This window comes from Flavobacterium sp. SOK18b, assembly GCF_014156605.1.
Classification (GTDB): Bacteria; Bacteroidota; Bacteroidia; order Flavobacteriales; family Flavobacteriaceae; genus Flavobacterium; species Flavobacterium tiangeerense.
The window spans coordinates 1-57,671 of record NZ_QKNZ01000007.1; the positions used below are offsets into that span (position 1 = coordinate 1).

General features: G+C 34.2%; 49 protein-coding genes (1 of these 49 running past the window's edge). 17 read left to right on the forward strand and 32 right to left on the reverse strand.

Translation table 11 applies throughout. From position 1 onward, the window contains the following. From DNC80_RS01450 to DNC80_RS01515, 14 genes are all read right to left on the reverse strand, one after another. A partial coding sequence (locus tag DNC80_RS01450) for an ATP-binding protein (RefSeq protein ID WP_182648595.1) occupies positions 1–1,906 on the reverse strand: 1,906 nt, incomplete at its 3' end. Positions 1,907–2,206: 300 nt separating this feature from the next. Beyond that, complete coding sequence (locus DNC80_RS01455) at positions 2,207–3,937, reverse strand: ATP-binding protein (protein ID WP_182648597.1); 1,731 nt, start codon at positions 3,935–3,937, stop codon at positions 2,207–2,209. A 1-nt stretch (position 3,938) separates the two neighbouring features. Further along, positions 3,939–5,066 (reverse strand): sensor protein KdpD, encoded by a 1,128-nt coding sequence (locus tag DNC80_RS01460; protein ID WP_182648599.1) that lies wholly within the window; start codon positions 5,064–5,066, stop codon positions 3,939–3,941. Between the two features lie 34 nt (positions 5,067–5,100). Beyond that, positions 5,101–6,183: a porin gene (locus tag DNC80_RS01465; RefSeq protein WP_182648601.1), complete on the reverse strand. Its 1,083-nt coding sequence runs from the start codon at positions 6,181–6,183 to the stop codon at positions 5,101–5,103. A gap of 158 nt (positions 6,184–6,341) precedes the next feature. Further along, a complete protein-coding gene (locus tag DNC80_RS01470; protein WP_182648603.1) occupies positions 6,342–6,896 on the reverse strand; it encodes a K(+)-transporting ATPase subunit C in 555 nt (184 codons plus the stop codon). A gap of 191 nt (positions 6,897–7,087) precedes the next feature. After that, entirely contained in the window at positions 7,088–9,121 is a 2,034-nt protein-coding gene (kdpB, locus tag DNC80_RS01475; protein WP_182648605.1) for a potassium-transporting ATPase subunit KdpB, read from the reverse strand. A gap of 8 nt (positions 9,122–9,129) precedes the next feature. After that, positions 9,130–10,851 carry a potassium-transporting ATPase subunit KdpA gene (gene kdpA / locus DNC80_RS01480; RefSeq protein WP_182648607.1) on the reverse strand — a complete coding sequence of 574 codons (1,722 nt, stop codon included), beginning with the start codon at positions 10,849–10,851 and terminating at the stop codon, positions 9,130–9,132. A gap of 18 nt (positions 10,852–10,869) precedes the next feature. Beyond that, positions 10,870–10,947 (reverse strand): K(+)-transporting ATPase subunit F, encoded by a 78-nt coding sequence (kdpF, locus tag DNC80_RS01485; protein ID WP_144889189.1) that lies wholly within the window; start codon positions 10,945–10,947, stop codon positions 10,870–10,872. Positions 10,948–11,086: 139 nt separating this feature from the next. Then, positions 11,087–11,368 carry a hypothetical protein gene (locus DNC80_RS01490; protein ID WP_182648609.1) on the reverse strand — a complete coding sequence of 94 codons (282 nt, stop codon included), beginning with the start codon at positions 11,366–11,368 and terminating at the stop codon, positions 11,087–11,089. A 246-nt stretch (positions 11,369–11,614) separates the two neighbouring features. Next, entirely contained in the window at positions 11,615–12,958 is a 1,344-nt protein-coding gene (locus DNC80_RS01495) for a sigma-54 dependent transcriptional regulator (RefSeq protein WP_182648697.1), read from the reverse strand. Positions 12,959–13,057: 99 nt separating this feature from the next. Continuing rightward, positions 13,058–14,344, reverse strand: coding sequence for an O-antigen translocase (locus DNC80_RS01500; RefSeq protein WP_220485186.1), 1,287 nt, complete (start codon positions 14,342–14,344; stop codon positions 13,058–13,060). Between the two features lies 1 nt (position 14,345). Beyond that, entirely contained in the window at positions 14,346–15,473 is a 1,128-nt protein-coding gene (locus DNC80_RS01505; protein ID WP_182648612.1) for a DegT/DnrJ/EryC1/StrS aminotransferase family protein, read from the reverse strand. A gap of 10 nt (positions 15,474–15,483) precedes the next feature. Continuing rightward, complete coding sequence (locus tag DNC80_RS01510) at positions 15,484–16,470, reverse strand: GNAT family N-acetyltransferase (protein ID WP_182648614.1); 987 nt, start codon at positions 16,468–16,470, stop codon at positions 15,484–15,486. 36 nt (positions 16,471–16,506) lie between these two features. After that, a complete protein-coding gene (locus DNC80_RS01515; protein ID WP_182648616.1) occupies positions 16,507–17,109 on the reverse strand; it encodes a trimeric intracellular cation channel family protein in 603 nt (200 codons plus the stop codon). Positions 17,110–17,273: 164 nt separating this feature from the next. Here DNC80_RS01515 and DNC80_RS01520 point away from each other — a divergent pair, with 164 nt between their 5' ends. From DNC80_RS01520 to DNC80_RS01545, 6 genes are all read left to right on the forward strand, one after another. Beyond that, a complete protein-coding gene (locus DNC80_RS01520; protein ID WP_182648618.1) occupies positions 17,274–18,059 on the forward strand; it encodes an RNA methyltransferase in 786 nt (261 codons plus the stop codon). 113 nt (positions 18,060–18,172) lie between these two features. After that, a complete protein-coding gene (locus DNC80_RS01525; protein WP_182648620.1) occupies positions 18,173–20,395 on the forward strand; it encodes a bifunctional (p)ppGpp synthetase/guanosine-3',5'-bis(diphosphate) 3'-pyrophosphohydrolase in 2,223 nt (740 codons plus the stop codon). 118 nt (positions 20,396–20,513) lie between these two features. Continuing rightward, the gene (locus DNC80_RS01530) at positions 20,514–20,972 is read left to right on the forward strand and encodes a Fur family transcriptional regulator (protein WP_182648622.1); all 459 of its coding nucleotides are present in this window, start codon (positions 20,514–20,516) and stop codon (positions 20,970–20,972) included. 48 nt (positions 20,973–21,020) lie between these two features. Beyond that, on the forward strand, positions 21,021–22,292 hold the full coding sequence (locus DNC80_RS01535) for an adenylosuccinate synthase (protein ID WP_144889029.1): 1,272 nt from the start codon (positions 21,021–21,023) through the stop codon (positions 22,290–22,292). A 57-nt stretch (positions 22,293–22,349) separates the two neighbouring features. Continuing rightward, the gene (nudK, locus tag DNC80_RS01540) at positions 22,350–22,931 is read left to right on the forward strand and encodes a GDP-mannose pyrophosphatase NudK (RefSeq protein ID WP_182648624.1); all 582 of its coding nucleotides are present in this window, start codon (positions 22,350–22,352) and stop codon (positions 22,929–22,931) included. Then, positions 22,931–23,812 carry a DMT family transporter gene (locus DNC80_RS01545; RefSeq protein WP_182648626.1) on the forward strand — a complete coding sequence of 294 codons (882 nt, stop codon included), beginning with the start codon at positions 22,931–22,933 and terminating at the stop codon, positions 23,810–23,812. Before nudK ends, DNC80_RS01545 begins: the two co-directional genes overlap by 1 nt. 33 nt (positions 23,813–23,845) lie before the next feature. Here DNC80_RS01545 and DNC80_RS01550 read toward each other — a convergent pair whose 3' ends face one another. Both DNC80_RS01550 and DNC80_RS01555 read right to left on the reverse strand, forming a co-directional pair. Then, positions 23,846–25,057, reverse strand: coding sequence for an MFS transporter (locus tag DNC80_RS01550; RefSeq protein WP_182648628.1), 1,212 nt, complete (start codon positions 25,055–25,057; stop codon positions 23,846–23,848). Between the two features lie 49 nt (positions 25,058–25,106). Next, positions 25,107–26,018, reverse strand: coding sequence for an AEC family transporter (locus DNC80_RS01555; protein WP_182648629.1), 912 nt, complete (start codon positions 26,016–26,018; stop codon positions 25,107–25,109). A gap of 142 nt (positions 26,019–26,160) precedes the next feature. Here DNC80_RS01555 and DNC80_RS01560 point away from each other — a divergent pair, with 142 nt between their 5' ends. The 3 genes from DNC80_RS01560 to meaB all read left to right on the forward strand — a co-directional run bounded on the left by DNC80_RS01560 (position 26,161) and on the right by meaB (position 28,457). Beyond that, the gene (locus tag DNC80_RS01560) at positions 26,161–26,568 is read left to right on the forward strand and encodes an Rrf2 family transcriptional regulator (RefSeq protein ID WP_182648631.1); all 408 of its coding nucleotides are present in this window, start codon (positions 26,161–26,163) and stop codon (positions 26,566–26,568) included. A gap of 55 nt (positions 26,569–26,623) precedes the next feature. After that, on the forward strand, positions 26,624–27,271 hold the full coding sequence (locus DNC80_RS01565; protein ID WP_182648633.1) for an NAD(P)-dependent oxidoreductase: 648 nt from the start codon (positions 26,624–26,626) through the stop codon (positions 27,269–27,271). A 94-nt stretch (positions 27,272–27,365) separates the two neighbouring features. Next, complete coding sequence (meaB, locus tag DNC80_RS01570; RefSeq protein ID WP_255493147.1) at positions 27,366–28,457, forward strand: methylmalonyl Co-A mutase-associated GTPase MeaB; 1,092 nt, start codon at positions 27,366–27,368, stop codon at positions 28,455–28,457. 3 nt (positions 28,458–28,460) lie between these two features. On the opposite strand, the gene DNC80_RS01575 is transcribed toward meaB, so the two are convergent. From DNC80_RS01575 to DNC80_RS01585, 3 genes are all read right to left on the reverse strand, one after another. Continuing rightward, a complete protein-coding gene (locus tag DNC80_RS01575; protein ID WP_086453598.1) occupies positions 28,461–28,691 on the reverse strand; it encodes a hypothetical protein in 231 nt (76 codons plus the stop codon). Between the two features lie 78 nt (positions 28,692–28,769). Continuing rightward, positions 28,770–29,678, reverse strand: a complete 909-nt coding sequence (locus DNC80_RS01580; RefSeq protein ID WP_182648637.1) for a prohibitin family protein — start codon at positions 29,676–29,678, stop codon at positions 28,770–28,772. Between the two features lie 71 nt (positions 29,679–29,749). Next, positions 29,750–31,132 (reverse strand): MATE family efflux transporter, encoded by a 1,383-nt coding sequence (locus tag DNC80_RS01585; protein ID WP_182648639.1) that lies wholly within the window; start codon positions 31,130–31,132, stop codon positions 29,750–29,752. Between the two features lie 228 nt (positions 31,133–31,360). Between DNC80_RS01585 and DNC80_RS01590 the strand changes: the two genes are divergently transcribed. Then, complete coding sequence (locus DNC80_RS01590) at positions 31,361–31,942, forward strand: outer membrane beta-barrel protein (protein WP_182648641.1); 582 nt, start codon at positions 31,361–31,363, stop codon at positions 31,940–31,942. 56 nt (positions 31,943–31,998) lie between these two features. Here DNC80_RS01590 and DNC80_RS01595 read toward each other — a convergent pair whose 3' ends face one another. Beyond that, positions 31,999–32,877, reverse strand: a complete 879-nt coding sequence (locus tag DNC80_RS01595; protein ID WP_182648701.1) for a PPK2 family polyphosphate kinase — start codon at positions 32,875–32,877, stop codon at positions 31,999–32,001. Positions 32,878–33,029: 152 nt separating this feature from the next. Between DNC80_RS01595 and DNC80_RS01600 the strand changes: the two genes are divergently transcribed. From DNC80_RS01600 to DNC80_RS01615, 4 genes are all read left to right on the forward strand, one after another. Next, complete coding sequence (locus DNC80_RS01600; RefSeq protein WP_182648643.1) at positions 33,030–33,866, forward strand: hypothetical protein; 837 nt, start codon at positions 33,030–33,032, stop codon at positions 33,864–33,866. 107 nt (positions 33,867–33,973) lie between these two features. Beyond that, on the forward strand, positions 33,974–34,474 hold the full coding sequence (locus DNC80_RS01605; protein WP_144889040.1) for an RNA polymerase sigma factor: 501 nt from the start codon (positions 33,974–33,976) through the stop codon (positions 34,472–34,474). Positions 34,475–34,476: 2 nt separating this feature from the next. Next, on the forward strand, positions 34,477–37,167 hold the full coding sequence (locus DNC80_RS01610; RefSeq protein ID WP_255493145.1) for a von Willebrand factor type A domain-containing protein: 2,691 nt from the start codon (positions 34,477–34,479) through the stop codon (positions 37,165–37,167). Positions 37,168–37,368: 201 nt separating this feature from the next. Then, positions 37,369–38,085: a 3-ketoacyl-ACP reductase gene (locus tag DNC80_RS01615; RefSeq protein ID WP_182648645.1), complete on the forward strand. Its 717-nt coding sequence runs from the start codon at positions 37,369–37,371 to the stop codon at positions 38,083–38,085. Positions 38,086–38,180: 95 nt separating this feature from the next. Here the strand turns inward: DNC80_RS01615 and DNC80_RS01620 are convergent, their stop codons facing one another. Both DNC80_RS01620 and mtaB read right to left on the reverse strand, forming a co-directional pair. Further along, the gene (locus tag DNC80_RS01620) at positions 38,181–39,056 is read right to left on the reverse strand and encodes a L,D-transpeptidase (RefSeq protein ID WP_182648647.1); all 876 of its coding nucleotides are present in this window, start codon (positions 39,054–39,056) and stop codon (positions 38,181–38,183) included. Between the two features lie 190 nt (positions 39,057–39,246). Beyond that, positions 39,247–40,575 carry a tRNA (N(6)-L-threonylcarbamoyladenosine(37)-C(2))-methylthiotransferase MtaB gene (mtaB, locus tag DNC80_RS01625; protein ID WP_182648649.1) on the reverse strand — a complete coding sequence of 443 codons (1,329 nt, stop codon included), beginning with the start codon at positions 40,573–40,575 and terminating at the stop codon, positions 39,247–39,249. A 481-nt stretch (positions 40,576–41,056) separates the two neighbouring features. On the opposite strand from mtaB, the gene DNC80_RS01630 reads away from it, so the two are divergent. Both DNC80_RS01630 and DNC80_RS01635 read left to right on the forward strand, forming a co-directional pair. Next, a complete protein-coding gene (locus tag DNC80_RS01630; protein ID WP_182648651.1) occupies positions 41,057–44,797 on the forward strand; it encodes an ATP-binding protein in 3,741 nt (1,246 codons plus the stop codon). A gap of 757 nt (positions 44,798–45,554) precedes the next feature. After that, positions 45,555–46,073: a hypothetical protein gene (locus DNC80_RS01635; protein ID WP_255493146.1), complete on the forward strand. Its 519-nt coding sequence runs from the start codon at positions 45,555–45,557 to the stop codon at positions 46,071–46,073. Positions 46,074–46,136: 63 nt separating this feature from the next. On the opposite strand, the gene DNC80_RS01640 is transcribed toward DNC80_RS01635, so the two are convergent. From DNC80_RS01640 to hisS, 9 genes are all read right to left on the reverse strand, one after another. After that, positions 46,137–46,934 carry a Cof-type HAD-IIB family hydrolase gene (locus DNC80_RS01640; RefSeq protein ID WP_182648653.1) on the reverse strand — a complete coding sequence of 266 codons (798 nt, stop codon included), beginning with the start codon at positions 46,932–46,934 and terminating at the stop codon, positions 46,137–46,139. Between the two features lie 40 nt (positions 46,935–46,974). Further along, positions 46,975–47,193 carry a putative signal transducing protein gene (locus DNC80_RS01645; protein ID WP_182648655.1) on the reverse strand — a complete coding sequence of 73 codons (219 nt, stop codon included), beginning with the start codon at positions 47,191–47,193 and terminating at the stop codon, positions 46,975–46,977. A gap of 14 nt (positions 47,194–47,207) precedes the next feature. Next, complete coding sequence (locus tag DNC80_RS01650) at positions 47,208–47,888, reverse strand: DEAD/DEAH box helicase (protein ID WP_182648657.1); 681 nt, start codon at positions 47,886–47,888, stop codon at positions 47,208–47,210. Positions 47,889–47,974: 86 nt separating this feature from the next. Then, the gene (locus DNC80_RS01655; RefSeq protein ID WP_182648659.1) at positions 47,975–49,138 is read right to left on the reverse strand and encodes a sigma-54 dependent transcriptional regulator; all 1,164 of its coding nucleotides are present in this window, start codon (positions 49,136–49,138) and stop codon (positions 47,975–47,977) included. A 195-nt stretch (positions 49,139–49,333) separates the two neighbouring features. Then, positions 49,334–50,641 (reverse strand): ABC transporter permease, encoded by a 1,308-nt coding sequence (locus tag DNC80_RS01660; protein WP_182648660.1) that lies wholly within the window; start codon positions 50,639–50,641, stop codon positions 49,334–49,336. A gap of 87 nt (positions 50,642–50,728) precedes the next feature. Continuing rightward, positions 50,729–51,652, reverse strand: coding sequence for an ABC transporter ATP-binding protein (locus DNC80_RS01665; RefSeq protein WP_144889052.1), 924 nt, complete (start codon positions 51,650–51,652; stop codon positions 50,729–50,731). Positions 51,653–51,874: 222 nt separating this feature from the next. Beyond that, a complete protein-coding gene (gene dnaJ / locus DNC80_RS01670; protein WP_182648662.1) occupies positions 51,875–52,990 on the reverse strand; it encodes a molecular chaperone DnaJ in 1,116 nt (371 codons plus the stop codon). A gap of 103 nt (positions 52,991–53,093) precedes the next feature. Next, positions 53,094–53,672 (reverse strand): nucleotide exchange factor GrpE, encoded by a 579-nt coding sequence (locus DNC80_RS01675; RefSeq protein ID WP_144889054.1) that lies wholly within the window; start codon positions 53,670–53,672, stop codon positions 53,094–53,096. Positions 53,673–54,010: 338 nt separating this feature from the next. Next, a complete protein-coding gene (gene hisS, locus DNC80_RS01680; RefSeq protein ID WP_182648664.1) occupies positions 54,011–55,387 on the reverse strand; it encodes a histidine--tRNA ligase in 1,377 nt (458 codons plus the stop codon). Between the two features lie 342 nt (positions 55,388–55,729). On the opposite strand from hisS, the gene DNC80_RS01685 reads away from it, so the two are divergent. Then, on the forward strand, positions 55,730–56,974 hold the full coding sequence (locus tag DNC80_RS01685) for an ABC transporter permease (RefSeq protein ID WP_182648705.1): 1,245 nt from the start codon (positions 55,730–55,732) through the stop codon (positions 56,972–56,974). A gap of 180 nt (positions 56,975–57,154) precedes the next feature. Here DNC80_RS01685 and prmC read toward each other — a convergent pair whose 3' ends face one another. Then, positions 57,155–57,671, reverse strand: partial view of a peptide chain release factor N(5)-glutamine methyltransferase gene (prmC, locus tag DNC80_RS01690; RefSeq protein ID WP_182648666.1) — the 3' portion only. The gene runs 350 nt beyond the window's last position; the window shows 517 of its 867 coding nt (coding positions 351–867); its start codon lies beyond the right edge, outside the window; it ends in the stop codon at positions 57,155–57,157.

Genomic DNA, 57,671 nt, shown 5'->3' on the forward strand with positions numbered 1-57,671 from the left:
ATATATTAGTTTCAAATCTATTTATTATGGAATAAATTTGGTTTTCATCAGAAAACTGGTTTCTGTCAATATTTATTTTTATTTTCTTTTTTAAATTTAAATCTCCAATTAACAAATCCAAAAACGATGAACCATAGTTATTCACAAATACTCCCTTTTGACAAATTGATACTTGACTTGTGGATCGATGATCATTGATTGAACGAAATAACTCGGAATCAAAATTATTTGTAGAGAATTGAAAAGTTTCGAGGTATTTTTTTCCAATAATTAAACCGCATGTTCCTTCAACATCTTCATCATCAATTTTGGAACTAACAATTTTTACACTGTCAATTATTTTTTTATTATGTAATTTTAATCGATCTTTTATCTCTTTTTCTGAGTCAATTTCGAAATTTTCATTCTCAATTAATGTTTTTGAAAAGTTATCATTTATTTCTATTGGTATTTCGATATGCTTGAAGATTTGACGTATATACTTTTCAATTACTGTTATATTTATTTTTTCTTCCAATTCTTTTTTTAGCGTCATCGTGATTGTGGTACCAGATTGAGTTCTCACAACTGTATCATAAAAGTGAAAGTAACTTTTTGGATCTTTATCAAACCTAAATTTTATGGCAGGACTATTTTTAGTTTTAGTTTCAATATCAATAAATTCACTTAATAGAAAATATGAAAATACGCCGACACCAAATTGACCAATTGCTTCAAATTTCGATTTGACTTTATCCTGTTCATAGAAACTGCTTGCAAGTCTTCCAAAAAAATTCTCGACTATGAATTCATCCATACCTGCGCCATTATCATCAACTGTAATTGTAGTTTGTGAGACACTTACAGTTATTAACGGAGAATACTCTTCCTTTAGAACTTTGCTCTTGTAACGACAAGAATCAATTGAGTTTTGAAGTGCTTCTCTCAAAGCAGTAAATTTATCGTGATAAAGATCTTCTCCAATGAATGCCGTTACAACGTTTTCTATATCAAATGAAAATTTTATACCTTTAGGATCGAATCCAATATAAATATATTTAACCTCAACTCTGGATAAATTTAGAGAATAATGCTTATTCTCTATGAAAGGAATTGATCTTATTACCTTTTGACAATAATTTATTACGTTTTGTATTTTTTCAAATTGCTCCTGCAGCGCGGCATAAATATTTTGATCAGAACATGAAACTTCAAAAATTACACGGTTAGTCAAATAATTTCTCTGTGAAGTTGCCATATGTTTCTTCCATTCACGAACACTTATTTCGTTATTTGGCATATAATATTTTTCCAAGATTCTGGGAATTCTTGAATTTGTAACATCAAGTTCATCTGCTATACGTAAAATTCCCGCCAAATATGGAAGACAAACGAATTCCTTACCGCTTTTAGGAAAATATTGAGGCTCGTAAACATCAAAATTCCCTAAATCAACTTTTCTATGTCCTTCGGCAACTATACCTATTGCTTTGGCGTACTTTATTGATGGAATCTTTAAAATTTCCCATTCATGCAAAATAAATTTATTACTAAGCTGGTGATGTATGTCTCTTAGAAATTCTTCTGTTGATAGATTAGGATGAGAATCTTTATAATCCAGAATCTCTTTTGATTCTGAAATTTCTTTAATTTTTTCCTCTGGAACACACATTCCTATATCATGTAACAAACAGGACATTGATAAAATATATGTCTCATCAGCGTTTAGATTTGTAATCTCTTCGTTAGATAGTAATTCGGATGCAATTTGAAAAACTTCTAAAGTATGATTAATAGAATGATCAGTATATGTTGGAAAATTAGCAGAATATTTTCCTAGCAATAAATTTACTTCTTGTTTTGTTTCCTCGAATTTTGAAAATAAACTACTGTCAAGGTTTTTTAAATGTTTTTCAAGTGTATTCATACTATTATTAAGTTGTCTTATTTGTGATTATTTTCTCTAAAGCTTGCATATAACTTGTTTATAGGTCATAAATAATCAGACATGTCACACCAAAACCGGGTTGACTTACCTGACAAACGTTATCTTTTTGCTTTTGCTAATCTATAATTAAAACACTACAAATAAAAATATTTTTATATAAATAATCTTACTCGTACTACGCCATCATTCCCTTTACAAAAACCTCTAGAAACTCTTTCATTTTTCGTATTAATCCGATAACCAATGTTTTCAACGTCTTTGATCTTTGAGATATTCTCATTAATGAATATTACTAGGAAGTTTAAAATAAAAAGTACTACCCAGTCCCAACTCACTTTCTACTCCAATAATTCCGTTTTGTGCTTCAATAAATTCTTTGCTAATGGCTAAACCGAGTCCTGTTCCAGATTTTTGGCTACCCGGAACTTGGAAATACTTATCAAAAATTTTAGTTTTATAACGGGTATCAATTCCTTTTCCCGTATCAATCACTTGAAAAACAACTTGATTGTTTTCATTTTTAAGTTTTACAATTATCGTACTGTTTTCTGTTGAATACGTAATTGCATTGGTTAAAAAATTAATCAAAACCCAAGCCGTTTTTTCACTATCCGCTTTTATATCCTGTAAATTTTGTTCCGTTTCGACAATTAATTCTATTTGCTTTTGTTCCGCTTGCACTTTTACGGCTTCGGTAGCGTAATTCATAATTTCATAGGGATTACTCTTTTCCATATTCAGCTTGATATTCCCGGTTTCTAACTGCGATAATTCTAACAGTTCTCCCGTAATTTTTAATAACCGCTGACTATCGTCTTTAATGCTTTCTATTAATTGCTTTTGATCTTCGTTAATGTTGCCTGTTTCTGCTTTTTCAAGCAATTGTAAACTTAATTTGATGGATGAAATTGGGGTTTTCAATTCGTGTGAAACGGTAGCAATAAAATTGGTTTTAGCAAAATCCAGTTCTTTAAAAACAGTAATGTTTCTTAAAATAATAACATTCCCAATATCAATAATTTGATCTTCTCCTGTGGGTTTAATGGTAATGTTTATGGTTTCTTTTTCGAAATAACTTTCTTTGCCATCAGCAAAAATTTTCATGGGAAGCGATTTCTGTTTTTCATCCGACAGATCTTTAATTATCAACGATTTCATCAAATCATTGGTCAGAGCAAGAGTTGTTACGAGTTTACCCATAACGTCCTCTGATTTTAAACCAATTATTTTCAAAGCCTCATCATTTGCAAATAAAATCAAACCCTGATTGTCTAACCCGATAATTGGGTCGTGCATGTTGTTGATTAAAGTTTCTAGTCTTTTCTTTTCAAATGACAGTTTATACAAATTACTATTATTGTATTCCTGCAGTTTTTCGGCCATGGTATTGAATGATTTGGCTAAATCTCCAAATTCATTGTGGTTCATAAAATGCACTCGTTGCGAATAGTTTTTATTGGCAATTTGCTTGATACTGTCCGTGAGTTCTTTTATTGGATTGGCGATATTGTTGGGCAAATTCACTAATAAATTGAACGCAATCAAAAAGCAAAGTGTTCCTGTTACTGCAATCCAAAAATTAGCGGTCTCTGCAGTGTGTTTTGCAATATCACTTTTTTCTTTTATCGCATTCATATTCAATTTCATAATCTTGAAAATGTCTTGACGGATTTGGCTTTTTAAGGTTTCATCGGTTCGATTTTCTTTCAATAAATCGAAATTTCTCTGCAAATTATAGGTCGCTTTGTCTTCGCCAGCCTCCGTAATATTGGCAATTTGTTTGGTAATATTGGTTTCAAAAATAATAATTGCCTTTTCTTCATTCCCATTAATTTCATCTAACGAAAGAAGCATATTACGCGAATATTCTAGCGTGTTATAATTGGCTTTCAGAATATTTTCAGTGTCTTTTTTTATCGAAAAAATATAAAATGCCGCTACTAATGAAAGTATGATTATCATTATAAAAAGCAAGCCAACACCCAGGTTTAATTTGGTTTTAATTTTCATTTTAAGATAGAATTATAAGATCAATATTAGAAGACGATAGGTTGTTCAACAATTTATTGAAAACAGTTGTCGATAAAATTACTTTAAATAAACTCAAATGCGGTTTCCCGATGCAAACAGTAGTAATTTGTTTTTGAGCGACCACCTCTAAAATAGCATCTGTAATATGAGTATTCTGAACTTTAATTACTTCGGCACCAAGTTGTGTAGCCAATTTAAAATTATTTATCAGATGCCGCTGTTTGTCGAGTGCAATTTTGTCGCTGCTTTCTTTGGGCGTTTCTACATACAAAACACACCATTTGCTGTTGTAATAACTCGCTAATCGGGCCGTTTTTCTTATGATTGTCTTAGCGATTTTGTCGTTACTACTGATACAAGCCAGCAATCTTTCATGTTTTACTGCAATGTTTTTGGGTACTTCACTTTCCACTTTCCGATTGACTTGACTCGCTACTTCCTTCAAGGCCAATTCCCGTAACTGCAAAATTTGATCGGCTTTAAAAAAATTATTCAGCGCCGTAGGGATTTTATCTGAAGTATAGATTTTACCTTCTTTCAAACGCGTAATCAACTCATCTGAGGTCAAATCAATATTCACCACCTCATCCGCTAATTTCAAAACACTGTCTGGGATGCGTTCCTGAACATCAATATTTGTAATGTTTTTTACGTCTGCATTTAAACTTTCTAAGTGCTGAATATTCACTGCCGAAATCACATTTATTCCCGCTTCCAAAATCTCCAGAACATCCTGCCAGCGTTTTTCATTTTTGCTTCCTTCTATATTGGTATGCGCTAGTTCATCTACAATAACCACTTCTGGACGCAAATTGATGATGGCTTGTAAATCCATTTCTTCAAGCAATTTCCCTTTGTAAAAAAGGGTTCGCCTGGGAATGACCGGTAAACCCTCTAGTAGTTCGTGTGTTTCTTTCCGATTGTGCGTTTCTATAAACCCAATCTTTACATCTATCCCGTTTTTCAACAGCGTATGTGCTTCCTGTAACATACGAAAAGTTTTGCCCACACCGGCACTCATACCGATGTAGACTTTAAACTTTCCTTTGCGTGATTTCTGAATTAAATCAAGAAAGTGTTTGACATTATTTTCTTTTTCGTTGTCCAATTTGGTTTTAGGATTTTAAATTTTAGAAAAAAAATTAAAAAGAAATAGCCAATGCTGTCGTTAAAAATACATTTTGATTGCTAGGATCAGTGTTTTTCAAAAAGATATCGTCTTTACTATTCAAAGTTCTTGCTTCTATTCTAAACATCACATTATCGGCAACTAAATAATCAAAATTTGTGGAGAATCCGTATGTTTTAAATCCGTTTGGTGATGCGGTTGCTATTATTACTCCTTTTTCATCGGCGTAATACTCCGCTCTTGCTGCCAATTGGATTTTAGTTGTCGGTTTGTATTGCGCCACTAGAATTGGTGAAAACCAAACATCATATTGGTCACTTTCTGTTGCTTTTTGTTGCGCTCCAGAATCAAAACCAGCTGTTAAACTTGTTTTTTCGGATACTTTAAATTGTCCGTAAAAATTATTGAAATAACGCCATTTTTTTACATTATCCGGTTGTTCATTCCCAACATACGTACTCCAGTTTAATGTGGTTTTGGCAGAAGGTCTATAGGTTACTTGTGTACCAAAAGCCGGAGTTTGGTTGCCATCAATTTTCTGGATGCGTTGCCAACCGTTTAAATACATAGCAGCCAAATACCATTTTTCATTTTTGGAAGTATATCCAATTTTCACACCCGCTTCATAATACGGCGAATTATCAGCCAAAATACTTCTAGTCAAAGTGGCGCAATCTTTACCAATAGCACTTTCAAAACCAATATGTGACGGCATAATTCCCGCATCAACCCACAGATTATGTTTCGACGAAATTTTCACACCCACATTCGCTTCATAAACATTTTTTAGTAAATCCTGTTCTGCTGCCAAATTGTATTGGGCATACGTTCCAGCCATTAAGGCAAAATTCCCGCGAACATTCTCTTTAGCATAATTTACCTTCGCCAATCCTAAATTTAAATTGACCTCGTTGTGCTTGTTATGACTGTAAATAAATCCAGGCCTTACATGATTGTCGGGTTTTCCAAAATCATAACTGTAGTACGATTCTACATAACCCGAAAACGTGAAAGGACTTTGTGTTTTTTCAGTTTCTTGCGCACTAACTGTTGTTATCCCAAAAGCTATTAAAGCGATACTTATTATATTTTTCATTTCTATTATTTTTAGAAGCTAATCCCGCTATCATTCCAATCTTTTGTCTCGCAAAAAAACGAGACAAAAGGATTTTCCCTTCTATCGGGGCTAGGGCATCTCGTTTTTAAAGACATTATTTTTTTAATTTGCCATTGACTTTGGTATTGAAATAAATCCTATTTCAATTCATCCAAAGCCACATTCAATTCTAGAACATTTACGGTTGCAGTTCCTATTACTGCTGGTGTATTGATTTTGGCTTGCACCAAAGCTTTTACTTTTTCTTCTGATAGCCTTCTCTCTTTCGCCACCCTTTTTACCTGAATCAAAGCTCCTTGCGGTGAAATATTAGGGTCTAACCCACTTCCCGAAGTCGTCACCATATCCGCAGGAATCTCTGATTTTTTAAGATAAGGATGCACGATTAAAAAAGTGTCTATTCTTTTTTGCACCAATGCTAAATAATCAGAATTACTCGGCCCTTTATTGCTTCCCCCACTTCCCGCCGCATTATAATCCACGACCGAAGGTCTTCCCCAAAAGTAGTTGGATTTATCGAATTTTTGCCCAATTTTTTGATAGCCCACCACTTTTCCGTTTACAGTAATTGTTTCTCCTTTTCCTTTATTGGGAGCCAATTGTGCTATTCCAAAAATTGCCATTGGGTAAATAACCGCTAACAATACCACCATAAATAAGGTGAATTTTAATATTGAAAATATATTTTTCATTTTTCTTTTGTTTTTTTTTATTCATCCCGACCTTCCCTGCACAAGCGACAGCGAACTGGCGAAGCAAAGGAGAGTGAGAAATTATGAAATTTTTTACTCTTAATTTCGTTTGTCAATTCATAAAATTCATTTTTCACAATCCTTTTATGGGGTTTAGGCTCCCTCTCCTTTGGAGAGGGCTGGGGTGAGGATTACATAAATAATGCTACAACCAAATCAATTATTTTAATTCCAATAAATGGGATGATCAAGCCACCAAGACCATAAATCAATAGGTTTCGCTTTAAAATAGCACTCGCACCGATCGGTTTATAATCAACTCCTTTTAGCGCAAGCGGAATCAATATTGGAATGATAATCGCATTGAAAATCACAGCTGATAAAATCGCACTTTCTGGACTGTGTAAGCCCATAATATTTAATCCTTCAAGAGCAGGAATTGCCGTGATGAAAAGCGCAGGAACAATAGCAAAATATTTAGCCACATCATTCGCAATAGAGAAAGTAGTAAGCGTTCCTCTGGTCATCAATAATTGTTTTCCTATTTCTATGATTTCGATTAACTTGGTGGGATCATTGTCTAGATCGACCATGTTTCCGGCTTCTTTAGCTGCTTGAGTTCCGCTATTCATGGCCACACCAACATTGGCTTGCGCCAAAGCAGGTGCATCATTAGTTCCATCACCCATCATCGCTACGAGCTTGCCTTGTTCTTGTTCGTTTTTGATGTAATTCATTTTATCCTCAGGTTTGGCTTCGGCAATAAAATCATCTACACCAGCAGCTTCGGCAATAAATTTGGCTGTCAACGGATTATCTCCGGTTACCATCACCGTTTTTACACCCATTTTTCTCAAACGTTCAAAACGTTCCTTCATTCCCGTTTTAATAATATCCTGCAATTCAATAACCCCTTGCACTTGAGCATTTTTTACTACCACCAATGGAGTTCCACCTTTTGATGAGATAGCAATCACTGCTTGTGCAATATCCTCGGGGAAAATTGTTCCCGCTTTCAATGCAATATTTTTTGCAGCATCCTGAGCACCTTTTCTAATATCGGTTCCGTCTTTTAAAACAACACCGCTGGTTCTGGTTTCGGCAGTAAATTTGATTAAAGTAGCACCTTCAATAGATAGTTTGTTTGCCACTTCAATTCCTGCCAGTTCCACAATACTTTTGCCTTCGGGCGTATCATCAGCCAGCGAACTCAAAACTGCAGATTTGACAAAATCGTCTTCCGAAATTCCTTTGGCAGCATAAAAACGAGTTGCTTTTCGGTTTCCAATGGTGATGGTTCCCGTTTTATCCAAAAGCAATACATCAATATCTCCGGCAGTTTCTACCGCTTTTCCTGATTTGGTAATTACATTAGCACGCAAAGCCCTATCCATTCCTGCAATTCCAATGGCAGATAACAAACCACCAATAGTTGTTGGAATCAAACAAACAAAAAGAGAGATGAAGGCAGCAATGGTTATCGGAGCATTGGCATAATCCGCAAACGGTTTCAAGGTCACGCAAACAATCACAAAGATTAATGTAAAGGCAGCCAACAAAATAGTTAACGCAATTTCATTAGGTGTTTTCTGGCGGCTTGCTCCTTCTACCAAAGCAATCATTTTATCCAAGAAACTTTCTCCTGGTTCGTTAGTTACGATAACTTTGATTTTGTCTGATAACACTTTAGTTCCGCCGGTAACTGATGATTTATCGCCACCCGCTTCCCGAATTACAGGAGCACTCTCTCCCGTAATGGCACTTTCATCTATAGTGGCCAATCCTTCGATAATTTCACCGTCGGTTGCAATTAAATCTCCTGCTTCACAAACAAAAACATCGCCTTTCTTTAATTCAGAAGAACTGATATTCTTAATTTCACCATTGGCTAAAACTTGTCTAGCCGGAGTTTCTTCACGTGTTTTTCTCAAACTATCCGCTTGTGCTTTTCCTCTGGCTTCGGCAATAGCCTCGGCAAAATTGGCAAACAAAAGCGTTGCTAATAAAATTAAAAATACTATGAAATTGTAAGTAAAACTGCCTTGGTCTTGTGCGCCAAATAAAATGGCAATACACACAGCAAGCATAATGGCAGTTCCAATTTCAACGGTGAACATGACCGGATTCTTGAACATTATTTTCGGGTTTAGCTTTACAAAAGACTGTACTAGCGCCTCTTTTACTTGCTTACTTTCGAATAATGAATTGGATTTATTGTTATTCATTTTTATTATTATTTTAATGTAAAGTACTCCGCTAAAGGTCCAAGGGCTAATGCTGGGAAGAAAGATAAGGCTGCAATAATGGCGATTACGGCAAAAACCATAACTCCAAAAATGGTCGTGTCTGTTTTTAAAGTTCCAGCACTTTCAGGAATATATTTTTTATTGGCCAACAATCCTGCGATAGCTAAAGGCCCAATGATAGGAAGGAAACGACTCAGTAACAACACAATTCCTGTAGTGATATTCCAAAAAGGATTGTTGTCGCCCAAACCTTCAAATCCAGAACCGTTGTTGGCTGCGCTCGAAGTATATTCATACAGCATTTCCGAAAATCCATGATGCCCGGGATTGTTCAGCCAGCCAGTGGCATTACCGCTAAACCAGTAGCCCATTGCAGTATCATTTGCAGCAAAATAAGATGCCAATGCGGTGCCTGACAATATCAATAAAGGGTGAAGAATGGCAATGAAAGCAGCAATTTTGACTTCTCGGGCTTCAATTTTCTTTCCTAAAAATTCAGGGGTTCGTCCCACCATTAATCCCGAAATAAAGACCGCTAAAATGATGAAAATATAAAAGTTCAAAAATCCTACTCCGCAACCACCATAAAAGGCGTTAACCATCATAGCCAATAATTGCATCGAACCAGAAACCGGCATCGAGCTGTCATGCATACTATTCACTGAGCCTGTAGAAATTACGGTCGTGGCAATACTCCAAAATCCAGAAATGGCGGGTCCAAAACGAACTTCTTTACCTTCCATCGCTCCCGTTTTTTGGGCAATTCCCATTTTTTCTATCGCTGGATTTCCGTTAAGCTCACTGATAACTGTTGGAATAACTAAAAGTAAAAATCCAATAGTCATCACCCCAAAAACGATATAGGATAATTTTCTTTTCTTTAGATAAAAACCCAAAGCAAAAATCATCGCAAACGGAATGATTAATTGTGCCCATAATTCAACCGCATTGGTAAAATAAGTAGGATTCTCTAATGGATGCGCCGAATTGGCACCAAAAAATCCTCCGCCATTGGTACCGATATGTTTAATACCAATAAATGCTGCTGCTGGTCCACGGGAAACTGATACTGAATCACCTTGTAAAGTGGTAATTGCATCTTTTCCTTCAAAAGTCATTGGTGTTCCGTTAAATAACAAAGCGATGGCAACAAGAGCAGAAAGAGGCAGTAAAATTCTAGTACAGCTTTTGATAAAATAGTTATAGAAGTTGCCCAATTTATCAGTGGTTCTTTCTTTCATTGCTGTAAAAACCATTGCTGCGGCTGCCATCCCGACGCCTGCAGAAACAAATTGGAGGAACATCAATACCATTTGTGATAAATAGGAAACCCCTGTTTCACCGGAGTAATGCTGTAAATTGCAATTTACCATAAACGAAATAGCGGTATTGAACGCCAAATCGGGGGTCATGTTTGGATTATTGTCAGGATTTAAAGGCATTGAACCTTGAAATAACAAAACAAAAAAGCAAAGAAAGAACCAAACCATATTCACGCTTAACAACGCTTTTAAATGCTGTTTCCAGTTCATTTCTTCGGTGGAATTAATTCCACTTATTTTGAAAATAAATTTCTCAATTGGATTGAAAATCGGGTCTAGTAATGTTTTATCTCCCGTAAAAACTTTAGCAATATATTTTCCAATAGGAATAGCCAAAACTATTGAGATGATAAAAATACTAATGACACCAAATAATTCTGTGTTCATAAAAAATAGTTTATTTAGTTAAAATTTTTCGGGCTTGATTAATACATAAATCAAATAGCCAAAAACAGCAAGTGCGACAATAAATAGTGCAGTCATAATTTAAATTTTTTCAAAAAATTCGACAGATTTAAAACAAATCGCAAACAACAAAACGGCTAATGCGAGTAAAAGGATTGTAATTATCATAATTGTAGATTATTGGATTATTGGACTTTTAGACAATTTAGTAGCCTCGTTATACTCCCGAAGCATTTATTTGCTTGATGTATTCCGCCTTCAAGGATTTTGGGAAAAGATCTGAAATAGTGCAATGGCGCATTTCCATAAAAGAAGAAACCGAAAAAAGATAGACATTGGAAATAGCAATTTTAGTTTCATTGCTTCCTGTTGCCAATAAGCGTTCAGCGAGTGCCAGAAATTTTTTTGCTCTAGAAATATTTCCGGTAATAATAGCAGTCTTGGTGATTTCGGCAAAGCGTTCTGCTTGTTTGTAAATCGTGGTGACTTGATTTTTCATATGTATTTAATATTTGTTTTTTTAAGGAATATGGTATCGCCATTCTTCGATTTTATTTCTAATTCGAATCATGGCGATTTCATAAGAATGATTTATTATGTTCTTCATCGCTTATGCCAAAATGCATTCCAAAATACCATAGCACACCTCAAAGCTTTGTCAATTAGGGTTTTGAAGTTTTTATGCCAAAAAAAAGCATAAAAAAAGCCTATCAAAATGATAGGCTTTTCTCAAAATAATATGATTTTAATGAATATTGTATTCGTCTAATTTTCTGTAAAGTGTGGCAATACCAATTTCGAGTAACCTCGCCGTTTCGGCTTTGTTGCCTTTTGTATAATTCAAAACTTTTTGAATGTGTAATTTTTCGACGCTTCCTATAGAAAAAGCGGAGACTATCTTGTTGTTTTTGGCAGTTTGATGTTGTATTTCGTAAGGCAGCAAATCTTGAGTTAAAATCTCGTTAGTAACCAAAATAACAGAACGTTCAATCACGTTTTTAAGTTCCCTTACATTTCCTGGCCAGTGGTACGTCTCTAGTTTATGAAGAAAATCAGCATCAATTTGAACTGTTTTTTTATTGGTTTTAGCCGAAAATTGAATTGCAAAACTTTGGGCTAATGGAGCTATATCCTTTACTCTTTCGCGCAAAGGTGGAATCTTAATCTCGAAAATATTTAGCCTAAAATATAGATCAGAACGAAAACGATGTGCTTCACTTTCTGCCTTCAAATCCCGATTTGTAGCTGCAATTAAACGAAAGTTAGATTTTTTTACAGTAGTTCCTCCAACCGGAATATATTCATTCGTTTCTAAAACACGAAGCAATTTAGCTTGCAAATCAATAGGCATTTCTCCTATTTCATCTAGGAACAAAGTCCCGCCATGCGCTTCTTCAATAAACCCTTTTTTATCTTTTAGTGCTCCCGTAAAAGCACCTTGCTTGTGTCCAAACAATTCACTTTCTAAAATTTCCTTACTGAAAGTACTGCAGTTCAAAGCCACAAAGGACTTCCCTACTCGATTGCTGTTTTCGTGAATGGCTTGTGCAAAAACTTCCTTTCCGGTTCCTGTTTCTCCTGTTAATAAGACTGTTGAATCTGTAACGGCTACTTTTTTTGCAAGTTCTATTATTTGCTGCAAAGCTTTTGATTTTCCAACTATAGTTTGGAATGAAAATTTATCTGAAATTCGTTTTTCGAGTATCACAACTTTGCGTTGTAATTCTGATTTTTCAAGAGCTTTATATAGCAGAGGTAGTATTCTGTCATTATCATCGCCTTTAACAATATAATCAAAAGCACCATTTTTCATAGCCTGTACACCATCGGAAATATTTCCAAAAGCTGTTAATAAGATCACCTCAACAACGGGAAAGGATTCTTTAATCTTGCTTACAAAATCTACACCATTTCCATCTGGAAGTTTAACATCACAGAGTACCACATCAATATCGTTGTGTTCTAATTTTTTAAACCCTGATTTCAAATCGGGAGCTTCAATGACATGAAAACCTTCTGATTTTACAATTCGAGCAAGCAATCCTCGAAGTTTTTCTTCATCATCAATTATGAGTATGTTTTTCAAAATAAGCTATCAATTAGACCACAAAAATACATTTTTTTGTAGGGGATTCATGAAAATATTGTTTGCTATTGTTTTTTTAAGATCATTTCTAACTTTAAAAAACTACTGCTCTTCACTTTCAAAAATTGTACGAAAGTAAAAAAGTAAAATAAAAAAATAGATTACATTATCAATTGCTTGCGCTAATACAACACCTTCAATGCCATATTTTTTTATTAGAAAAGTACTTAAAAAAAACATCATAAATAAGGAGAAAAACTCTGTTGTTAAGAAAGCTACAGTAAGCTTTTTGGCAAAAAATTGACACCCTAAAATTAAAGCAGCAACCTTGAAAATATCTCCAAATAATTGCCAAAAAAACAGGGCCGCAACAGGACGGAAATCGGGAGTAAAAAGAAGATCAATGATGTAAAATCGTAGGCAATATAATACCACCATGGCAACTATAAAAAGCGGTAAAACCAATTTATAAAATTCCAAAAACATTTTTTTTGTTGCCAAATTGTTTTTGGCTGTAGCCAATTGCGGTAAAAAATATACACTTATAATAGTGGTCACAAACATCATATAATATAAAGAAATACGCGTCATAGTCTCCCAGTATCCAGCTTGTTCAAGTCCTAAATTTACGATGATATTTTTTCGAATGGCGAGATAAATCAATGGACCCACAACAGCTGTCGCCAAAGTCATTACGGTATAAGATCCTAATTTTTTTAGAATAGCAAAATCAAATTCTTTCCAAGAAAATAAGGATATAAATGCAATTTCTTTGTTAGCAAAAAAAACGGCTGCAAAAAACAGTGTTGCTGGCATCAAGACGAGTGCAAGTAACGCACCCGTTGTTTTATAATTAATAATTAATACTACAGAGAGTAAAAAACCCAATACATTCCCTATTGTATTGATCCAAATAACTTTTTTGTATTTACCAAGTCCATTGATAACAGCGGTAAAAAATACAGAAACAGTATACCATGGTAAAGAAAATGCCAAGACTTTTATGATAAAAACAAAGTTGAATTTTTCACCAAACAACAAAAAATTCCAATAAGATGCCAAAAAGTACAAGACAGAACTCAAAACTACTGCAACGGCAAGCAAACTCATAGTTACTGTGGCTAAAACTTTCTTGAGTTCCAAATCGTTATTTTCGGCTTCAGCAACATATTTTACGATGCCATTTTGAAAACCTAAAGTAGAAATATTCTCCAGTGAAGTAAAAAAAACACGCAAATTTCCCACCAATGCCATTCCGCTAGGGCCTACAAAAACAGCTAAAATTTTTGAAGTGAGTAATCCTGAGACTATTTTTATGGCAACACTCAAGCTATTCCAAGTAGCAATTTTAAATAACTTATTTTGAATAATTTTACTTAATATGTTCAAACTAATATTGATTTAAAATCGTGATCACATAACTAACTTCGTCCTCAGTCATAACAGGGCTCATGGGTAAACTTAAAACCTCATTGTGTATTTTCTCGGTTATGGGAAATGAATATTGGTTTAAAAATTCAAATGCTTTTTGCTTGTGTGGCGGTATAGGATAATGTACTACCGTTTCAATATCATTTTCGCTTAAATATCTTTGTAGATCATCTCGATCAAGTGTTCTAATCACAAACAAGTGAAATACATGATCCATACCTGCAATTGCTGATTTAGATATAGTTGGCAGTATTATTTTATTATTTGTAATTTCACTTAAATATCGCTGTGCAACTGCTATTCGATGAGCATTAGCCGCGTCTAGAAAAGGTAATTTTACATTTAAAAATGCTGCTTGAACCTCATCTAATCTAGAGTTTAACCCAATAAAATCATTTTTGTATTTAACCTTAGAACCGTAATTTCGTAAGTACCTTAAAACTTCAGCAAGAGCAGAGTCATTGGTTGTAATAGCACCACCATCTCCTAATGCTCCCAGATTTTTACTTGGATAAAAACTATAGGCTTGATTGCGGGATAATGACTCCTCTTGCAATCCTAAGCCATCATTACCACTCGTAATTTGAGCACCATGAGCTTGGGCTGCATCTTCCAGTACTATTAAATTAAGAGCATTTGCAAGGGTAAATATAGCATCCATATCTGCTAATTGTCCGTATAAATGAACAACTAAAATAGCCTTGGTATTTGAAGTAATATGTTTTAGAATAGCATTGGTATCAATATTGAACGTATTAAGCTTTGGCTCTACTAATACAGGAACAAGATCAGCTTGTAAAATAGCTAGTATACTGGCAATATACGTATTAGCAGGAACAATGACAGCATCTCCTTTTTGTAGTTTTCCAAGTTCAATATACCCTTTAAAAAGCAATAAAAGTGCATCAAAACCATTGCCTACACCTATACAATACTTGGTACCGCAGTACTTAGCAAAATTCCGTTCAAAATCCTGCACCTCACTCCCTAGTATATACCAACCATTATCCAGTACTTGTTTCAACTTATCTTGAAAAGCACTTTCATAAGGTGCATTTATTTTCTTTAAATCTAGGAATTTAATCATCTATCAAGACTTAATTTTTAATTACAAAAATAGCGGTTAACTTTTCAAAATCAGCCGTTTGTACTTCATAAAAATCTTGAATTATTGTTCTAGCTCCAAAACTTTCTTTCCAGTATGACAAACCTTCGTTGAGCAACTTCCCATTTTGTTCATTTGAAATCCCAAAATCAAAATACCGCTTATGAGCAAAAACTTGATAAATTAAATGTTGGAATAAAATGTCAAGGCTTCCTAATTTTTTTCCATTTTCAAATTTAGATAGGTATTGACAATGGGCCACTGTATCGGTTTCAAATATGGTTGCACCTGCAACAATAACATCTTTGTTGTATACATTAAACTGCCTAATGTTTTCAGGAAACTGCGTTTTTAAAAACTCAATTTCTTGAACAGTATGCACAGGCTCTATTTGATGTTGTGCTTTCAAGTTAGGAATTAATACCTTGTCCCAAAACGAGTTAAAATTATTTTCCTCCTTAACAACCAAATTATTTTTAATCCCTCTTATAATTCCATTTTTTCTGGATCTATCAAATGTAATATTTTGGGACAAATCAATTACGGCAAGAGAATCTCTTCTAACTAATTTGGCATCGGCCAAAAATAAAGCATAGAGCAATTCATCCGATGGTTTGTTACAATATATGGAGGGAATTGATTTTAGATACAATTTTTGAACCGCATTTTGATTTAGGAAATATAAAATCTCCTTAAAGGCCATGAGAATAGTTTTGAGCTTAGATTTATCAGTTGTAACCAGACCTCCATAAGTAAGACCTTGGTGGGAAAAAACAGTATCCTCAACTCTGTTGGCTGGCAATACACCAATCAATTGTGAATTGAAATAAATCAAAAGTGAAAAATCAACAAAACGATCTTTATGGTACTCCATAAAATCCCTATGATACAAAAAAGTAGCATTTTTGGCTTGACCAATAAAATCATTCCACAGTTTATAATCAGTATGTTCGTATTTTTTTATGTAAAATTGCTTCACTTTTAAATTTTAGACAGCATTAAAGTAATCATTTTTTTATTTCTTTTCTAAGGTAGGTAAATACCATTTAAACTTGACTGCCATCAATCTAAGCGAAATAATTATTGACGAAGTAGTTAAATAAAGCACATCATTTTCTAGGTTTAAATCCCTAAGTATAAAGAATACGATTCCGCCTAAGATACAAAGGGTAGCGTAAATCTCCCGCCTAAAAATAACTGGAATTTCAGTACATAATATATCCCGAATTACGCCTCCAAAACAAGCGGTCATAGTACCTAGCGCTACACATATTATAGGATGTAACCCAATGTGAATTCCTTTTTCAAGACCAATGAGTGTAAAAACACCCAATCCTATGGTATCAAACAAAAATAAGGAAGTTCTGAGTTTGTCAAATTTTTTTCTGAAAATAATAGCCAATACAAAACCTACGGCAATAACATAAACATAATTCACGTCTAACATCCATCCTACAGGGGTACGCCCAATCAAGATGTCACGCAATGTTCCTCCGCCCACAGCCGTGACAAATGCTATAATAAAAACACCAAAAGGGTCCATTTTTTTACTCATAGCTGTTAATGCCCCCGAAAGTGCAAAAGCCATCGTACCAATAAGATCTAGAAAATGAAACATTTAAAACAAGTTTTTTGTCAAAAATAGATAAAATCTCCGTCAATTCACCTCTAGTATACCTAAATTATAGCGCTCTTGCTTTGTATTAAATATTAAATAAAAGGGCTTTAAAACTGTCATTTCTCTATGTATCTTTGTAGCTACAAATCAAATAGATCAAAATCTTGAAACAAATTACTTCAGTTCAAAATCCATATATAAAATCCTTAGTGCAACTACAGGAAAAGGCTAAAGCACGAAAACAATCCGGAACTTTTTTAATAGAAGGGAAAAGAGAAATTGAAATTGCAGTTAAAGGTGGATATGTTCTGGATCAAATTTTATTTCTTCCAGAGATTATTTCAGAAACCGAAGCGCTGCAATTATCAGCAACTGCTGAGTTAATTTCTATAAATAAAGAAGTGTATCAAAAACTAGCTTATAGAGATACTACCGAAGGAATTTTGGCTGTAGCCAAAACTAAATCCATGCAATTGGATGATCTTAAACTCTCTCAAAACCCTCTAATCCTTGTTGCTGAAGCACCAGAAAAACCGGGAAATATTGGAGCGCTCCTACGCACTGCCGATGCCGCTAATCTGGATGCCGTAATCATTGCAAACCCAAAAAGCGACTTGTATAACCCTAATATAGTGCGTTCAAGTGTAGGATGCTTGTTTACCAACCAAATTGCAACTGGCACCACAGCAGAAATTATTACTTTTTTAAAAGATAAAAAGATCAACTTTTACTGTGCCACCTTACAAAACTCAAACTCCTATCATTTAGAAGACTATACTACACCAACGGCACTAGTTGTAGGAACAGAAGCAACAGGACTTACAGAGGATTGGCGAAATGCAGCAACACAAAACATAATTATCCCAATGCAAGGCGAAATTGATTCTATGAATGTCTCGGTAGCAGCTGCAATACTTATTTTTGAAGCCAAAAGACAAAGAGGTTTTTAAAATTTAAAACTTACTAATGTCATTTTTTTAAGTGCTAAGAAAATGATAAAACACCTTTTTGATTTGCAAATATTACAATAAATTGCTAAATTTAGTGATTATACAAAGCTGTTATGATAGAAATTGATATCGAGAAAGAAAATAAAGCAATTGCACAAGAATACAAAGAGTTACTAAGAATAAGTTACCAAACCCTAACCGAAGAGGATAAAAAGCTCATTCGTAAAGCATTTGATGTATCTGTTGAAGCACACAAAGACCAAAGAAGAAAATCTGGTGAAGCCTATATTTTTCATCCGATAGCTGTGGCCAAAATTGTAGCGTCAGAGATTGGTCTTGGAGCAACCTCTATTGCTGCAGCCTTACTGCATGATGTTGTTGAGGATACGCCAACAACTGTCCAAGACATTGAACGCTTATTCAACCCCAAAGTAGCTCAAATTGTAGAGGGATTGACTAAAATCTCATTGGTACAAAAAGACTTGAACGCCTCTTTACAAGCGGAAAATTTCCGTAAAATGATATTAACGCTCAATGATGATGTACGTGTAATATTGATAAAACTCGCCGATAGATTGCACAACATGCAAACAATGGATTCTATGCGAGAGGACAAACAAACCAAAATCGCATCAGAAACGCTTTATATTTATGCTCCACTAGCGCACCGTCTAGGTTTGTATAATATTAAAACCAAACTAGAAGATTTAGGATTAAAATACACTGAACCATCAATTTACAACGAAATTGTTAGTAAAATAAAAGAAACTAAAGAAGAACAAGACGCCTATATTGCTGATATTTCAGATGTTATTAAAACGTCATTAGATATTGAGAATGTAGAATATATAATTAAGGGACGACCAAAATCAGTCTATTCCATTCGAAGAAAAATGAAAGCTCAAAATGTAAGTTTTGATGAAGTGTATGATAAATTTGCGTTGCGAATTGTATACAAATCAAATCCTCATGAAGAAAAATTCATCGCTTGGAAAATATATTCTATCGTAACAGATCATTACAGACCTAGCCCTAGTCGTCTACGCGACTGGATATCATCGCCTAAATCAACTGGTTATGAAGCCTTACACATTACTGTTATGGGTCCAAAAGGACGCTGGGTAGAAGTACAAGTACGTAGCGAACGCATGGATGAAATTGCAGAAAAAGGATATGCTGCACACTACAAATACAAAAACGGAGCTACCGAAGAAAGTGGTCTGGATGTATGGCTTAACCTCTTGAAAGAAGCGCTAGAAAACTCTGAAACAAATGCGGTTGACTTTGTAGAGGATTTCAAAATGAATTTATATTCGAAAGAAATTTTTGTCTTTACGCCAAAAGGAGAAATAAAATCATTGCCAAAAGGTGCTACCTCACTAGACTTTGCATTTAGCATACACTCAGAAATTGGAATCAGAACTAGAGGAACGCGTGTAAATGGAAAATTAGTTCCCTTAAATTTTGAACTAAAAAGTGGTGACCAAATTGAAGTAATCACATCACAACATCAAAAACCTTCTATCAACTGGCTGGATTATGTAACCACTTCAAGGGCAAAAACAAAAATTAAAAATGTTTTAAATGAGAATACTAAAAAAATTGGCGAAGAAGGAAAAGAACTTCTTACACGCAAATTAAAACATTTAAAAATAACATTGAGTGAGCAAGTTATTAATGAGCTCGTTAATTTCTTTAAACTCAAAACAAGTCTTGATTTATTTTACAGAGTAGGAATAGGTGCTATAGAAAATCAGCAACTCAAAGACTACGCTGCTCAAAAAAGCAATACGTTCATTAATTTTTTCAAGAATAAGATAAAACGTTCTCCTAGTCATACATCAGATGAGGACATTCACAAACCTATTATCAGTAGTAATTATGACATGCTTGTTTTTGGAAAAGAACATGACAAGCTGGATTATAAATTATCTCCTTGTTGCAATCCTATTCCTGGGGATGATGTTTTTGGGTTTGTAACTATAAATGAAGGAATAAAAGTTCACAAAAAAGATTGCCCAAATGCAATAGGGATGCAATCTAATTATGCATACAGAATCATGTTCGCAAAATGGATTGACTCTTCTCAAGAAGAATTTAAAGCCATTATCAATATTACGGGAATGGATATACTAGGACTTGCAAATGAACTTACAAAAGTAATTTCGAGCAATATGAATGTCAATATCCAAAGTATTTCACTTAGTACCGATGCAGGTATTTTTCACGGACAAGTAACTGTCATTGTTCAAAACAACACTATTTTGAAAAAAATGATTAATAATATTAAAAAAATTGACGGAATTGACAAAGTTACAAGGGAATACAAAACCTAATTATTTTACAAACTAATTAGTAGCCAATACCTTCTTTTTATAAATCAAGTGCAATCTTGTATGGATTCAAAAAAGAAAACTTTACATTTTAAACTAAAAAAATTATCTTTGCCAGCATATGACACTTATTGCCACAGACAACTCAAAAAACCAAGAAATCGTTAGGAATGTCTTTACGCTTTATCTTGAAAAAAAAGGGCATCGCAAAACACCAGAGCGATATGCTATCCTACAAGAAATTTATGATAGTGAAGAACATTTTGATGTAGAAAATTTATACATCAAAATGAAAAACAAAAACTACCGTGTGAGTAGAGCAACACTTTACAACACCATTGAGTTACTGCTAGATTGTGCTTTGGTTAGAAAACATCAGTTTGGTCAAAATCAGGCGCACTATGAAAAGTCTTATTTTGACAAACAGCATGACCATATTATCATGACTGATACTGGCGAAGTTATCGAATTTTGTGATCCAAGAATTCAAACCATCAAAAAAACAATTGAAGAGATTTTTGATATTGAAATCACCAATCACTCGCTTTACTTATACGGCAATAAAAAACAAAAACAATAAAGAACACTTGTTCTTAAAATATAAAATTAACTACAAATAACACTTAGAATGACGGTAGATTTATTATTAGGATTACAATGGGGAGATGAGGGGAAAGGAAAAATTGTTGATGTTCTTACTTCAAAATATGACATTATTGCCCGTTTTCAAGGAGGTCCAAATGCAGGCCATACACTTGAATTTGATGGAATAAAACATGTTTTAAGAACTATTCCATCCGGTATTTTTCATAAAACTGCTGTAAATATAATAGGAAATGGAGTTGTTATTGACCCTGTAGTTTTTCAAAAAGAAATTGAAGGCCTAGAAAAATTTAATTTAGATATCAAAAGTAAATTAATCATTTCTAGAAAAGCTCACTTAATTTTACCTACACATCGCTTACTAGATGCAGCCTCTGAAGCTTCAAAAGGGAAAGCTAAAATTGGTTCAACGTTAAAAGGTATTGGTCCAACATATATGGATAAAACCGGTAGAAATGGAATTCGCGTGGGTGATATTGAACTAGAAGATTTTGCAGATCGTTACAGAGCATTAGCTGACAAACATGAAGAAATGATCAAGTTTTATGATGTTTCTATCCAATACAATTTAGCTGAAATGGAAACTGAATTCTTTGCAGCAATTGAAGAATTAAAAAAATTAGACTTTATTGATAGCGAAGAATATTTACACCAAGCTCAAAAGGCTGGCAAATCAATCTTGTGCGAAGGTGCTCAGGGTTCTTTACTAGATGTTGATTTTGGGACTTATCCTTTTGTAACATCATCAAACACTACAGCTGCAGGTGCTTGTACTGGTTTAGGTATTGCTCCAAATAAAATTAAAGAAGTTTACGGAATTTTCAAAGCATATGTTACTCGTGTAGGTAGCGGCCCGTTCCCAACGGAACTTTTTGATGAAGATGGAGCAACAATGGCACGTGTTGGAAACGAATTTGGATCAGTAACAGGAAGACAAAGACGTTGCGGATGGCTTGACCTTGTGGCATTAAAATATGCTGTACAAGTTAATGGTGTAACGCAATTGATGATGATGAAAGGTGACGTACTTTCTGGATTTGAAACCTTAAAAGTTTGTACGGATTACAATTACAAAGGCGAGAAAATCTCTCATTTCCCGTATAACATTGAGCCAGAAAATGTGACTCCAGTTTACCAAGAATTTAAAGGTTGGAAACAAGATTTAACGGGTATGACAACTTATGATGAATTGCCAGTTGAACTAAAAGAGTACATTGCTTTTATAGAAAAAGAAGTTGAGGTGCCGATCAAAATTGTATCTGTAGGTCCAGATAGAAAACAAACGATCTTAAAATAAACATCCTAAACGTCCCGATTCAACGGGACGTTTTTTTTGTTCCAATAAATGAATCAAATGAAAAATCCAAATATTAAAATCCAAAATACCGAAATCCTCTCTGACAACTGGTATCATCTGAACAAAGTGACATTTGATTATCAAAAAAAAGACAACTCTTGGATTACTCAAAAAAGAGAGGTCTACGACAGAGGTAATGGAGCTGCCATACTACTATACAACATGCATAATAAAACAGTTGTACTTACAAAGCAGTTCAGACTACCTACCTATTTAAATGGCAACGAAAGCGGGATGATGATTGAAGTTTGCGCAGGACTTCTAGACCAAGACAATCCTGAACAATGCATTATAAGAGAAACTGAAGAAGAAACGGGATATCGAATTTCAAAAGTAAAAAGAGTTATGGAAACCTATATGTCACCTGGTGCTGTTACTGAAATTCTCTATTTATTTACCGGTGAATATGATGTGAATATGAAAGTAAGTGCAGGTGGCGGAGCCGAACATGAAGAGGAAAATATCGAGGTTATTGAAATGCCATTTGATGCTGCGTATGCTATGATTGAAAGTGGTGAATTAAAAGATGCTAAAACAATTATGCTCTTACAATATGCCAAAATAAATAGCCTTTTGTAATGAATAACACTATTAAAGGAGTTTTATTTGCTTTGCTAGCTACTTTACTTTGGTCTGGAAATATGGTTATTGCAAGCGGGATCAAAGGACATATCCCTCCTATTGGCTTAGCATTTTGGCGCTGGGCAGTGGCTTGTATTGTTTTGGCACCATTTGCTTTGAAAGCCACTATTGACACAATTTCAACAGTTAAAAAGCACATTAAATACTTAGCACTTACTGCTTTGTTAGGCATCACCTTTTTTAACACACTCATCTACTTTGCTGGCAAAACAACTAATGCTGTAAATTTGTCATTAATTGCGATTTCGATTCCATTATTTATAGTATTGTTGTCCCGTATTGTTTTCAAAGAAAAAGTTTCAACTAAACAAAATATTGGAATTGCAATCATCATAACTGGAGTTTTGGTACTCATTTCCAAAGGATCATTTCAGGCATTACTGCACATACAATTTGCCACTGGAGATGTTTTAATGCTTTTTGCTTGCTTTTTCTTTGCGTGTTACACCATTTTAGTTCGCCAGAAACCAGATGAATTAACTCCAAAAGTATTTCTATTCAGTGTGTTTGTCATTGGAACTGTTTTTCTGCTTCCGCTTTACGTCGTAGAACACATTTACTTTAAAAAAGTAACTCTGGATTCAAAAACCATCTTAATTACGGGTTATGTTGGCGTTTGCGCCTCCTTAATTTCATTTTATGTATGGAACGAAGCTATCCGTTTGATAGGCACCTCAAAAACAGCTTTGATTTACTACTTAATCCCAGTATTTAGTGGACTTCTAGCTTATTTATTTCTAAATCAAGAAATTTCACTTTCGCAAATGATCAGTATGGGAATCATTATTTCAGGGTTGTTAATTACCAATAAGAAATAGGATTGATAATTTATTAAAAAAAATTAAAACGTTCTATTTCTTCTTTAAATTCGGCAAAAAGAGCGCTATTATACCAATCAAGGGAAGATAAGCACATATAAAATAAACATGGGTTATACTAGTTTGATCAGCAAGACGGCCTAGTAAAGCAGAACCTAAACCTCCCATTCCAAAAGCAAAACCATAAAACAGTCCTGAAACCATTCCGAGTTTTTTAGGCAATAACTCCTGCGCATAGACTAAAATTGCTGGAAATGCAGATGACATGATGATTCCAATAAGCACAGATAAAACTCCTGTCCAAAATAAATCTACATACGGCAACAACAAGGTAAAAGGTGCTGCGCCCAAAACAGAGAACCAGATTACATATTTTCTTCCAAACTTATCGCCAATTGGTCCGCCTAAAAGTGTACCTATAGCACATGAAACTAAAAATAAAACCAAATAAAACTGTGCATCTTGAACGGACAATCCGAATTTTTCAATAAGATAGAAGGTGAAATAACTAGACATACTAGCCATATAAAAGAACTTAGAAAAAATCAAAACCAACAAAATTACCACAGCTAAAACAATGGTAGTTTGGGATAAATTTGGTAGAGCAATTACTGTTTTCTTGGTGCTTCGCAAACTTAAATGATGCTGGTACCATAAGGCAATTCTACTCAAAACCATTAGGCCAATTAAAGCTGCTATGACAAACCAAATGATATAAAACTGTGAATTAGGAACTACAATTAAAGCAATTAATAAAGGTCCAATGGCAGTCCCAGCATTACCTCCCAACTGAAAAATAGATTGTGCCAAACCGCGCTTGCCTCCAGAAGCTAGAAACGATATTCTAGAAGCTTCGGGATGAAAAATAGAAGATCCTATTCCTACCAAAACAACAGCAATTATAATCATTTCAAAACTAGAAGCGTAGGACAAACATATAATTCCTGACATAGAAAATAACATCCCGAAGATTTGTGAGAAAGGCTTTGGCCTCTTGTCTGTGTACAAACCCACTAATGGCTGCAAAATAGAGGCGGCCAGTTGATAAGCTAACGTAATTAGACCTATTTGCGAAAAAGTCAAATTAAAATTTTGTTTTAAAATGGGATATGATGCCGGAATAACAGCTTGCAGTAAATCGTTTAGTAAATGTGCAAACGCAATAGAAAACAAGATCGAATAAACGGTTTGCTGTGCAATAGGATTTGTATCTTGTTGGGATACCGAATTAGTAGATGTATTCATATTCAAAAAATAGATAAACGTATAAAAAATTTAGTTGTGATAAATCAGTTCAAATGAATTGTACTAAAAAATACCAAAACAACAAAGTGACAAACGATAATGGGATTCCAAAACCAATCATCATGCTGCTTAAACGAGGTTTTAAACCATGGGAAGCAGATAAAATACAAGCTGTAATCATAGGGGCCATGGCAGCTTCCATGATTGCTACTTGAATAATTTTAGAATGCTGTTGCAAAAGCACTACATACAGAAAATATAGGAGTGCAGGAGTTAGGATTAATTTATAAAGAAGTCCGAGTCCTAAAAAACGCCAATGTTGACTTTTACGTTCAAATTTTAATTGCAGTCCTACTGATAACAATGCTATTGGTGTTACGCCACTTCCTACTTTTTGCAATCCAAATTGAAGCGTATCAATAAAATCATATCCTAAAATATTCATGACACAAGCAATTATAAATGTAATGAAAGGCGGAAAAAAAAGGATTTTTTTTAAAATATCAAATCCATTAGATTGACTACTAGAATACATGGTAGCAACTAGAATACCTAGTGTAGAAAGTACTACAAAAGATCCTGGTTGATCAACCAAGATCGCTGTTTTCAATCCTTCTTCACCATATAAAGCTTCAATTATGGGAAATCCTAAAAACGATGTGTTTCCTAATCCTGCTGTCAGAATTAAACATCCAATGAGTTTATTAGACCAACCAAATTTTTTCCCTAAAAGTGTAAAAAAGAGATACGCGCCGATAAAGCCTATCCAAGCAACGCCAATAGGAAAAAGCAACTCCGTACTCCATTTTATTTTAGGGATGTAAAATAATGCAAGCGCAGGAAGACAAATATAAATTACAATTTTATTCAGGAATTTATAAATGTCTACTGGAAATCCTTTGCAATGTTGCAAAATAATACCCAGTACTAGAAAAACAAAAATTAATATAAAATTGGTCATAGCTTAATTTACTACAAAAGTACCCCTATTTTATGAATTGAATCAAATGAATTTACAAATAGGCGCATCACGAAGAAAAAAAATATTTTAAAATTGGAAAATTAAAAATACATCGTATATTTGTAACATATTTTATTACAGTATGATTTCAGGTAAGTTTGCTATAACCATTCACATTCTCACATTGCTGCATCAATTTCCTGAGGAATATTTATCCTCTGAGTTCTTGGCGTCGAGTATGAATGTACACCCCGTTTTGGTTCGGAAAGAGATAGCAAACCTTAAAAAAAATAATATTGTAGTTAGTAAAGAAGGTAAAAATGGAGGTAGTAAATTATCAGTTTCAGCAGCTTCCCTTACTTTAGATACCATATTTAAAATGACTTTTGAAACCGTTAACTTAGGCTATGCAAAAAACACGCCCAATCCAAAATGCCCTATCGGAAGAAAAATGAATGAAAAACTAACCGATTTGTATGATGAGATCAACACTAAAATCAGCTCTGAATTGAGCAACATAACACTCGAAAAATTTTCGAACCAATTTTAAACTTTTTTTTAAATTAAACTGTAACATTTTTTATTACTTATTAAAACCCAACATTATGAAAATTGCTATTATTGGCGCCACAGGATTTGTGGGTACTGCTATTTTAAACGAATTGACATCACGTAATCATGAAATTACTGCAATTGCGAGAAACCCAAAAGACGAAAACAAAGAACACGTAAAATGGATTAAGGCTGATGCTAATGCAGAAACGGAATTACTTGAGGCCATTACAGGAAATGATCTTGTGATTAACACTTACAGTGCTGGCTGGACCAATCCTAACTTTTACAACGATTTTCTTGAAGCCTCAAAAACAATTCAGGAAGCGGTAAAAAAATCAGATGCAAAACGATTCATCACTATTGGTGGTGGCGGAAGTTTGTACGTTGCGCCGAATGTTCAAGCTGTAGACACACCTGATTTCCCTAAAGAATATTATACGGGCGCTACCGCTGCAAGAGATTACTTGAATCATATTAAAGAGGAAAAAGAATTGAATTGGACATTCTTTAGTCCAGCTTTAGAGATGCACCAAGGAATAACTACAGGAAGAACTGGAAAATACCGTCTGGGTTTAGAAAATCCTGTCTTTAATGAAGATCAAAGAAGCATTCTATCTGTTGAGGATCTTGCGGTTGTTATTGCCGATGAAGCCGAAGAACCAAAGCATCATCAAGTACGATTTACAGCGGCATACTAATTTTAAGTCATTACAAAAAACAGTTTCAAAAGGCAAAAGCTTATTTGAAACTGTTTTTGTTTTTAGTACTTTTACAGTTCAACGCCACCATATTTTGGAACAAAAAAACAAAAACCCAAGCGCACTACACGAAAAACCCGGAATTGCTCCTCCCGAAATGATCAGCACAACATCTGTTGGAGTTATTCAGCGTTTTAGAAAAATACAACCTTCCGCAAAAGAACTTTTTGAAGGTATTTTAGCCGAAAATATTACTGCCTTGAGCCGAGCCATTACTCTTGTAGAAAGTACCAGCAGTACTCATTTGGCTAAAGCCAATGAAGTAATCACAGCTTGCTTACCGCACGCCAATAAATCGGTGAGAATTGGAATTACAGGCGTTCCCGGCGTGGGAAAAAGCACTTTTATTGAGGCGTTTGGGAAATACTTAACGAGTTTAGGAAAAAAAGTAGCCGTACTGGCCGTTGATCCAAGTAGCACGATCTCACACGGAAGTATTCTGGGTGATAAAACTCGCATGGAAGAATTGGTCAAAGATAAAAATGCGTTTATCCGTCCATCAGCCTCAGGAGAAACATTAGGAGGTGTAGCCCGTAAAACTCGTGAAACCATTACACTTTGTGAAGCTGCAGGTTTTGATATCATTATTATAGAAACTGTTGGCGTAGGCCAAAGCGAAACGGCTGTTCACAGTATGGTTGATTTTTTCTTGCTGTTAAAAATATCTGGTGCAGGCGATGAATTACAAGGCATTAAACGAGGGATCATGGAAATGGCAGATGCTATTGTGATCAACAAAGCAGATGGCGATAATATCAAAAGAGCCAATCTTGCCAAATTAGAATTCAACAGAGCTTTACATCTTTTTCCGGCCAAAAAATCAGGCTGGACACCCACAACTGCGGCTTGTAGTGCCATTACTCATGAGGGAATACCCGAAGTTTGGCAAACCATTCAAAAATTTTTAGAGCTCACAAAAGGCAATACTTATTTTTTTGAAAAACGAAAAGAACAAAATCAATATTGGATGCTTGAGACGATTAACGAGCAATTGAAAACCAATTTTTTCAGCAATTTAGAAATCCAAAAATTACTAGCCTCTACAAAAAAAGCGGTACAAAATGATGAAATTTCACCCTTTGCAGCCGCTCAAAAATTATTAGAAACCTATTTCAAAAAAGAGTAAAACTTACTCTTTTTCGTAGCGTTCCATTTCCCGGTCATAAAACTCATTGGCAAGAACGATTAATCCTTCCATTTCAGTATTTAATTCAGCTTCATCTAAATCCTCAGCTTCTTCCATAAACTCTACCTCATCGTCTTTCAGATTAATAATAAATCTTGGATAGTCTAAGTGTATGATAAAAATATCTTCGGGAAAATCAGTATTGTCTCCTAGTAAAAATTTTGGTAATTCCATTATGTATTATTTTATTGATTCGTTTTACAATTCACCATTTAAGTGAGTTTTCTTTAGTTCCTCCAAAACTTCAAAAATCTATTTATCTGAAAGAATTATAGGTGCACTTCCTCTTCCATTCATAAAAATAATTTTTGTATTTGATGAGGCAGCTAATTCTTTTTGTGCCTTTATTTGCTCGTATTGCAATTGTTTATCTGACAATCCTGTCGAAATAATACGCTGATAATCTGCAATACCTTGTGCTTCTACTCTTTTACGTTCGGCTTCTTGTTTTTCTTTCTGCAACACAAACGTCATTTTTTGCGCATCTTGCTCTGCATTAATTTTACTTTCGATAGAGGCTTTTACTGATGCTGGTAAGTTTATATTTCGAATGAGAAGTTGCTCTAAAACTAAACCTCTAGCTTTGAAATCAGCTTCAATGGTTTTAAAAATACGTTGTTGAAATTCATTTCTTTTTGTTGAATACAAAGCTACAGCATCATAATAAACAGCATTGTCTCTAATACGCGTTCTAGTTACTGGACGAACAATTTTATCTGAATAGTTTACACCAATTTCTTTAAAGATTTTTGGAGCAGATTCTGGAGAAATTCTGAATAAAACAGTCAAATCGATGACTACTTCCAGTCCATCATTAGAAAGAACACGAATTGCATCATCACCTTGCTGAGCTCCTTCACTATGAACGGCAGACATGGTATAATTTTGTGTTTGAATGTCAAATTCAGTCACATCCATAAGAGGATTAATCAAACTCAATCCGCTTTCTAGGATATCTGACTGCACACTTCCATAAAGCGACTTTACGCCTACTTTACCAGCATCAATTTGTTTGAAAACCGACGAAACAACGCCTAAAAAAATCAGAAGAATACCTGCAATTTTTAGAGCTCCTGAAAATTTAGAAAAAGAATTTGACGTATTATTTAATGTGAAACTAAAAACTAAAAGAACGACTCCAAGGATAATAAATACTATCATTTTGTTAGGGATTAGGTTTGTATCCTTGTTATACGGAAATAGAAATAAGAAGTTACAATGTACGAAAAAATTTAACTTTGATGTTGTTGCATTGCCAACTTCTTAGTCAATCTTGCAAAGCGAATATACAAAAATAATGCAGCAATTGTTAAACCTGCTAAAAGTCCTATCCAGATACCCACCGCTTTGAGTTCTGTGTACTTTCCTAAATAATACGATATAGGAAAACCAACAACCCAATAGGCTACAAAGGTAATATACATAGGGATTTTTACATCTTGAAGACCTCTAAGTGCACCCAAAACAACTACTTGAATCCCATCTGAAATTTGAAATATAGCTGCAATCAACAATAGTTTTGAAGTGATTGCTATAATTTCATTATTATCAACTAGTTGACTCGCATCGGACATGTTTAAGAAAAAATGTGGTAACACTTGATGAAAAACAACAAATAAAATCGCAAAAAATATTTCTAGTAAAATAGCTAAAATAAAAATAGAGCGCGCTACTACAATAAGTTGCTTAAAATCATTCAATCCCTTGGTATTACTTACTCGTATCATGGCTGTAACACTAAGTCCCATAGCCACCATAAAGGTTGATGATGCCAGGATTAATGCAATTTGATTTGCAGCTTGGCTATTTTTTCCCAATGATCCAGAGAGCCAAATTGCCGCCGTAAATAAAGTAACCTCAAAAAGCATTTGCATGGCTGAGGGCATTCCTAAATTAATGATTTTTTTAAGAATCGATTTTTTTATTTCCTTGAAACTAAAATTCTTGAAGTATTTTTTCAAATCGGCGTTTCTTTTCATCAGATAATGCATAAAAACGACCATCATGATTCGGGATAAAACCGTTCCTAATGCTGCACCTAAAATTCCTAATTTTGGAAAAATCCAGACTCCATAAATCAATACGTAGTTAAAAAAGATATGCACCACATTTGCTAGCAAAATAGCATACATAGAGTATTTAGTTTTTGATAAACCATCTGCAAACTGCTTGTATCCTTGGTACATGATTACCGGAATCATAGAAAAAGCTACCCAATCAATATAAGGTGCAGCAAGATCAGCCACTTCTTTGGGCTGTTGCATGATATACATTAACTGTTTAGAAAGTACCGTAACCACAAACAACACAAATCCCAAAATGGTACATAACAATAATCCGTGATGAAAAGTAGTTCGGATTTTTTGATTGTCTTTTTCAGCATCGGCCTCTGCTATAAGCGGTGTTATTGCCGTAGAAAACCCAATACCTATAGACATTGCAATAAAAATAAAACTATTTCCAAGTGAAACAGCTGCTAATTCAGTAGAGCCTAATTTCCCTACCATAAAATTATCAACAATACCTATTAATGTATGTCCCAACATTCCTAGAATAACAGGATAGGCTAATTTGATGTTATAAGAAAACTCTTTGACGTACTGCGATAAATTCACTTTGTTCTTTTTTGATGACAAAGATAATAGAAGCTTTTAATTCTAGCTTTACAATTGCATTATTAAACTAGCTTTTTTCATTATTACTCCCCAAAACAAGAAATTCTGTAACAAACCCGTTAAATTGTATAACATGTCTACAAAACTCCAAGTCTATATTTGTACCGTTGTATTGCACGAATAACAAAAGCAAAATGACACAAAACATTAATATTAAATTTTACAATTATGACAATCGCAGGAAAAATTAAAACAGGATTTTTAGTAGCAGTAGCAATGATGTTTGCTTCAACAACTCAAGCACAAGAAACAAACACAGCAGAAAATTACGATCAAGGTTTCCGTTTAGGTGTAGGATTAAATGCAGGTTACTCAACTAATGATCCATACAAACTATCCCTTGGAGCTGACGTAAGAGGTCAGTATGATTTATCAAAAAGATACTCTTTGACTTTAACTACAGGATATACCAATTTATTTCAAAGTAAAGCAGATGGATTTCCTGGACAAACAGAAGGAAAAGATTTAGGTTTAATCCCAGCTAAAGCAGGTTTCAAAGCATTTGTTTGGAATGATCAATTTTACTTAATGGGTGAAGCAGGTGCTGCATTTGCAGTAAGTAATGTAGACAATACAAGAGATAAAACATCTTTATTGTTGTCTCCAAGTATAGGATATGCTACTAAATATATCGATGTATCGTTGAACTATACACATTACAATCATTTTGATCGTTTAAACAACAATGGAACTCTTGGTAGAGGAGTTGGACAAGTTGGTGTACGTTTGGCTTACGGTTTTAAACTATAAGACCTCATAAAATTAGTTATAAAAAAATGCGCTGAAATTCAGCGCATTTTTTTTGTCTATTCCTTTTCTAACATTTCTTTATACAGTTCCATATTAGCCTTGACCTTATCATCCATCTCTGGTTCCTTAATATCAGTATGTTTTTGCATTTCCTCCCAGATAATCTTAGCCACAATATAACGTGCCATTTCTTTATCATCAGCTGGAACAACATACCATGGCGCATGCTCAGAACTTGTCTTGTTTATGGCTTCTTCATAAAAATGCATATAATTATCCCATTGATCACGTTCTTTCAAATCTCCTACCGAAAATTTCCAGTTGTGCTCCGTCTCTTCTAAACGGCGCAACAAGCGCTGCCTTTGCTCCTCTTTACTCAAATGCAAAAAGAACTTTAGCATTATGGTTCCATTTTGGGTAATATGCTTTTCAAAATTATTGATCTGCTCCATTCTATTTTCCCAAAACTTCTGCGTAATGTCTGCTACGTTTTCTATCCCAGGTAAATTCTCGTTCAAAATATATTCTGGATGCACTCTCGTCACCAAAACATTTTCATAATGCGATCTATTAAACACAGCAAACTTTCCTTTTTCTGGTAAAACTAAATAATGTCTCCACAAATAATCATGCTCTAATTCAGTAGAATTTGGTGTTTTAAAACTATGCACCACGACTCCTCTCGAGTTAAATTCCTTAAAAACTTCCCGAATCAAACTGTCCTTTCCAGAAGTATCCATTCCTTGCAAACAAATCAAAACACCATACCTATTGTGCGCATACATGACATCTTGGAGGGCACTTAATTTTTCAGTGACATCCTTTAATTTATCTTCTTTTTTTTCATCGCTGGCACCAATTTCTAAATTGGTTGGCAATTTTGACAACTTAATTTTGTCAACAACTTTAAAATCATCCGGATTTATAGACTTCATAGGAAATAATTTATCTTTACTTCTCAAATATAACAAATTACAAGGAGCTTTTTCCTGCTGTACGCTTGAATCTTTTCCTCCGCCAAAAAAAGGCGTTCGTAAAAGGATAACGCTTCCATCAGGGCTAGGGACTTGCTGCAAAAACACAAATAATGGAAAAATTCAAACTCGAAATTCTCTTGCATATCATCGGTATTGGTTCAGCTTCAGGACTAATCTATAAAGACAATTCCCTACTAATAATAGGTGATAACAGCGGATTTCTTTATGAATACCAATTGGATTCTAAAGACTTAAAACGCCATCCATTGCTCGAAAATCCTATTGAAAACACCCCTAAAAAAGACAAAGCCGATTTTGAAGCTATCGCATACTTTGCCGATAGTCTTTATGTTTTTGGCTCTGGATCAACCGCCAATAGAAACAAAATGATTCAACTAAACGATGCCGATAAAAAAATAATTGCAACTCAAGATTTAACCGATTTGTATGCTGTCATGCAAAACTTTGGCGGGATCAATCCCGAAGATTTCAATATTGAAGGCGCCACGTATAATGGTCAAAATTGGTATTTATTGAACCGCGGAAACGGAATTTCGAATAAAAATGTAATTTTTACCATAGCCGGAAAAAACCTAACAAACGATTTTCAAATTCTTTCCAATGCTTACAAATTACCTAAAATAAAAGGAGTACGCAGCAGCTTTACCGATGCAATTCTTGTAGACGATACGCTTTATTTTTTGGCCACAGCCGAAGATACAAAATCGACGTATGATGATGGCGAAGTTTTAGGAAGCTTAATTGGGAGCATCGACTTGAAAACCATGAAAATCAATTTCACACAAAAAATTAGCGATACCCATAAATTTGAGGGATTGACTTTATACACCAATTCAAAAGAAAAAATTGAGTTCCTGCTTTGTGAAGACAAAGACACTGAGGTTTTAGAAACGTATATTTATAAATTATCCTTTTCAAAACAATAAATCAAAAAATATTTTATCTCCATCCCAACCTTTTTCATTTTTTTAATCTCTTTAGTAGAAAGACATAAATTGTGATAAACGAAAATTTAATTTCTGACTGCAAAAAAATGCACCGAGATGCCCAGCGTCAAGTGTATGAGCTTATGGCTCCAAAATTGTACCGCACTTGCAAGCGCTACCTAAAGAAAGAGGAAGAAATAGAAGAGGCATTGGCCGACGCTTTCTATACTATTTTTACCAAACTCGAACAGCTCAAAGAATTTGGCGCTTTTGAAGCTTGGTCCCGAAAAATTACAGTCAATCATTGTTTGGCTACCATCAAGAAAAACACCAATTTCAATTTGCATCTTGATGATATCAAAACTATTGCGCAACCTTTTACTGATGAAATAACGGACCTCGAAGAGGAAGATTTGCTGAATTTACTCAATCACATTCCTGAAGGTTGCAAGACGATTTTTAATCTTTTCGTTATCGAAGGCTATGGCCACAAAGAAATTGCAGTTATGCTGAACATTTCCGAAGGCACATCCAAATCACAATTGAATGCTTCGAAAACCAAGCTCAAAGAGTTAGTAAACAATTTGTATTACCAAAAAGCAAAATAGTCATGGACAATCAAGAAAAAATATTCCACAAAATAAAAAATGCTTCCCAAAAAGCAGAAGAAAAAAACTTTCCTGCAATGGAAAAAGTTTGGATGCGAGTTGAAGAAAAACTAGACAAAAAAGAAGACAAAAAAGCTATTGCACTTTGGAAAAAATTAACCATTGCCGCTTCACTCCTATTGTTTTTCTCATTGGGACACCAGTTTATTAAGACCGATTCGAGAGTACTCATGCCAAGCGGAACGAAAGAAAACAGCATAGTTATACAAGAAAAAACAGAGCCTAAACAAACCGAGGGACTTTCAAAAACCATAAAACCAGATGCTGAAGTTATTCTAAAAAAACAAATTGAAAAACCTGTAGTCGTAGTAAAAACAACAACTCAAATAAATAGTAACATCAATCAAATAACTTCTACTACTTCAGAAGACATCGAATTGAGCAAGGACAAAGAAGAAAATATTAACTCCTATAAAGTCGAAGCAATTGCATTAGAAGAAAATAAGGCAAAAGCCAAAATCACATCTACTTACGATGCCACAACAAGAATGATTTCGGGTATAGTTACAGACGAACAAGACTTACCACTTCCTGGGGTAAATGTATATATTAAAGGAATAACAAAAGGAGTCGCAACTACCTTTGATGGAAAATTTAGCATCAAAGCTGAAAAAGGAGATGAACTTGTTTTTTCATATATAGGATATGAAAACAGTTATGCTACTGTTGGTGAAAATGATAAAATAAATATGAAACTGGTTAATAATTCAATGGCTTTGAATGAAGTTGTAGTTACTGGTTATGCATCAATGCCAAAAAAATCAGTTTTGATGAGTTCTGTTACTATGATTTCTGGTACTGATTTGATGAAACAAAAATCAGCAAATGTTAGTCAAGCCCTTCAAGGTAAAATTGCAGGAGTTCAAATTACAAACAATCCTGAATATTTGAGTCAAGACTCGCCTAAACCATATCCAACAATTAGAATCCGCGGGAAAGCATCCATTACACAATCAAACGAACCTTTATACATTATTGATGGTGTTCCTGTGAATCCTGAGGAGTTCAAACAATTAAAACCCGAAAATATTAAAACTGTAAACGTCCTAAAGGACTTCGCAGCAACTTCTTTATACGGAAGTAGAGCATCAAATGGTGTCATTTTACTAACAACAAAAAACGGAACTTATCAAAATCTTTCTAAAAAAGAACTAGAAAAAAGACTCAAAAAACTGAGCAAAAATAAAAAGCAAGAACAAATAGTAGTTCCACCAAAATCTATCGAAGTTTCACAAGAAGACTATGAAAATTTTGTAGAAAATCAATTCGAAAGTCCAAAATCAGCACCACTTTCCACTTTCTCCATTGATGTTGACAACGCTTCTTATACCAACATAAGACGTTTCATCAACAACGGTCAAACCGTGCCGAAAGATGCCGTGAGAGTTGAAGAAATGGTTAATTTTTTCAAATACAAATATCCACAACCACAAGACCAAAATCCGTTTTCGATTAATACGGAATACAGTGATTGTCCTTGGAATCCAAAACACCAATTGCTAAAAATTGGTTTGCAAGGCAAAAATATTCCAACGGATAATCTGCCAGCTTCCAACTTAGTTTTCTTGATTGATGTTTCAGGTTCGATGAATGATCTCAACAAATTGCCTTTACTGAAACAATCACTGAAAATTTTGGTAAACGAACTCCGAAAAAAAGACAAAGTAGCCATTGTGGTTTATGCTGGAGCAGCAGGAATGGTTTTGCCTCCAACAACTGGAGACGAAAAACAAACTATCATCGATGCGTTGGAAAAACTCAATGCTGGCGGAAGCACGGCTGGTGGTGCAGGAATAGAATTGGCTTATAAATTGGCAGAAGAAAACTTTATCAAAGGAGGTAATAATCGGGTAATTCTGGCTACTGATGGTGATTTTAACGTTGGTGCTTCATCCAATACTGATATGCAAACCTTGATTGAAGAAAAAAGAAAATCGGGAGTTTTCTTAACTTGTTTGGGTTATGGAATGGGCAATTACAAAGACAGCAAAATGGAAACTTTAGCCGACAAAGGCAATGGAAATTATGCTTATATCGACAATATTCAAGAAGCCAATCGTTTCTTAGGTAAAGAATTCAAAGGTTCAATGTTTGCTATCGCCAAAGACGTGAAAATCCAAATCGAATTCAATCCAAAACATGTTCAGGCGTACCGATTAATTGGCTACGAAAACAGAAAATTGCGCCCTGAAGATTTTACAAACGATTCCATTGATGCAGGAGAATTAGGTAGCGGCCATACAGTAACTGCTCTGTACGAAGTGATTCCAACTGGTGTGGAAAATGAATTTATCAACAATCAACCTGATTTAAAATACACAAAAGTTTATCCAAACGAAAGTAATTATAGTGAAGAGCTTGCAACTATAAAATTCCGTTATAAAAAACCAGACGGAGACAAAAGTATCGAAATGGTAAAGGCTATTGAAAACAAATCAATTCCCTTGAAAAATTCGTCCGATGATTTTAAATTTAGTTCCGCTGTAGCTTGGTTTGGGTTGAAATTGAGAGATTCAAAACTAGTATCTAATAAATCCTCTGAAGAAATCAAAAAACTGGCAAAAGAAGGATTGTCCAATGACGAAGACGGTTATAAAGCAGAGTTTGTCCGTTTGGTAGAAACTGTGAAATAATTTATTAAGTTTTAGAGCTAATAGGTTTTGAAAACCTGTTAGCTCTTTTTTTATTTCATTTTTCAATTGAAAACTTCATTCTTTTAACTCCAAAAGTTGAGAAATAGTTCTAAAATATTTTGGCTTTAATTTTAAGTTAAAGACAGCCTCTACCCTGAGCAAATGCCTTAACTTTGTTTTGGAACAAAAACAAAGCAAAAAATGACTGATTTAAAAAATAAAAATGCACTTGTTACTGGTGCTGGAAAAGGAATAGGTAAAGCAATTGCATTGGCATTAGCCAAAGAAGGCGTAAACGTAATTTTAGTAGCGCGCACTCAAGAAGAAATTGATAGCGTAGCGGCCAAAGTACGTTCATTACGTGTAAAAGCACTGGCTGTTACTGCAGATGTTGCTGACATCAACTCTGTAAACGCTGCGGTAGAAAAAGCACTAAGCGAATTTGGAACTATTGATATTTTAATTAATAACGCGGGTATTGCTTCTTTTGGAAAATTCTTAGAATTAGAACCGACAGACTGGGAACGCATTATTCAAGTGAATTTAATGGGACCGTATTACGTAACCAGAGCCGTTGTTCCGAACATGATTGAAAGACAAACTGGAGACATTATCAACATCTCATCAACCGCTGGATTGGCTGGAAATGCATTGACTAGCGCCTACAGTGCCTCTAAATTTGCGTTGTTAGGACTAACCGATTCATTGATGCAAGAAATGCGCAAACACAACATACGCGTTACCGCACTTACACCAAGTACAGTTGCTACTGACATGGCAAAAGAACTAAAACTAACCGACGGAAATCCGGATAAAGTAATGCAAGCCGAAGATATGGCTGAGCTCGTAATCGCGCAACTGAAACTAAACCGTCGCGTGTTTGTAAAAAACAGCAGCCTTTGGTCTACTAATCCGTAAGGATTTTAAAAAACAAAAAGGATAAAAATTAAAAACCATTGAGAAGCAAATTAAAATCGCTTTCTCAATGGTTTTTTCTTTATTACAATCTGTGGCTATTCCTTATTTTGTTGCGTAGCTCTATTTTTCTGTTCTTTTAAAATAGTATTCATATGTGCTTTTGTTTCTCTTTCGATATCACTTTCACTGAGTTGTAAACCTTTCGCATCGTCTGCCAAAACATACCAAGGTTTGGTTTTGCCAAACGGATAGGCTCCGAAAACAATGACAGGAGTTCCTTTTACTTTTACATTTTGATCATCTTGAAGTATCCATTCGTCTGCCCAACTGTACAGTTTTTTAGCATCACTTTCCTGAAGTCTCAAACAAGAGTGCGACGCTGGATACCCTGGCAAAGCATATTGATGAAAACCAACACCCAATTTATTTTCGATGTTAAAATTCCATTTTAAATCCCATTCGTCGTTAAAAGTACTGGTTGTTTTTTCAGCTTTCCAGTTGGTAAAAAACAATCCCGTTGGTGTTTTATCTTTTTCCCTTCCCATATTCGTTGGACCGGTATAAATTAGTTCGCCGTTTTCATAGGCTGCAAAGGTTTGTGTTGGGTACGAAAAATAGATAATCTTGTCAACATCTTTCAAATACGGAACTTTCAAAGGAAAAGGTAAATAATAGGCTATGTCTCCAGTAAAATCATTGGGTACAAGTACCGAATCTAATTTTTTAAAATTCTCAGCATCTGTTCTATTAATAGCATAAGCAAGCTGCAATTGAGCACTATTGTTTGTAGCTTTCTCCACCCATTCTTTTGTGTTTTCAAAATGATAAGAGATGCTACCCGGTTTTTTTCGTTCTATTTTTGTTGGTAGTTTTTCTGTTTGATTTTTGTCTTTAGACTTTTTGGCATTCTCTTGACAAGAAAACAAAACAGAGCAAACTAATGCACTGAGGATATAAACAATTGGCTTCATAAGGTTTAATTTTATTTTGTTAAAATTACCTCAATCAGCTATCAAGTCTCTTACACAATTTGTATTAGTTGTTACAGAATTAAACTTCAAAAAAACATTAAGAAATCAAGAAAATTAAGCCTAAAACTTAATGAACTCAACCCCTTAATGGTTTAAAATGTTTTACTTAAATGACTTATATGTTTAAAACCTACACTAACACAGATACAAAATCCATGCGCACGCTGCCATCCTCATCAATTCGAGTCAAGTTGATATCGTGCAGCGTATTCACCAATTCTGGATTCCAAGGCGTTTTTACTTTTACGTAATTCTCAGTAAATCCGTGAATGTAACCTTCTTTATTTTCACTTTCAAACAACACTTTGCGTTGCGTTCCCAATTGACTTTCATAAAAAGCACGACGTTTTTTAACCGAGAGTCCACGTAACATTTTACTACGTTTCGCACGCACATTTGCCGGAACCACGCCACTCATAGCAGCAGCTTCGGTATTATCACGCTCTGAATACGTAAAAACATGCAAGTACGAAATATCCAAATCATTCAAAAAATGATACGTTTCCAGAAAATGCTCGTCCGTTTCACCAGGAAAACCTACAATCACGTCTACACCTATACACGCGTGTGGCATCACCTCGCGAATTTTATTCACGCGCTCTGTATACACCTCGCGCAAGTAACGACGCTTCATTAACTTCAAAATATCATTACTTCCTGATTGCAACGGAATATGAAAATGCGGTACAAAAGTCCTGCTTTTCGAAACAAATTCAATCGTTTCGTTTTTCAATAAATTCGGTTCAATAGACGAAATTCGCAAACGCTCAATACCGTCTACTTCATCCAAAGCCTGAACCAATTCCAGAAAAGTATGTTCGTGTTTTTTATTTCCAAATTCCCCTTTACCGTAATCGCCAATATTTACACCAGTAAGTACGATTTCTTTAATGTCTTGTTTCGAAATTTCAGCTGCATTTTTCAATACATTTTCTAACTCGTCACTTCTAGAAATTCCTCTCGCAAGCGGAATCGTGCAATAGGTACATTTATAATCACAACCATCCTGAACTTTTAAGAACGCGCGCGTTCTATCGCCTATAGAATAACTGCCTACATAAAAATCAGCTTCGGCAATCTCGCACGAATGCACCTCGCCCATATCATTTTTAGACAAATCGTTGATGTAATCGGCTAGTTTGAATTTTTCGGTAGCACCAAGAACCAAATCTACGCCATCCACCGCCGCCAATTCCTCCGGTTTCAGTTGCGCATAACAACCCACCGCAGCCACAAAAGCTTTATCATTGAGCTTCATGGCCTTACGCACCACTTGCTTGAATTGTTTATCGGCATTTTCAGTAACTGAACACGTATTAATCACATACATATCAGCCACATCTTCAAAATCAACGCGATCAAAACCCTCGTCTTGAAGATTGCGCGCAATAGTTGATGTTTCTGAGAAATTGAGTTTACAGCCTAAAGTATAAAAGGCTACTTTTTTGCGTTTTTCCATAAGTAAGCGCTATCTAATGAAATCGTTGTCAAAAAAATAGCGTGCGCAAATTTACGAACAAATACGAGAATACTACAACGAATTGAATTTTTATTAAACAGGGCGTGCCCCTCCGTAAACTGCGGGTCGGGCTATACGCTCTATCTTTATTTTTTTAAAGAAAAAAAATAAAGGATACCGCTGCTATCCCTCACGCAAACTCACTTAGTACACACCAAAACTGCATCAACAAGAAACACGCTGTTACTTTTGTAATAAAATTATTATTTCTATATTTGGGACACAAGCCAAACTTATGTTACCCATAAATCCATTTTGAAAATGTTAAAAACGAAAAGCGTATTATAAATTAATAAAGTAGAAGTGAGAGAAAAGCCAACTTTACAAGGGTAAATTTAGTTTTTTGCCAACACAAAGTTCAACACTAAAAACCAAAAGAGCTGTTTCTTGCTAACGCTCGAAGAAATTGAATAAGAATAATATGAGCAGACTCCAAACAATAGAAAATCGCCTGAAAGAAATAAATGGAACTGTGTTTCAAGAGCTTTGCGATAGTTATTTAATTATAAGAGATAATAATTACATGGCTATATCTAGAACAGGAAGCCAAACTGGAAAACAAAAGACAACAAAAGGAACTCCTGACACATTCTTTCAATTGCCAAACGGCAACTTCTTATATTCAGAAATTACAACTGATACGAGTACAAAAAACAAGTTAGCTAATGATATAAAAGCTTGTTTTGACCCAGATAAGACAAAAATACCTATTGATAAAATTCAAGAAATCGTACTTTGTTTCAATTGGAACATAGATCAAGAGAAAATAACTGAATTAAATGCATTAGCCCAAAGTTTTAAAGCTGATATTAGAATTCGCTATTTAATGTTGCAAGAATTAGCGTTAGAACTTCATTTAAATCATAGAGATTTAGCTCATCATTATTTAGGCTTGCCTTTAGATACAGGTCAAATTGTTTCAATAGACAACTTTATCAAAGAGTATGATAGAGCTTCAAAGGGTATTGCCACTCCTTTGAACAATACATTCTTACATAGGGAAACAGAATTAGAACAATTAAGTAATGCTATAGATAGTCACGACTTTATAATACTCACAGGAGCTCCTGGAGTTGGAAAAACAAAGTTGTCGATTGAAACTATCAACAATTATTTAGTAAAAAATGAATCATATCAAGCATATTGTGTTTCATATAAGAGTCATACTTTGCTTGAGGATTTGTATCAATATTTTCATGTAGAAAAAAACTATTTACTTTTTGTTGATGATGCAAATAGGATTGATGCATTTGAACAAATAACAGGCTTTTTTAAGGCTAATAGAAACGGTAAACTTAAAATAATAATTACTGTAAGAGATTATGCGTTTCAAGAAATCGGAAGGAAATGTCAAGAGTTCTCAACTAAAAGAATAGACTTACAAAAGCTAAACGATGAACAAATTATTGATATAATAAAATCTGAACCATTTGAAATTTTAAACCCTGATTATCACAAAGAAATAGTTCGAATCTCAGATGGTAATCCAAGATTAGCAATAATGACTTCCCTTTTGGCAAAAAAGGAACAAAACTTATATGCTTTACATGATGTTTCCGATTTATTTGAAAAGTATTTTTCAACTTTCATCAAAGATGATGGCGAGTTTGAAAATCCCTTAAATATTAGATGTCTTGGAATTATTGCTTTCTTTTATACAATTCCATATAAGAATAAAGAAGTAACAGAATCAATTTTAGAAAAATTTGATATCTCATACAATGATTTTATAGATACTATTGACAAACTTGACAAGTTGGAATTGGCAGAAATTCAATTTGAACACGTAAAAGTCCCTGAACAAAATCTTGCTACATTTTTCTTTTACAAAGCATTTATAAAAGACAACTTACTTTCCTTTCAAGTTCTGCTAAACAACTATTTTGAAAATTATCAAAGTAGATTTACAGACAGTATTATTCCTGCGAATAATACATTTGGCCCACAAAATGTGATGGACAAAATTAAACCTGAGTTAGTTGAATATTGGAACTTAATTCGAAACAATAGCGAAAAGTCTTTTAATTTTCTCAATTCATTTTGGTTTTATTTACAAGACCAAACTTTAGAATTCACATATCAGTACATAGAAACGTTTCCGAAAATTGAAGAAACCAAATATGACTCTTCTTATGAAAATAATCAATTCAATTATCACAAGGATAATATAATTGAATTACTAGGTAATTTTTTTCGTCTTAATAGTAACTCTTTAAAAGATTCAATTGAATTGTTGTTCGAATATGTAACCAGAAAACCGGATAAATTGCCGGAACTTATTCATAAAATTAGAGAATTATTAATTTTCGATAGAGATGATGAACGCTACGATTTTTATAGACAAAAAACTCTTTTCGATATATTAATATATGGTCTAAACAAAGATGATGAATTACTTTCAACATCATTTTATGAACTTTCAAAAACTTTCTTATCCTATCAATTTCAACAATTTAAAGGAGGTAGGAATAATAGTTTTATTCACTATCAATATCCAATTCCTAACAATAATACTATACAAGAATTTAGAACGAAAATATGGGATACATTAGATAATAGTTTTGCATCTCGTCCTGAAATGGCTTTCAGGTTATTAAAGAATTATTCGCGAGTTCACCCCGATGTAAATAATGAAATAATGGAATTTGACATTCCATTTGTTCTCAATATTATAGATAATCATTTAAACAATGAAAATTTTGAATATTGTAAATATGTTCAAGACCAAATTAGGTGGTTCAAAAGACACGAATTCAATTTACCTGAGTTCTCAAACTTCACCAACAAATTTGTTAATGAAACTTACTTGACATTCCTAAAAATAGATTGGGATAGGTTTAGAGATAAGGAAATGTATGAATTTGATGATTTTCGAGAGTATGAAAGATTAAAAGAGGCAGAAATAAGAACCTCATTCATATTAACCGATGTTGATGAAATCAATACATTTTACGACACATTCGTTCTATTAAAAAATTCTGCAGACAATAATTGGAATTATAACAATACTCTTGATTTTGTTATTGATGAGAATTGCTCAAGAGATTTTAATATTGGACTTGCTTTATTAAAAAAAGTTGTTGAAAATGGTAATGAAATTAAATATGTGCCAAGAGGCATTTTTAGAAATCAATTAAAAATTGAAACTACAGCAAATCAAATTTGGGAAATTATCCAGCAATTTGAGTTTGAATTAGAGGAACTTTGGGAGTTATCATTCTACGATTTTATAGATGATTCTTTAATAAATGCCGACTTATCTGTATCGTTGGTAAAGACGATTTCCAAAATGAATAATCCTAACACTATTCATTTTGACAGGCTCGAACGATTTTTAAAAGTAGAACCAAACTTATTTCAAATAATTTTAAGAACCATTACAGAAAAAAACGAAAAAGATGGTACACGTTTACAAGTTTGGATGGATTTCTTCAGTAAGCATTTTGACAATCTCGGAGACGACATTAAGTTGATAAAAAAAGCTTATATCCAACAAAACTTGATTCAAAATCATTTTGACTACGAAGGAAAAGGTTTTTTAGAAATACTGAAAATTGATAGAAATTTCTTAATAGAATTTATTGAGAGTTTATATTCAGCAAGCGACAGACATAGTCTTGGAGGCGACCATAGTGATATGAGCTATGTTTGGAATATAGAAAACATAGAAGAGACGTTAATTCAAGTATTCGACTTAATAATTGAAAAAGACGTGTATTTTGGTATTTTGGAGCATTATTGTAACGTTTTCTTTAGAAACCCAAAAGAAGAAGCACTGAAAAAAAGAGCAGATGATTTTATTAGAAAATACGTCATTGATAATAATCAAGATTATAAAAAAATTCAAATCATTGTAGACTTGATAAGACATTCAAGAAAAGAATTATATGAAGAAATCTTTTTGCTATTTATTTCATTGAATCAAGATATAGAGCTTTTTGGGAGGCTAATGTGGAGAGGTAACGGAGGTACATATTCAGGAGATGTGATTATTGGAGATATCCAAGCAGCAGAATGGAGGAATTTATTGGAAATAACTAATAAATCAGATTTAGGAATAAAGTTGATTCCAATAAAAACCTATTTAAATGAACAGATTCAATCTTGTTTGCAAAGAGGAGATTGGGAAAGACAACGAAAGTTTTTGAGAAAAGATTATTGAAAAGCTAACACATAATGTATTCAAACTGACGCCCAATTAATGTAATTAATTTAAGAGGAAAAAGGAAAAAATAGCACGCAGATTCAACAGATTTATATTGATTTTTCAGCGGAAATCTGCGAAATCTGCGTGAAAACAATATTAAATCCTATAATTTTTAGGATATGCAAATTCAATCAAACACCAGTTTAGTGCCAGGTTTTCTAAGATTCCTCCTTCGTCGGAATGACAAAAAACATGCACAATTTTCTAAAAATAAAAACCATTAAAAAATCAAGTTTAAGAACAAATCTTAAATTTCTTAATATTTAAAAAAAAATGGCGCAATAGCTTACGCCAAAATGCACTTCCTCCTCCTTCGAAAAAAACAAAAAAAGCGTGCAAAAATTTTTTAAAAATAAAAACAACTTGTAAACAATAATTAAGATTTAGCAATCTATACGCTCCAATTAGAAGTTGCTTGTTATGATTTTGAAAGAAGTGCATTCGCAATTAAAATGGATCTAATTTTGAAACCAAAATAAAAAGCAATGCTATCTAAAAATGAAATACTAAACAGATCCTAAAATACGTTGTAGTAATTGTTTAATTAAGAAATGTTATAAAATAGCACAATAATCAAATGACACTTTGAGATTGCATTTATATGTACTATCTTTAACTAATGATTTTTTGTATTTTAAAACACTGAAAAACAAACTATTAAAAACTGGGTAAGCCGAAAACCAACTAGAGTAGGCAACATTTTACAACAACAATGAAAAAATTTTTCCCCACAATCTACTTCATTCTTTTAGCAGCTCTAGGCTGTTATGGTCAAAATCCTGCTCCAAAAACCAACACATTCCCATCAGTTACGACATTGAGTAATTGGGCAAATTACAACTCACAACAAAAATTTGATTTAGAAATTAGAACATTAGGTTTTAAATTCGAAATAAAAGAAGCCGAAACTAGCTCTATTGCGTACACCTACATTCGCAAAGTTGTTATTGATGGCGTGAATTACACGGATAGAATAGTGTATCGCATTGCAAATGATAATAGCGCCAGTATTATTTCACTGGTAACAGCATCTACAGATCTAGTTTCATTATACAACCCACAACTAGCTACCTTCAAAAATGTCAAGTGTGATACACCAATGGCAAAAGACAAGAATACTTCATGCAATTGTTATGTAAGTAAAACTCATGCAATTGATATTTGTGACGAGCGCGTGAAACTAACTATGGGAGACGGAAATAAATACTTTATATCAGTAGCTAAACTGTAGAGATATACAAAACAGTAAAACGATATTCAGCGATACATTTAAAATAAGTGTATCGCTTTTTTATTAGTTTACGTTCAAAATAAAACGTTCAATAACTTCGGCAACACCATGATTGTTGTTTGATGCCACAATTTCATCCCCGTACATGCGTAACTCAGGAGTAACATTATCTACCCAAACGCCAAGTCCAGCATATTGAATCATGGATAAATCGTTCCCAGCATTCCCTACTGCAATGATTTCGCTTTGATCAATTGCTAATTTTTTAGCCAAAAAAGCAATACTTGCTGCTTTATCAATTCCGTTTGGTGCTACTTCTAAGAAAAAAGGTTTTGACATGGAAACACTTAAATCTGGCATAGCGTTTTTTAAATCTTTTTCTACTTCTTTTAAGTAAGAAGGTTCTTCCAGCAAGATACACTTTACAGCATTAGTGGTAACAGCAGCTTTAAAATCAGGTACTAAATGATGTTCAAGCCCTGTAATACTGCGTTCTACCTCAATAAACTCAGAGTGTGTCTCGCTAATAATGACGTCATTGATATAGGTAATGATGTGGGTATTACTTTTTAAACTGTATTCATGGAGTGTATGAATTTGCTCTTTGGTCAAAGATTTTTCAAAAAGAATTTCACTAGTATTCAAATCAGACACTACTGCTCCATTAAAAGAAATCATGAAATTATTTTTCAACTCATGAGCAAATTGCGTCATGGCAGGCGTAGGTCTACCTGATGCTAAAACTACCTCAACACCTAAATCTTGAGCCCTAGCAATCATTTTTCTGTTCTCTGGAGAAATCGTATGATCATCCGTCAACAAGGTATCGTCCATGTCTAGGACAAGCATTTTGTATTTCATAATTTTTATTTTACAGCTAAAAAATCAGTCACAGACTAGCTTAGATATTCATTCTAAAATCTTCAATAACTGGATTGGCTTTTGCAAAATCAGTTTCTTGAATAAAAAGTTCTACTGCTAAATCACTTCCGCCAAAACCTCCCAAACGTGAAGATTGAATGTTGTCCTTTTTTAAGGTTTCAACACCAGCTATTTCTAATCTTTCTTGTAAGGCTTGCGCCAAAATTTCACTTCCTGAAAATACTTTCATTAATCCCATTGTATTCCTATTTTTTAATTATCATCATTATTTTCTTCTTCGCCATCTTCTTCTTCATCCTCATCTTCGTCCTCATCTTCATCTTCATAAAAATCAAATTCAAAAGGTTCTATTAACATTCTCTCGGTCATGATTTCAATTCGTTCTGTGAACTGCTCCGTGAAAATAATGCGTTGTGTTTTGTCAATACTGTTGGAAATACGCATGATTTTAGTTTCGTGACGCAATTTCAAAATTGGGTCAGCATCGTCTAGAATAAACATTTTCAATCGGTTCACGTTGTAGCCCGCCGATGAAAACATTTCACTCAATTTATTGGGCGTCCCAATCAAAACATCTATACCAGTTGAAATGTAATTTTTGTCATAATCCATATCACCTTTGTCATGCACACCATATATTTCTAAGTCCGTGTATTTTGCCAATTTTTCAAATTGCGCTACCATCTCAACCACTTTTTCCTTATCCGATACGATGATTAAAGCACGTGGCGACTCTTCGACAGTTCCAACCAATCGTTGAATCACATTGATCACAATTGTAGTTGATTTTCCGCTGCCAGCTGGTGCTACAATAATAGCATCGGAACCACTTTTTAAGGTACCAAAGGTCTCTTTCTGAATGTCATTCGCCTCTAAGAACCCGTTGTCAATTAAGTTTTGTTGCAGCGTCTCGTTTAATTTTTTTAATTTCATTCTTTTTAGATTGAAAGATTCAAAAATTTAAAAATTAAATGATTAGCTCACTAATTTTTAAATGATTCAACCTCTAAATTATTTAATTATTTTGATGCAAATAACTTCACATCATTCTCTGAAATCTCGCTTCCGCCAAGGATAATCAAGCGTTCCACAACATTGCGTAATTCCCTAATATTCCCCGTCCAATCATATTCTTGCAGTAATTTGATTGCTGCTGCTGAAAATTTCTTTACCGTATTTCCTTGCTCAGAGGCTATTTTATCAGCAAAATGCTTGATCAACAATGGAATATCATCACGCCTGTCATTAAGAGCTGGTACTTTTATTAGGATTACAGCCAGCCTGTGGTATAAATCCTCTCTAAAACGTCCATCGGCAATTTCAACTTTCAAATCCTTATTTGTAGCAGCAACTACTCTTACATCAACTTTTATGTCTTTATCTGCTCCTACACGAGTAATCATACTTTCTTGTAGCGCTCTTAAAACTTTGGCTTGCGCCGAAAGGCTCATATCACCAATTTCATCTAAGAAAATAGTCCCTTTATCTGCCGCTTCAAATTTTCCTGCACGGTCTTTTACTGCTGATGTAAAAGCTCCTTTTACATGACCAAATAATTCACTCTCTATCAATTCAGAAGGGATTGCAGCACAATTCACTTCGATTAAAGGAAAGTTTGCACGTTCGCTTTTTTCATGCAATTGATGCGCTACTAATTCTTTTCCGGTTCCGTTAGGTCCTGTGATAAGAACACGAGCCTCGGTTTGAGCTACTTTATCAATCATGATTTTAATATGATTTATGGGCTCGCTCTCACCAATCATTTCGTAATTCTTGCTGACTTTTTTCTTTAGAATTTTATTCTCAACTACGAGTTGTTTTTTGTCCAAAGCATTTCGAACCGTATTCAATAATCGGTTTAAATCAGGTGGTTTAGAAATGTAATCAAAAGCTCCTAAACGCATGGTATTAATAGCCGTTTCCATGTCACCATGTCCAGATATCATGACCATAGGAATTTCTGGTTTGATTTTTTTGACTGCTTCTAGCACTTCAACCCCATCCATTTTTGGCATTTTTATATCGCATAGAACCAGGTCATAATCAGTGGTTTTAATTTTTTCCAAACCCACTGCACCATCCTCTGCCTCCTCTACTTGGTAGCTATCATTTTCTTCTGATAGGATTTTTGAGAGCACCCTTCTTATGGCTGCCTCATCCTCAATGATAAGTATTTTTGACATATTTATATTTTTGATTGGCTTATGAACACCAAATTATTTTTATTGCAAAATTCAACTTTCTTACGGGATTCTCTAGCCCCGATTGCAATGGAAATCCTTTACTGCGGCGCGCTAGCAGAGCAGGAAAGATTGAAATGAAAAGCGGGAAACAGCTCCTAAAAAACACTCTTGAACAGCATTTTATAAGTTATTTTACTACTTCATCCATCGATACAACTCTTTCCATGTTGGTTTTTTACCATACATTAAAATTCCGATTCGGTAAATTTTACCAGCAAACCAAACTACGGATAAAAAAGAAGCAAAAAGTAACGTTACTGATATGGCTATTTGCCACAAAGGTACGCCAAAGGGAATTCTCATGAGCATAACTATGGGAGAAGTAAGCGGAATCATTGAAAAAACTACTGCCACTGTACCGTGTGGATCATTGATAACAGTAAAGAAACCTACATATACGCTGAGTATAAGCGGCATGATGATGGGCATTAAAAACTGTTGAGAGTCGGTTTGATTGTCTACTGCAGCTCCAATTGCGGCATAGAAAGAGCTGTATAACAAATAGCCTCCTATAAAATAAACTACAAAACCCGCTAGTATACCTGCAATAGGTAAGTTCCATAATTCCTTGATATAAAGTGCGGCTGAACTGCTCATTTCTGGCTGTGCCGAAAGTACATCTTGAGCACCAGAAACAGGTCCTATATTAACTCCAAAAAATAGTGACACTGAGAAAAGCAATATAAACCCTAAACACGCCCAAATAAAAAATTGCAACAATCCTGCCAGAGCTGTCCCTATAATTTTTCCCATCATTAATTGAAATGGTTTAACAGAGGATATAATGATTTCTACAATTCGGCTTGTTTTTTCCTCTATTACGCTACGCATGACCATGTTGCCATAAATGATAATAAACATCATGATCAGGTAACCAAATGCTCCACCTATTCCAATTTTAATTTCGTTTAATCCTTTGAGACTCTCTTCTCCAGATGCTTTTGTAATGTTAATAACAACTTTTGCCTGTGCTTTTTTGATGGCAAGTGTATCGAGTTTAGCTTGTTCTAAATTTGCCTTTGTCAACTTATTAGCAACAACATCTTGCATGTTTTCAATAAATGTAATGCCTGGACTATCATTTGATATGTATTGAATTTTATTTTCTAACAGTTTTGTATCCTGTACTTTTGGGATATAAATTATTCCTTCGTATGCCTCAGCACTAATACTATCTTTTAAAAAATTTAAATCAAGACCTGTTAAATCTTGGTAGTCATACGTGGCTTTTTTGCTATTTTTCTTTAAAAATTCTTGTACAAACAATCCCGATTTATCATGTATGGCAATGCGCTTTGTATCTGGTTTCATACTGCTCAAGTAGGCCACAAAAACTGCAATGGCCACAAATAGCAACGGACTTAAAAAAGTCATTACAATAAAGGACTTGTTGCGTACCTTGGTAATGAATTCTCGCTTGATGATTAATGTAATTATTGACATTTTTTAGTTTTGATTTGTCCAAAATTCCCAAAAAAGAGGAATCAAAAAATGGTTATTTAGTTTATTTTTTAATGTGCACATGTCTTGCTAAGAACCGCTAACGGTTTGAATGAAAATATCATTCACACTCGGGATTTTTTCTACAAAATGTGTGATTTGACCAAAAGGAGTTAAACTGTTGAGCAACTCATTTGGTGATGCATTCCCTAATTGAATGTTTAATTTAAACTCATTATTTAACGATTTAAATTGGGCAGGATTTGTGCTAAAGTTTTGAGATAGCGCTTGCATTAAAGCTTCAGGCTTATCCGAAAGTATGCCTACTTCAAAAGTATTGGTTTTAAATTGCCTCTTGACATCATTTAGCTTCCCTTCAATTAATTTATTTGATTTGTGAATCAATGCAATATGATCGCACATTTCCTCCACACTTTCCATACGGTGGGTAGAGAAAATTATTGTGGCACCCTGATCTCTCAGAGCTAGAATTTCGTCTTTGATAATAATGGCATTCACAGGGTCAAAACCCGAAAAAGGTTCGTCAAAAATGAGCAATTTGGGTTTATGCAACACACACACAACAAATTGAATTTTTTGAGCCATCCCTTTAGACAGTTCTTGGATTTTTTTGTTCCACCAGCCTTGAATACCTAGTCTATCAAACCAATATTCCAGTTGCTTTTTGGCTTCAGCCTTTGAAAGACCTTTCATTTGCGCTAAGTACAGGCATTGCTCTCCTACTTTCATCGTGTTATACAAGCCTCGTTCCTCTGGTAAATATCCTATGTGTTGTACATGCTTGGGTTGTAATTTTTCTCCATCAAAAATTACAGTGCCACTATCAGGCATTGTAATTTGATTGATAATTCGAATTAATGATGTTTTACCAGCTCCATTTGGGCCCAAGAGTCCGTAAATACTGCCTTTAGGTATATTAAGCGATACTGCATTAAGTGCCTTATAATCGCCGTATTGTTTTACAACTTGATTGATTTCAAGAATAGTACTCATACTTATATTTTAATGGTGTAAAAGTAAATAATTAGTATCGAAATACTTAGAATAGTTTGATATAAGTAGTATTTTATTTTGGCAAAAAGTTAATTTTTTAGCCTTGCGTAAAATGCTTTTTGCTGACACCAAAATAACAAATTGCATTTCACAAAAAACCCATCCTTGTGCATAAGGATGGGTTTTTTATGAATGTCTACATTCAAAATCAATATTTTTGAATTACGAAAACATGTCTTTTACTTTTTCAAAAAATGACTTATCTGATTTCTCAGGATTTGGAATAAAATTATCGTCGGTTAGATTTTTTTCAAAAAACTGTTTTTGTTCTTTGTTCAATGTTTTAGGAGTCCATACGTTCACATGAACTAATAAATCTCCATTTCCGTATCCATTGATACTTGGTATCCCTTTACCTTTTAATCTTAATATTTTACCCGATTGAATACCTTCTTCTAATTTAATTCTTACTTTTCCGTTTATGGCTTCAATATCTTTTGAAATTCCAAGAACAGCTTCAGCAAAACTGATGTATAAATCATAGTGCAAGTTTTCACCTTCACGTTTCAAGAAATCATGTTCTAGTTCCTCAATAGCAACAATCAAGTCACCTGGAATACTGTTTCCTGGCGCATCGTTTCCTTTATTAGAAACTTTTAATTGCATACCATCAACTACACCAGCTGGTATTTTAATTGAAACAGTTTCGTCTTCAAGGATCATCCCTTGTGAATCTGCTTCAGATGGTTTTTTATCTAATATTTGACCAGAACCGTTACAAGAAGAACACGTTGTAGCAGATTGCATTCTACCCAAAATAGTGTTCGTAACTCTCATGACCTGACCTTGACCATTACAAGTAGAGCACGTTTTATAGGAAACGCCTGGGGCTTGAACTTTTCTTTTTACTTTAACTTTCTTTTCAACACCGTTTGCAATTTCTTCAAGAGTAAGTTTTACTTTTATGCGCAGGTTGCTTCCTTTAGCACGACGAACTCCGCCGCCACCGCCGCCACCAAAACCACCAAAACCACCTCCAAAAATATCTCCAAACTGACTGAAAATATCATCCATGTTCATACCGCCATGACCACCTCCGCCAAAACCGCCTGAACCATCAAATGCTTGATGACCGTACTGATCGTATTTTGCCTTTTTTTGTGGATCACTCAATACCTCATAAGCTTCTGCCGCTAACTTAAATTTCTCTTCAGCAGCTTTATCGCCAGGATTTTTATCAGGGTGATGTTGCAAGGCACTTTGTCTGTATGCTTTTTTTATTTCTGCAGCAGTTGCACTTTTAGTAATGCCTAATATTTCGTAAAAATCTTTTTTCATCTGTATTTTTTATTTAGTGCGAATGTATTTTAGTACTATCTTAAAAAGCTAGTACCCCACATTTATACTTAAAATGACACTTTCAACCAGCATCGCAGTTGTATTATTGACCGATTACCACTTTTGGAAAACGGATAATCTTGTCTCCAAGTTTGTATCCTTTTTCTAGCACATCCACAATTTTACCTTTCATACTGTCTGATGGAGCTGGAATTTGAGTAATAGCTTCGGCAAAATCAGCATCAAATGCGTCACCTGCTGTAACCTCAACTTGCTCTAAGCCTTTAGCCACTAAAGTATTTTTTAGTTTTTCATGGATAAGCTCAACACCTTTAGTAAGCAATTCATCCTCTGATTTGTTAATCTCAATAATAGCTCTATCAAAATCGTCTAGCACTGGTAACATAGCAAGTAAGACTTCTTGATTTGCTGTTTTAAACAACTCAATACGTTCCTTAGTTGTTCTTCTTTTGTAATTCTCAAACTCTGCGAACAACCTTAGGTATTTATCTTTTTCTTTTGCTAAATCTTGTGTTAATTGTTCTTCCACGCTTAATTCCTCAACAATAACCTGCTCTTCATTAACATTATTTTCTAATGTTGCATCCTGTAATTCTTGATCGATTTCTGTATTTTCAGTGGTCATAGTGCTCTTATTTTTAAAAATATTCTTAAACTTCATTTTAATCTTTTTTTGAATTGCAAAAGTACTGCCAATTCTATTAAAATGTCAAATTGTCACACTTAATATTATTTATGCTTATCAAAAAGGGGGATTTTACCAAAAATGGCTCACGTACAACCAACTTGAATTCCTTTAAACTGAATAAAAAAAATAAATTTCTTAACAATTTTTATCAACGCTTTGTTTGAAATTTAGGTTTTTTTTAAGATTATCATATTATATTTATGTTATATTTGTAAATGGTTTTATTCATTTCGCATGAAATAGAATGACAAATTATTAATTCACATTTACGTTATATAAAAAAAGCTTCGTTTTTCAACGAAGCTTTTTTTTTAATTCTGTAAGAGATAATTTTTCAAACCTTCTAAATCGAGAACCTGCTGTTCTCCTGAAAGTAAATTTTTAAGAGCAAATGTTTTAGATTCTAATTCTTGTTCTCCTGCAATAATTGCAAAAGGTATTCCACGCTTGTCAGCATGCTGAAACTGCTTTGCCACTTTTACATTATCTGGATACAACTCTACTTTAATTCCAATTTCTCTAAGCTTCTTAATAGCTTGCATGGCATAAAAGGCTTCATTATTTCCGTAATTGATAAATAAAGCTTTAGATGTTGCTGCTACTGTTTCTGGAAACAACTTTAGTTCTTCTACCACCAAATAAATTCGATCAAGACCAAAAGATATTCCCACTCCACTCATGTTTTTCAAACCAAAAATACCCGTTAAATCATCATAACGTCCTCCGCCACCGATGGATCCCATGGCAACAGTTTTGGGTGGTGCCACTTCAAAAATAGCTCCAGTGTAATAATTTAATCCTCTTGCTAATGTAACATCTAGATCTAAAACAGCTGTTGACAGCCCTAGTTGTGAAACCGTTTCACAAATAAAACGCAATTCTTCCACACCTTTCATACCTTCTTCTGAGTCTTGTAATAAAACAGAGAGCTTCTCGATTTTCTCAGTGATAGAACCTGTGAAATTAAATAGAGGCTGAACTTTTGACAGTGCTTCCTCAGGAATTCCTTTTTCTATCATTTCTTTCTTGACTCCATCTTCACCTATTTTGTCTAATTTGTCAAGAGCCACTGTGAAATCAATCAGCTTGTCAGAGGCTCCTATTACGGCTGCAATTCCAGATAAAATTTTTCTATTATTGATTTTGATGGTTACGCCTTGCAATCCTAAAGCTGTAAAAACGGTGTCATACAATTGAACCAATTCTACTTCTTGCCACAAAGATTTTGACCCAACTACATCGGCGTCACATTGATAAAACTCTCTAAAACGTCCTTTTTGAGGTCGATCAGCTCTCCAAACGGGTTGGATTTGATAACGCTTAAACGGAAATTCAATATCGTTTTGATGTTGCACCACGTAGCGTGCAAAAGGTACCGTCAAATCATAACGCAAGGCTTTCTCTGAAATGCTTGACGTTAATTTTGTACTGTCTTTACTTTCTAGATGACTTTCGTTGGCTTTAGAAAGATAGTCTCCAGAATTTAATATTTTAAAAATCAATCGATCACCTTCTTCTCCGTACTTACCCATTAAGGTTTCAGAGTTTTCAAACGATGGAGTTTCTATAGGTTGAAAGCCAAATTTTTCAAAATTGCTTTTAATAATTTGAATGATATAATTTCTTTTAGCCACATCTGCTGGCGAAAAATCTCGGGTTCCTTTTGGTATGCTAGGTTTTGATGCCATGAATCTGTTTTTGCTGTCCTTATTATTATGCCTTACGAGGCAATCTTTTTCTGGTTGCAAATATCTTATTTTTAAAATTATTCTGTTTACAAAATGCCACATTTTATTACTGCTCGTTTAGCCCGGATTGTCGTGAAAATATAGCACTACAAATTCTTATGTTTTCCTGACTTAAAGAGCGACGAGCGGAAGCTCCTTTAAGTTAGAAAGAAAACAAAGAATTTGGAGTGCGGTATTGCAACAAAAGCCGGAAACAGCTCTAAAAAAATTAAACACTCCATGAAAATATTTTTTTTGCTTGTAAATTTTGTAACAAAAAATGTAAATTCGTGTCAAATGGGTATGATGTTAAAATTATTTAAAGAAAATGTTCGAATTGCTTCTGGTTCTATCAGAACGCAATTGTTGCGAACGGTTCTTACGGTGATGATTATCGCCATAGGAATCACGGCTTTAGTGAGTATTCTTACGGTTGTATCTGCGCTGGAGAATACTATTTCCTCTGATTTTGCTTCTATGGGTGCCAACACCTTTAATATTAAGCAATATGAGAATACCGTAAGAAGACAGGGGCGAGATGAACGTGAAATAATCAATCCTATTATTTCTTATCCCGAAGCGGTGGCTTTCAAAAACAAATACAACTACCCCTTAACCGAAACTTCACTTTCCTTTACCGCAACGGCAGGAGCCGAAGTAAAATATGAGTCGACTAAAACAGATCCTGAAAACTCTGTTGTAGGTGTTGACGAGTATTTCATGACCAATTCAGGTCTTGAAACCAGTTCTGGTAGAAATTTTACCCGTTTTGATGTTGATAATAATGCTTATGTATGTATAGTAGGTTCTGATTTTGAAAAAGGACTATTCAAAGACATCAACCCTATAGATAAAGTGGTCTCCATACGTGGCGCAAAATTTAGAGTTATTGGAGTGTTAAAAGAAAAAGGTTCCACTTTTGGCAATAGTCAAGATTTAAGAATATTAATACCTATCCAAGTAGCACGTTCCCTATTTACAGCACCTAACATTAATTATACCGTGAGCGTAATGGTTAATAAAAAGGAGTTACTAGAGCAAGCGCTAGACAACGCAACAAGCGTAATGCGTAGGGTTAGAAAACTTAGTCCTATAAAAGATAATAATTTTGGGATTGTACGAAGTGATGATTTAATTAATAGAATTCTAGGAATTACACAATATCTAGGATGGGCATCATGGCTTATTGGAATTATTACCGTTTTAGGTTCATCTATTGCATTGATGAACATTATGATTGTATCGGTAACAGAGCGAACTCGAGAAATTGGGGTTCGAAAAGCACTTGGAGCCAAAAAAACAACCATCGCCATTCAATTCTTCATTGAAACCCTACTCATAGGCCAAATGGGTGGCTTAGTAGGAATTATTTTTGGTATCTTAATTGGTTTTGGTATCGCAACTGCCATGGATTTTGCTTTTGTAATCCCTTGGGGCGCAATAATGGCAGCTTTTATCACCAGTTTTATAGTAGCTATTGCGTCTGGTTTATATCCAGCCATTAAAGCTGCTGTTTTAGACCCTATTGAGGCATTGCGTTACGAATAATAGACATTTCATTGTAAAATTAGGGCGTGACCCTATAAAAAAAAGGGGCAACAAATCATACTGGATTGTTGCCCCTTTTCTTTATAGGGTCGGGTTATACGCGTTACATGGTAACGTGCTGCTACCCCTCACGCGAAGTGCCCAGTAGTTTTTTTTGGTAACAAGAAACTGTTTTTTTTCCTAGTCTAGTTTACTGTAATTACACCGTATCATTCTGTCATTCCCGTAGATATCTTTTCTTAATTCGATATTTTTAAAATTCAAGTTTTCAAGTAAATCCACCGTTTCCTTACCTAAATACTGATTAATTTCAAAATAAAGAAAGCCATTACTAGAAAGACTTGTTTGAGCCAATTCAGCTATCTTTCTATAAAAAATCAAAGCATCTGAATCTTCAACAAAAAGTGCCAAATGAGGTTCATAATGTAATACGTTATTTTTAATTTCTTGTTTTTCTAAATTGCGTACATACGGAGGATTTGAAACAATGACATCAAATTGTTGTAATAAATCATTTGTTTCAAGAATATTTTGATGCAGAAACGTAATGCTAACTTGATTTTTTTGAGCATTTTTCTGAGCTGTCTTCAATGCTTCTTCAGATACATCTAGAGCAAAAACTTGCGCATTTACTAGATTTTTTGCTAGAGAAATAGCAATACAACCACTACCCGTTCCTATGTCAAGAATCTTTACT

What these genes read in the sequence shown, in the direction of transcription:
- DNC80_RS01455 (WP_182648597.1), bottom strand. Translation starts at nt 3,937, where the DNA reads ATGAAAATTAAAACCAAATTAAACCTGGGTGTTGGCTTGCTTTTTATA.
- DNC80_RS01465 (WP_182648601.1), bottom strand. Translation starts at nt 6,183, where the DNA reads ATGAAAAATATAATAAGTATCGCTTTAATAGCTTTTGGGATAACAACA.
- DNC80_RS01470 (WP_182648603.1), bottom strand. Translation starts at nt 6,896, where the DNA reads ATGAAAAATATATTTTCAATATTAAAATTCACCTTATTTATGGTGGTA.
- kdpB (WP_182648605.1), bottom strand. Translation starts at nt 9,121, where the DNA reads ATGAATAACAATAAATCCAATTCATTATTCGAAAGTAAGCAAGTAAAA.
- kdpA (WP_182648607.1), bottom strand. Translation starts at nt 10,851, where the DNA reads ATGAACACAGAATTATTTGGTGTCATTAGTATTTTTATCATCTCAATA.
- kdpF (WP_144889189.1), bottom strand. Translation starts at nt 10,947, where the DNA reads ATGACTGCACTATTTATTGTCGCACTTGCTGTTTTTGGCTATTTGATT.
- DNC80_RS01490 (WP_182648609.1), bottom strand. Translation starts at nt 11,368, where the DNA reads ATGAAAAATCAAGTCACCACGATTTACAAACAAGCAGAACGCTTTGCC.
- DNC80_RS01505 (WP_182648612.1), bottom strand. Translation starts at nt 15,473, where the DNA reads ATGATTAAATTCCTAGATTTAAAGAAAATAAATGCACCTTATGAAAGT.
- DNC80_RS01515 (WP_182648616.1), bottom strand. Translation starts at nt 17,109, where the DNA reads ATGTTTCATTTTCTAGATCTTATTGGTACGATGGCTTTTGCACTTTCG.
- DNC80_RS01525 (WP_182648620.1), top strand. Translation starts at nt 18,173, where the DNA reads ATGATAGAAATTGATATCGAGAAAGAAAATAAAGCAATTGCACAAGAA.
- DNC80_RS01530 (WP_182648622.1), top strand. Translation starts at nt 20,514, where the DNA reads ATGACACTTATTGCCACAGACAACTCAAAAAACCAAGAAATCGTTAGG.
- DNC80_RS01535 (WP_144889029.1), top strand. Translation starts at nt 21,021, where the DNA reads ATGACGGTAGATTTATTATTAGGATTACAATGGGGAGATGAGGGGAAA.
- nudK (WP_182648624.1), top strand. Translation starts at nt 22,350, where the DNA reads ATGAAAAATCCAAATATTAAAATCCAAAATACCGAAATCCTCTCTGAC.
- DNC80_RS01545 (WP_182648626.1), top strand. Translation starts at nt 22,931, where the DNA reads ATGAATAACACTATTAAAGGAGTTTTATTTGCTTTGCTAGCTACTTTA.
- DNC80_RS01550 (WP_182648628.1), bottom strand. Translation starts at nt 25,057, where the DNA reads ATGAATACATCTACTAATTCGGTATCCCAACAAGATACAAATCCTATT.
- DNC80_RS01555 (WP_182648629.1), bottom strand. Translation starts at nt 26,018, where the DNA reads ATGACCAATTTTATATTAATTTTTGTTTTTCTAGTACTGGGTATTATT.
- DNC80_RS01560 (WP_182648631.1), top strand. Translation starts at nt 26,161, where the DNA reads ATGATTTCAGGTAAGTTTGCTATAACCATTCACATTCTCACATTGCTG.
- DNC80_RS01565 (WP_182648633.1), top strand. Translation starts at nt 26,624, where the DNA reads ATGAAAATTGCTATTATTGGCGCCACAGGATTTGTGGGTACTGCTATT.
- DNC80_RS01575 (WP_086453598.1), bottom strand. Translation starts at nt 28,691, where the DNA reads ATGGAATTACCAAAATTTTTACTAGGAGACAATACTGATTTTCCCGAA.
- DNC80_RS01580 (WP_182648637.1), bottom strand. Translation starts at nt 29,678, where the DNA reads ATGATAGTATTTATTATCCTTGGAGTCGTTCTTTTAGTTTTTAGTTTC.
- DNC80_RS01590 (WP_182648641.1), top strand. Translation starts at nt 31,361, where the DNA reads ATGACAATCGCAGGAAAAATTAAAACAGGATTTTTAGTAGCAGTAGCA.
- DNC80_RS01595 (WP_182648701.1), bottom strand. Translation starts at nt 32,877, where the DNA reads ATGAAGTCTATAAATCCGGATGATTTTAAAGTTGTTGACAAAATTAAG.
- DNC80_RS01600 (WP_182648643.1), top strand. Translation starts at nt 33,030, where the DNA reads ATGGAAAAATTCAAACTCGAAATTCTCTTGCATATCATCGGTATTGGT.
- DNC80_RS01605 (WP_144889040.1), top strand. Translation starts at nt 33,974, where the DNA reads ATGCACCGAGATGCCCAGCGTCAAGTGTATGAGCTTATGGCTCCAAAA.
- DNC80_RS01610 (WP_255493145.1), top strand. Translation starts at nt 34,477, where the DNA reads ATGGACAATCAAGAAAAAATATTCCACAAAATAAAAAATGCTTCCCAA.
- DNC80_RS01615 (WP_182648645.1), top strand. Translation starts at nt 37,369, where the DNA reads ATGACTGATTTAAAAAATAAAAATGCACTTGTTACTGGTGCTGGAAAA.
- DNC80_RS01620 (WP_182648647.1), bottom strand. Translation starts at nt 39,056, where the DNA reads ATGAAGCCAATTGTTTATATCCTCAGTGCATTAGTTTGCTCTGTTTTG.
- mtaB (WP_182648649.1), bottom strand. Translation starts at nt 40,575, where the DNA reads ATGGAAAAACGCAAAAAAGTAGCCTTTTATACTTTAGGCTGTAAACTC.
- DNC80_RS01630 (WP_182648651.1), top strand. Translation starts at nt 41,057, where the DNA reads ATGAGCAGACTCCAAACAATAGAAAATCGCCTGAAAGAAATAAATGGA.
- DNC80_RS01635 (WP_255493146.1), top strand. Translation starts at nt 45,555, where the DNA reads ATGAAAAAATTTTTCCCCACAATCTACTTCATTCTTTTAGCAGCTCTA.
- DNC80_RS01640 (WP_182648653.1), bottom strand. Translation starts at nt 46,934, where the DNA reads ATGAAATACAAAATGCTTGTCCTAGACATGGACGATACCTTGTTGACG.
- DNC80_RS01645 (WP_182648655.1), bottom strand. Translation starts at nt 47,193, where the DNA reads ATGGGATTAATGAAAGTATTTTCAGGAAGTGAAATTTTGGCGCAAGCC.
- DNC80_RS01650 (WP_182648657.1), bottom strand. Translation starts at nt 47,888, where the DNA reads ATGAAATTAAAAAAATTAAACGAGACGCTGCAACAAAACTTAATTGAC.
- DNC80_RS01655 (WP_182648659.1), bottom strand. Translation starts at nt 49,138, where the DNA reads ATGTCAAAAATACTTATCATTGAGGATGAGGCAGCCATAAGAAGGGTG.
- DNC80_RS01660 (WP_182648660.1), bottom strand. Translation starts at nt 50,641, where the DNA reads ATGTCAATAATTACATTAATCATCAAGCGAGAATTCATTACCAAGGTA.
- DNC80_RS01665 (WP_144889052.1), bottom strand. Translation starts at nt 51,652, where the DNA reads ATGAGTACTATTCTTGAAATCAATCAAGTTGTAAAACAATACGGCGAT.
- dnaJ (WP_182648662.1), bottom strand. Translation starts at nt 52,990, where the DNA reads ATGAAAAAAGATTTTTACGAAATATTAGGCATTACTAAAAGTGCAACT.
- DNC80_RS01675 (WP_144889054.1), bottom strand. Translation starts at nt 53,672, where the DNA reads ATGAAGTTTAAGAATATTTTTAAAAATAAGAGCACTATGACCACTGAA.
- hisS (WP_182648664.1), bottom strand. Translation starts at nt 55,387, where the DNA reads ATGGCATCAAAACCTAGCATACCAAAAGGAACCCGAGATTTTTCGCCA.
- DNC80_RS01685 (WP_182648705.1), top strand. Translation starts at nt 55,730, where the DNA reads ATGATGTTAAAATTATTTAAAGAAAATGTTCGAATTGCTTCTGGTTCT.